The organism is Herbidospora sakaeratensis (assembly GCF_001570525.1).
In the GTDB taxonomy this organism is placed as follows: domain Bacteria; phylum Actinomycetota; class Actinomycetes; order Streptosporangiales; family Streptosporangiaceae; genus Herbidospora; species Herbidospora sakaeratensis.
Genome location: NZ_BBXC01000026.1, coordinates 51,260 through 107,910 on the forward strand (window position 1 = coordinate 51,260; position 56,651 = coordinate 107,910).

The window sequence follows — 56,651 nt, forward strand, 5'->3', positions numbered from 1 at the left end:
CTCCCGCTCCCGCTCCCGCTCCCGCTCCCGCTCCCGCTCCCGCTTCGGGCCCGGCTCCTGCTCTCGCTTCGGGCCCGGCTCCCGCTCCCGCTTCGGGCCCGGCTCCTGCTCTCGCTTCGGGCCCGGCTCCTGCTCTCGCTTCGGGCCCGGCTCCTGCTCTCGCTTCGGGCCTGGCTCCCGCTTCCGGCTCGTGGCGGGACACCGGAGCCGATCGCGACTCGGCATGGGTTCCGCTCACAAGGGGATCGGAACCCACGCGCCTGCCCCGCTCGAATGGCTGGCTCCACGCCTCGATGCCCCCTGATGCGGGGCGACGTTGCGCATTCGGCTCTTATGGCCTGAGTCGGGTGAGCTGTGCCCGGAAGGTCGGCCTGCCTGGGGGAGATGGGCAGGTCTGCCTTGACGGTGGGGGCCGTCGGATCAGGCGGTCGGGGTCCGTCTCGTGCGACCACGACTCGGGTTTTCCGTCTTGGCCGGGTTGTCATGGCCCGCGCCGCTCTCCGCGCAGGGGTGATGCAATTCGTCTCATAAGGCCCCAGTTGGGTGAGCTGTGCCCGGAAGGCCGGCCTGCCCGGGGGAGATGGGCAGGCCGGCCTTGACGGTGGGGACCGTCGGATCAGGCGGCGGCGGGGACCGTCTCCTCGGGCCACGACTCGGCCTCTTCCGCCTCGGCGTCGTCCTGGCCCGCGCCGCCCTCCAGGACCCGCAGGCCGGGAGTGTTGAGCTCCCAGTCGCGGGTGTCGTCCTCCATCGCACGCAGGTCGTCGTCGGTCATCGCGCCGCGCGAGGCGCCCCGGGCCGGACGCTCGAAGCTGGAGATGCCCCACTTCAGGTCGTGGCCGACGGAGGTGGCCTCCACCTCCACCCAGAAGCGCTGCTCGCCCTCGCGTTCGAACTGCTTCACCCGGAGTTTGCCGACCACCACGACCGGGTGCCCCCGCCGGACCGACTGGGCGACGTGGTCGGCCAGCCCCCGGTAGGACCTGACGGTGTAGAAGGTCGTCTCGCCGTCGCGCCAGGTCTGCGTCTGGCGGTCGAGGATCCGGCGGTCGACGGCCACCCGCATGGAGGTGGCCCGGGACCCGTCGCCGAACGTGAATTGCTTGGGGTCGTCGGTGACGTTGCCGGTCAGCGTCACGTAGATCTCGCTCATAACTCTCTGTCCTCCGTTTGCCCGGACCCTCGCCGGGCTCGGGCACAACAGTGGCCCGATCTCCCCCTCGCTGACCGGCGTGAATTCGCGCCTGTGGATAACCCGACCGCCGATGACGGCCCTGTGGACAGCCGGGCGGGCATGGAAAACGCCGGTCACAACCACGGATGTGGCGAGTACGGTGTGGCTGTGGCCGATGATCGCGTGCGGCGGCGGCTCACAGAGGTGGAAGCGCGGACACGAAGGAGTGAACGGTGCCAGGCGCTGTGCTGCGAGGGGTGACCCTCGACTGTGCCGACCCGCGGACGCTGGCGGCCTTCTATGGTGCGCTGACCGGGATGCGCGAACTGTTCGGAACGGACGAGTTCGTCGCTCTGACGAGCGACTCCGGCTGTGATCTGGGGTTCCAGAGGGTTGCCGGATACCGAGCACCGCAGTGGCCAGGTCAGGACGTGCCGCAACAGCTCCACCTGGATTTCCGCGCTGACGACCTCGATGCGATGGAAGAGCTGGCCCTGGAGCTCGGCGCGGCCAAACCGGACCATCAGCCCGGCGACGGCCGCTGGCGGGTACTCCTGGATCCGGCCGGCCATCCCTTCTGCCTGACCTCCTGAGGCGGACGACGAAGGCTCTGGCTGAGTCGTCGCTCACACGGCGGGAGCGACAGGTCTGCGCGCGAGGCCGGCTGGCACGACAGGTCCGCGCACGACGCCGGCTGGCACGACAGGTCTGCGCACGATGCCAGGGGCACGACAGGTTCGCCTACGCTCCCGATCCCGGCGACCGAGGCCCCCTCCGAAGTCATCAAACCCTGCAAACCCCCCGAGCACACCAAAAACCAGACCTGGCACGTCAAGGCCAGATCTGGTTGGTGATCGTCAGGCCCCCGAAAAAGTTGGGGGCCCTGGTCTGCCGTCCCGGCTGGGGAGAGCCGGAGGCGGCGATCGGGTGTGGGAGACGGTCGCTGGTGCGCGATGGAGGGGGCATCGGCCGTGCGCGGCCGGTATCCCACGCGCTGTTTCACCAGCGCAGGGAGGACGGCCGATGGCGACTAAACGTGTCGCTGCGAGAGCACCAGACTGGTCAGGTCCAGACAACGCCCCGAGCCATGGCTGCTCCTTTCCGCGCGCGGCCCGCTCCGGGTGAGCGGTCAACCTCCTTGCCGGGCCACCGGATTGTGATGGCCACCTTGCCCAAGGTAGCGGTTCCCGTCGCGCGTCGCACACTCCGCAACTATTGTGTTACACATCGTGAGACGCTGCGTTCAGCGGATGAGAAGGCGTTTGGGGGAGCGGATGACAGCGCCAAGTCAGACCTCGGCCAAACCAATCGGGGGGCCTCCGTCGCGGGCGGGCCGCTGGCCTTTGATGGCACAGCGACGCCCGTTGGTCGGCTATCTCTTTCTGATCGTCACCATCGATCTCGTCGCGATCGCCGGGTTGTCGCTGGTGACCGTCCCGTCGGTCGGCGATCTGCTGGTGTTCTGCTCGCTGATGGCCTGTGGCGCCGTGTGCATCGAGGCGACCCGGCGGCTCGGCATGCCCGCCGGTGTGTCGCGCGACCTGCTGTCGGCCTGGTGGTTGCCGGTGGCGCTGCTGCTGCCGCCGGTCTACGCGCTGCTGGCGCCGATTCCGTTGCAGATCCTTCTGCAGCTCCGGGTGCGCGCGACCGTCGTCTATCGGCGGGTGGTCACGTCGGCGGCCATCGGGCTGGCGGCGGGGGCGGCCTCGCTGGTGTTCCACTCGCAGGTCGACGACCCCTCCCGGCTGACCGAGGGGGTGGGCTGGCCGATCGTGCTGGCCGTGGGCTGCGCGGCGCTGTTCACGATCCTCAACACCGCGCTGATCGCGGTCGCCGCGCACACCGCCGATCCCGACGTGCGCTGGCGCGACGTGTTGTGGGATCGCGAGAGCCTGCTGCTCGACGTCGTCGAGTTGTGTCTCGGGCTGATCGTCGCGATCATGTGCGGGCTCAACCTGCTGCTCCTGGTGCTGGCGCTGCCGCCGGTGATGCTGCTCCAGCGCAGCCTGATGCACGCCCAGTTGCAGGCCGCCGCCCGCACCGACCCGAAGACCGGCCTGCTCAACGCCGCCGCCTGGCAGCGCGAGGCCGACACCGAGATCGTCCGGGCCCATCGCACGGGCGAGATGCTCGCGCTGCTGATCGTCGACATCGATCACTTCAAGCGGGTGAACGACACCTACGGCCACCTCGTCGGCGACCAGGTGCTCATCGGGGTGGCCGCCACGCTGCGCAGCCAGCTGCGCGACTACGACGTGGTCGGGCGGTTCGGCGGCGAGGAGTTCGTGGTGCTGCTGCCGCGGGCCGACCTGGCCGAGGCGCGGCGGGTGGCCGAGCGGCTGCGCAGCCGGGTCGGGCGCATGGCGGTACCCGCCGACGACGCCATGATCACGGTCACGATCTCGCTCGGGGTCGCGATAATGAACGTCCACGGGCATGATCTCATCGAGCTGCTGGCCGCCGCTGACCTGGCGCTTTACCGGGCCAAGGAGCTCGGGCGCGATCGGGTCTGCCTGCCGGCGCAGCAGATGCCGCCGCCCGGCGGCAAGCCAGCAACCGCGTGCTGAGTTGCCACTAAGCTTGACTGCATGGCCGAGTACATCTACACGTTGCAGCGCGTGCGCAAAGCACACGGCGACAAGGTGATCCTTGACGACGTCACGCTGTCCTTCCTGCCCGGAGCGAAGATCGGGGTGCTTGGCCCGAACGGAACGGGCAAGTCCACCCTGCTGCGCATGATGGCCGGGCTCGAACCGACCTCCAACGGCGAGGCCCGCCTGATGCCCGGTTACACCGTGGGCATGCTGCAGCAGGAGCCCCCGCTGAACGAGTCCAAGACCGTTCTCGGGAACGTCGAGGAGGGCGTCGCCGAGACCAAGGCGATGCTCGACCGTTTCAACGCCATCGCCGAGGAGATGGCGACCGACTACAGCGACGCGCTTCTCGAAGAGATGGGCAAGCTGCAGGACGAGCTCGACCACCGCAACGCGTGGGATCTCGACGCCCAGCTCGAGCAGGCGATGGACGCCCTCCGGTGCCCGCCGCCCGACGCCGACGTGACCACTCTTTCCGGTGGTGAGCGCCGCCGGGTCGCGCTGTGCAAGCTCCTGCTGGAGCAGCCCGACCTGCTGCTGCTCGACGAGCCCACCAACCACCTCGACGCCGAGAGTGTCAACTGGCTGGAGTCCCACCTCGAGAAGTACCCCGGGACCGTCCTGGCCGTCACCCACGACCGCTACTTCCTCGACAACGTGGCGACCTGGATCCTCGAGCTCGACCGCGGGCGTTGTTTCCCCTACGAGGGCAACTACTCGACCTACCTCGAGGCCAAGGCCGCCCGTCTGAAGGTCGAGGGCCAGAAGGACGCCAAGCGCAAGAAGCGCCTGGAAGGCGAGCTGGAGTGGGTGCGCTCGAACGCCCGCGCCCGGCAGACCAAGAGCAAGGCCCGTCTCCAGCGCTACGAGGAGATGGCCGCCGAGGCCGACAAGTTCCGCAAGCTCGACTTCGAGGAGATCCAGATCCCGCCGGGCCCGCGTCTGGGCACGACCGTGATCCGGGCCGAGCACCTGACCAAGGGCTTCGACGACCGGGTCCTGATGGACAACCTGACCTTCGACCTGCCCCGTAACGGCATCGTCGGCATCATCGGCCCCAACGGCGTCGGCAAGACCACCATGTTCCGCATGATCACCGGCAACGAGACCCCCGACAAGGGCGGGATCGTCATCGGCGACACCGTGAAGATCTCCTACGCCGACCAGTCGCGCGGCGGCATCGACCCGGCCAAGAACGTGTGGGAGGTCGTGTCCGACGGGCTCGACTTCATCAAGGTCGGCAACGTGGAAATGCCGTCGCGGGCCTACATCGCCGCGTTCGGCTTCAAGGGCCCCGACCAGCAGAAGAAGGCCGGGGTGCTGTCGGGTGGCGAGCGCAACCGGCTCAACCTGGCGCTGACCCTCAAGCAGGGCGGCAACGTGCTGCTCCTCGACGAGCCGACCAACGACCTCGACACCGAGACGTTGTCGTCGCTGGAGAACGCGCTGCTCGACTTCCCCGGCTGCGCCGTGATCACCTCTCACGACCGGTGGTTCCTCGACCGCATCGCGACCCACATCCTGGCCTGGGAAGAGGGTTCGAACTGGTTCTGGTTCGAGGGCAACTTCGCCGACTACGAGAAGAACAAGATCGAGCGCCTGGGCGCCGAGGCGGCCCGTCCGCACCGCGTGACCTACCGGAAGCTGACCCGCGACTAGGGTCCTCCCCGAACAGAAGAGAAGCCACCTGCGCCCGCCGCAGGTGGCTTCTCTCGTCAAAGGCTCGAAACCGTCGACTGCTCGGAAACATCAAAGGGACGCGGGCCGGCAAAAGGCCGGGAATCCGTCAGGGCCAGGAAACGCACCGTGCCGGCGCCCCCCCTGAGATGCGGGGCGCCGGCACGGCGTTCAGCGGGGGAGCGTTACTTCTTCCAGCCCGGCGTGACGCCGCACTTGGCCTTCTGGTTGATGCAGACCTTCACGAGGGCGCTCAGGGTGTCCTGCGTCCAGGCGTTCATGAAGTCGCCGTGGATCGAGGACGCCATGCCCGACGACAGCGCGAGGCCGTCGCCGCCGAGCGAGTCGTAGCCGAGCATCATCGAGATGTTCGGGACGGCGACCGGGTAGTCGCCGGTGCAGGTGCCGTTCTTGGCGGGGCCCATGTGGGACTTGTGGTCGGGCGAGTCGATGTGCTTGCCGTCCCAGCAGTCCTGGAAGGTGAGCTGGTAGATCAGGTTGCCGCCGGGGGCGCAGACGGGCCAGTTGCCGTCGGCGCTACGGCCGGTCTCGGCGCTGCCGGCGCACCAGAACTGGCCGGACGCGCCCTTGGGCGTGGCGACCTGACGCTTGGCGTCGCCCTGGACGACCCGCAGGCCCGGCGGGAACGGCTTGACCTCGGACGGGTCCTTGAGGCGCGAGCCGTAGTAGGCGCGGAAGTTCTTCATCGGGACCGGCTTGCCGTTCTTCAGCAGGGTCGGTGCCCAGTAGGCGCTGTTGTCGCCGGGAGCGTCACAGGTCGTGGTGCTCTTGAGCAGGTCCTCGGTGGTGGTCTTCGCGGAGACCTTCGGGCCGAAGAAGGTGTGCAGGTGGGAGGCGCCGACCAGGCCGGGCAGGACGATCGGGTCGTCCGCGGCCTCGTTGGCCACCGTGCAGTTGGTGTGGAACTCGGGCACGCGCACGATGTTCGCGGGCACCGTCTCGAACGGGATCTTGTTGTACGCGTCCAGCGTCTTCTTCCACGCCGCCTGGTCCACGGGCACCCAGCCGGTGGCGGGCGGGGTGGGGGTCGTCGTCGGGTTGCTGGTGGGCGTGGAGGTCGGCTTGGTCGGGGTGGGGGTCGGGGTCGGGTTCGTCGGGTTGCCGGTGCCCCCGCCGGTGCCGAAGACCTGGAACTCCCACAGGGAGACGCCGTACTGGCTGGAGCGCTTGGTGGCGTACAGGCGGACGAAACGGCCGGTGGTCGACAGGTCGATCGTCTGCACACCGCCCTTGTTGGCAGTGGTGTTGTACACCGTCTTCCAGGGGCCGGCGCTGGTGGCGGCGGTCTGGATCTGGAAGGCCGTGGCGTAGGCGCGCTCCCAGTTGATGACGATCTTGTCGATGGCGGTGGACTTGCCGAGGTCGACGGCGAGCCACTGCGGGTCGCTGAACTTGCTGGACCAGCGGGTGCCGGTCTTCCCGTCGAAAGCGGCCGCGGGCGACAGGTCACCGCGCTCCGACGACGAGGCGATGGCGGTACGGCCCTGAGACAGGGGCGCTTCGGCTGCGATGGCCGGGGAGGTGACGCTCACCACGGAGGTGCCCAGGAGGCCGGCGGCAACGGCGGCCAGCGCCAGGCGGCGGACCTGACGTGCGCCGGACAGACGTCCGGCCCGGATGCCGCGCGAGGCGGGTGTGCTCATGGTGGTTGGAGTCCTTGTCCTGTTGAGGAGACGTGGAGGGGGGCGCTCACTACGCGCCGCCACACAGGAGACCCGCAGGTCGCGGGTGGATAACGAAAACTTCGGACAAGTCGGAGATGTTTTTTTAGGGAATGACTCGGCGGGTGAGAGTGGTCACCTTCGACGGCGACGAGACGCTGTGGGATTTCCAGGGAGCGATGCGGCGGGCCCTCGCCCTGGCGGCCGGGATGTTCGGCCCGCCGGTGACGGCGGAGTGGTTGCGGCGGGTCCGCGACGACGTGGCGGCGCGGCCAGAGTTCGCGGGCGCGCCGATGGAGGACATCCGCCGGGCGGCTTTCGCCGAGTCGGCCCGGCTGACCGGCGCGGCCGACGGGTTCGCCGATCGGGTGCACGCCGAGTACATGCGCGCCCGGCATGCCGGTGTCACGCTTTATCCGGACACGCTGCCCTGCCTGCGGGAGCTACGGGCCGGGGGCCACCGGCTGGCGTTGATCACCAATGGCAACTCCCGCCCTGACCTGGTCGGGGTGGCCGATTTCATGTCCTGTACGGTCGTCGCCGCCGAATGCGGCCATCGCAAGCCCGACCCGGAGATCTACCGCTACGCCGCTGCCAAATTGGCGGTGGCTCCGGAAGAGTGCCTCCACGTGGGCGACCATCCGGTGGAAGACGTGGCCGCGTCGGCGGAGGCGGGCATGCGCGCCGTCTGGCTCAACCGCTCAGAGAGCCGGGAGAGGCCCCAGCGGGCCTGGCGGACGATCACCAGCCTCGCCGACCTCCCCGCGCTCTGCCGTCAACCTGGGGGCAGGGCGAACGGGTCTTCGGGCAGGAAGCAGCCGTAGTCCTGCAGGGCCATCGGATCGTCCACCACGATTTGCTGGAGCTCCCCCGCCGGAGACAGGCCGTCGGGCCGATCGAGCACCCGGTGGCCCGGGAGCGGGCCGCCGTAGCCGACCAGCTGGTCGGGCGCGTCGGACGCCAGCGGCCCGAACCGATCAAGGAGCACGCCGACCGCGTCGTACACGTCGGTGATCTCTGCCTCGTCGGCGTCGGGGTGGAGATCGCGGTAGGCGGCCCGTGCGGCCGCCAGGAAACGTGCCGGGTCGACGACCACGACGTCCCGGCGGGTCCGCACGCTGATGATCATGCCCTCTCGCAACGGCGTCACCGCCCCAGTGTCCCAGGTGAGGTTTTTTCCTCCCGGGTGGAAGACGGCGGGAGAAGAGAACGGGTGGAATTCTTTCCCTCTCGGAACACCCTCTGGTGTCAGGCCAGCAGCCAGGCCCCGCCGTCGGGCGGCAGGAGGTCGTCGACCAGCGGTGCCGTCGCCAACACCAGCTCCTTGTGCTCAGGCAACGGAACGGCCACGTCGCCGCAGTTCACCACGCAGATCACCGACCCCCGGCGGAAGAAGAGCGTGTCGGCCGGCCCGGCCAGCCATTCGATCTCGTCGCCCGCCATGATCTGCCTGCGCCAGGCGAGGGCGGCCTTGTAGAAGGACAACGTCGAGGCGGGGTCGGCGGCCTGGCGTTCGGCCGTCAGCAACGCCCAGCTCGACGGCTGGGGCAACCACGGCTCGCCCGTGCCGAACCCGTAAGGGCTGGCGGACCCGGACCACGGGAGCGGCACCCGGCAGCCGTCGCGGCCGGGCAGTTCGCCGTCGGTCTGGAAGAAGGTGGGGTCCTGCCGCTTGTCCGGGGGAATTTCCTGTACCTCGGGGAGGCCGAGTTCCTCCCCCTGGTAGAGGTAAGCCGAACCCGGCAGGGCCAGCATGGCGAGAAGTGCGGCTTTCGCCCGGTCTATCCCGCCGGAGGGGGTCAGGGACCCCTCGCCATAGCGGGTGACGTGGCGGACCACGTCGTGGTTCGAGAGCACCCACGTCGGGGCCGCGATCTCGGTCAGCGTCTTGTCGATCACCGCGCGGAACGCGTCGGCCGACCAGGGGGCCTTCAGCCAGGCGAAGTTGAAGCTCTGGTGGAGTTCGTCCGGACGTACATAAAGAGCGAGGTCCTCCGGAGTGTCGGTCCAGACCTCGCCCACGAAGGCACGTTCGCCGGGATAGCCGTCCACGAGCGCCCGCCACTCGCGGTAGACCCCGTGGACCTCCGGCCGGCTCGACATCGGGCTGCCGGAGACGAAGCCGGCGGTGGTGTCGGGCAGGTCTTCGGCCTTGTAGAGGCCGTTGGCGACGTCGATGCGGAAACCGTCGACGCCCCGGTCGAGCCAGAAGCGCAGCACGTCGAGGAACTCGGCGTGGACCTCGGGGTTGCGCCAGTTGAAATCGGGCTGCTCGGGGGCGAACAGGTGGAGGTAGTAGGAGCCGTCGGCGACGCGGGTCCAGGCCGGGCCGCCGAACACCGACTGCCAGTTGTTGGTCTCGGTGCGGAACAGGTAGCGGTCGCGCTTGACGCCGCGCAGCGCCTCCTGGAACCACGGGTGCTCGATCGAGCTGTGGTTCGGCACGATGTCGATCATCACCCGCAGGCCCAGCTCATGGGCCTTGGTCACCAGGGCGTCGAAGTCGGCCAGGGTGCCGAACGACGGGTCGACGTCGCGGTAGTCGGCCACGTCGTAGCCGCCGTCGGCCATCGGCGACCGGTAGAAGGGGGTCAGCCAGACGGCGTCGACGCCCAGCTCGGCGAGGTAGGGGAGCCGGCCGGTCACCCCCGGGAGGTCGCCGACGCCGTCACCCGAGGCGTCGGCGAAGCTGCGGACGTAGATCTCGTAGACGACGGCGTCACGCCACCAGGGGGAGGTCATCTCATGCGTTTACCAGGCTATGGGCGGCGTAAACCAGGTATTGCCACAGCTTGCTCTCCTGCTCGGCGGGCAGGTGCAGCTCGTTGACGGCGTCGCCCATGTGCTTCAGCCACGCGTCGCGCTCGGCCTCGCCGATCACGAACGGGGCGTGGCGCATGCGCAGCCGGGGGTGGCCACGCTCCTGGCTGTAGGTGCTGGGGCCACCCCAATACTGCTTGAGGAACATCCGCAGCCGGTCTTCGGCGCCCTCGAAGTCGTCTTCGGGATAGAGGGGTTTGAGCACCGGGTCGTCGCGGACGCCTTCGTAGAACCGCCTGACGAGGCGGTCGAAGGTCTCCTCGCCGCCGACGAGGTCGTAAAACGTCTGCTCGCTGCTCACCTTCTCAGGTTAAAACAGCTCCCGAGTGCCGGTGTCACGCGATCGTGGCGATGGCCAGGCCGCGCTCGTCGAAAGCCCTCTTGATCCGGGTACGCAGCTCCCGCGCCACCTCGTGCTGCTTGCCCGGGGCGGTCTTGGCGACGACGCGGAAGACGATGGCCGTGCCGGAGATCTGCTCCATGCCGAAGACCTGGGGCTCCTCGACGATGATGTTGTCGCGGTAACCCTGGTCCTCCCACATCTCGGTGGTCACGGTCACCAGGAGCTCGCGGGTCTGGGCCACGTCGGAGTCGTAGGCGACAGGAATGTCCACGAGGGCCCGCGACCAGCCCTGCGACTCGTTGGCGACGCGGGTGATGGTGCCGTTGCGGACGTACCAGACCTTGCCGTCGGCGTCGCGGAGGCGGGTTATCCGCAGGCTGACCGCCTCGACGGTGCCGGTGCTGACGCCGACGTCGATCACGTCGCCGACGCCGTACTGGTCCTCCATCAGCATGAACATGCCGGCGATGAAGTCCTTGACCAGCTCCTGGGCGCCGAACCCTATGGCGACGCCCAGGATGCCGACGCTGGTCAGCAGGGGCGCCAGGTCGAGGCCGAGGCGGGAGATGATCATCAGCAGGGCGGTGCCGAGAATCACTATCGACGTGATGTGCCTGAGCACGGAGCCGAGCGTCTCAGAGCGCTGACGGCGGCGTTCGGCGAGGATCGCCTCCAGCCCCTCCTGGGGGCCGCCGAACCGGGAGCGGAACCGCTCGGGCATCGAGGCGCTGGCCGCGCGGTGGGAGATCCGGCTGATCAGGCGGTGCACGACGGCGCGCAGTATGAGGGCGACGATCAGGATCAACACGATCACGACGCCGACGTTGATCAGGCCGGCCACGATCTGAGCCCAAGCGTTGGGTATCCAGGCGCTCACCAGGCCACAGATACCGAGATCGTCGGTGCCGCACAAGGTCTTGGCGGCGGTTCCGGCGTCGGGAAGGAATCCCGTTTCGGCCGGAGACGGGGTCGGGGTCGGGGAAGGGCTCGGGGAGAGCAGGAACACGGAGTGGATCCCCCTCGGATCGGCTCGGTCGGTTTCGGGCAGGCCTGCACCCATATTGCCGATCGAACCGGCTGTCGTCACATTCACGCCGGGGGACGTGAGCACCATCCCGCCGGGCCGCGGAGGGCGGCGGGACCGGTGCTCCTGTGACGGTCAGCGGGGCCGGAGACGCGCACCCGGAAGCGTGTCTCGTGCCTTTCTCCGAGAGGGGGATCCCCCCCCAGCGCCACCCGCGCCGGCGGGCGGCGGACCAGGGAAAACCGTGGAATCCATCGTGGAACTCAGCGTGGAATTCGGAGCCGGCGGGCCGGCCACAACGTTCCCGTGGGAACGTTCCGCACCGGGCCGCCCGCCGGCTCCGTGGAGCCGCGGCGGTGACGCCGGGCCAAGGGTGACTGCGCTTCACCCGGCCCGTCGCCGTTTCGATCTACTCGCCCACCGCGGCGAGAACGCGGGCGACCTTCGTGGCGGCTCCGGCCGGATCATCGGCTCGATGCATCCGCTCCCCCCAGGACCACCAGTAGTCGGCCGACTTGCAGACGACGTTCTCGGTGAGACTCGTCGCCTTCGGGTTGATCACTCGCACGAAGGCCCGACCCGTTTGGGTGGTTACGACCCGTGCGAGGAGTCCCCGCGAGTCGAGCTCCGAAGCGAGTCGCTCCAGATGCCCGAAATCGTCCTCCCCCAACGTTCGTCCTCCTCCTCCCGCAATCCGAACCCTGCGTTCGTTGCTGGTCGGCCCAAGATGACTCACTGAGCCGGATGGGTCAACGAGGCGATAAGTGGGCGTTGGATGCGGTTACCACCAAGTGGGTTGAAGAATGTCGCCCGCCGGTGGACGATCCTCTATCAGCACGTTCTATTGCAGGTCCGGGCCGCACCAAATCTGGTCCATTATTTCTTCTGGGCGTAGTGCAACCCCGAGGTTACGCTGTGTCAACGAATTGTGGACCGGTCGGGACATGTGGACGGCGCGTACGGCCGGCCACGGAGAGGGGCCGGTATGTCCGGCAGGCAGCACAAGGAAACGGAGACCGCCCGGCGGGTGCGGGCCAGGGGCCTGGCCGCGGGGCGGAGTCTGGCGAGCATCGCTGAGGAGATCTTCGAAGCGTGCTCGGTTCAGTTCGGAACGTCCCGGATCAAATGCCACCGCCTCTCGCACGGCATAGCGCTCGCCGACGTCATCGAACAAGTACGCGCTCTCTTCGAGCGAGACGGCAAGAACCCTCCGGGGATCGGGGAGACCCTCCTGTCGGCGTACGAGTCGGGGCTGAAGCGGCCCGGGCCCGAATACCTCCATTACCTGTGCACCGTCTACCGGGTTGAACCGGTCGCCCTCGGATACGAGGGCCCGTGCATCTGTGGCCACGGCCACCGCATGCCGGGCGTCGTACGCGGCGGCGACCCCCAAGAGGCAAGACCCGACGTTTCCCCGGTCCCGCGCGAGCTGCTGCTCCAACCGGACAGCGGTGTCACCGCGCAGGGCGGGGGCGAGGAGGACGAGAACGTGCTACGGAGGACGCTGCTGCAGCTCCTCGCCGGAGGTGCCGCCGTACCGGTGTCCGGGCTTGACGCCCAGGTGCTCGCGGCCACCGAGAACATTCGCCGCAAGATGGACGACGTCATGGTGTCGGCGACGGTTTCCCCGGCGATGCTCGATCAGTGGGAAGAGGCCACGATCGGCTTCGGCAGGCAGTACATGAACACCCCGCCCTTACGCCTGCTCTGTGACGTGCTGCTGGAGTTCTCCGCGGTCCGCACGGCGCTGGAGCGGCGGCAGCCGGTCGACCTGCAGGAGCGGTTATGCCGCATGGCCGCCCAGTTATCCGGCCTGACCGGCATGATCCTTATCGACCTGGGCGACCACCGGCTCGCCCGGACCTTCTTCCGCACCGGCCGCACCGCCGCCGACGAGACCGGCGACCGCGCGCTGCGGGCGTGGGTGACCGCCCGCGAATCCCTGGTGCCGCTCTACTACGGCGACCCGCGTGAGGCCCTGACCCTCGCGAAGAAGAGCCGCGACCTCGCGGGCCAGACCCCGTGCGCGGCCAAGACGATGGCCCCGGTCGTGGAGGCCCGCGCGCTGGCGATGCTCGCCGGGGCGACCGGCCAGAAGAAGGACGTCGTGGAGCAGGCCAAGCGGGCCCTGTCGCGGGCGCGGGCGGCTTTCGCCCAGATGGTGCCCTCGGAACAGGAGGACGCCGCGTTCGGCTACACCGAGCGGCAGCTCTACTTCTACCAGGGCGACGTCCTGGTGAAGCTGGGCGAGACGCTGGAGGCCGACGTCGTCCTCGAACAGGCCCTGGGCCAATACGCCGGCGAGCCCCTCGACCAGACGCTCATCCGCATCGACCTGGCCATGTGCCGGTTGCTGGAGGGCGATCCCGAAGAGGCGGTCAAGCAGGGGCTCGACGCCCTGCACCGGATCGAGCACATTCACCGCACGGAATTGGTCATGGGCCGTGTCAACGAGCTCATCCGGTCGATCGTCACCAAGAACGGAGAAGGTGTTCCCGGTCTCGAAGATCTGAAGGCCGAAGCGCTGGTCCGCGCGCCGATCGACTACTCGTCGATGGGCAACGCGTGACGGCCCCTCTGCGGGTGCGTCGCTACCGCTGGTCGGATCTCGACGAGGTGTGGGAGATGCACCAGGCCGGTCTGGCACAGGTCGGGCTGGTCCCCGGCGACGGGGTCTACTACGACGACGACTTCCCCCGGATCCAGGAGGTCTACCTCGACGATCGGGGGGAGTTCCTGGTCGGCGAGGTGGCCGGCGGGCGGCTGGCCGCCATGGGCGCGCTGCGACGGGTCGACGACGAGACGGCCGAGATGTGCCGCCTGCGCGTCCACCCCGACTTCCAGCGGCGCGGCTACGGTGCGCTGATGCTGGAGACCCTGGAGGAGCGGGGCCGCGAGCTCGGCTACTCGGTGCTGTGCGCCGACACCACGCTGCAGCAGAGCGCGGCGGTCGCGCTGTATCGGAAGTATGGCTGGCGCGAACTGCGCAGGGAGGAAAGAGGAGTTTCGGTTGTTCTTTATGTCGAGAAAGTCCTGACATCTGCCCGTTCTTCGCTATTTCCCCCGAAATAGTCGGTCTCTACTATTGGCGAGACGCACATTCGTACTAATAATTGTGCGTTGTTGCCCAAAGTGGGGAACCCTTTAGCGGGGAAAGAGGCACGATGAAGAAGATCATTGTCCGCAAGCCCGGCACGGTGAAACTCACCGGCACCGCGAGCGTCATCCACAAGGGGTGAGGCCGGGGCCTCGGCAGATCTGGGTTCGGGGAGATCTCTCTCGTGACCGTATGGCGGCGCTCCGCACGCTCGGGGCGCCACCGCTCTTCATGGCCGCCGTCAACACGCATCGGCGGCTGCGCGGGCCCTACACGTTCGGTGGAGCTCTGCTCCGCGTACTCGTGACCGAGGCCTTGGAGCGTTCCCCCGGCCTAGCCGACCGATTCGACATCGAGATCGACGCCGTTCTCCCGGGATCGCGGGAGCGTGCTCCCGGGAGACGGCGGCCGATCGACGCGACCCTGCCCGACGACGAGCGCATCCTGGTCCCGGCGCCGCGCCGCACTCTGCGCCTGGCCAACGGGATCGCCGAACTGGCCCTGGAGGTCATGCCCGAGGGCGTCTCGCTGGTGGCCGACAACGTCCACGAAGCCGATCCGACCGACCTGGAGCTGCTCCAGGTGTTGTCCCGCCGGCTGCCCGGCGTCACCGTGATCCTGTTCGACACCTCGTCAGCGCCTTCTGACGTGATCGACAGCGACGGGACCACCGACGACCCCGCCGCCTGGGCCGCCTACGAGGCCCTTGACCCCCACGACCGCAGGAGCCGCCACGACCGCCGCGCCGCCGAGCTGGGACCGGCGGAGATGCTCGGCGCGCTGCCCTGGCACCTGGAGCGCGGGAGCGACCCGGCGGCCGCCGTGGAGGCGTTGTGGGCCGCCGTCGACCGCTGCGTGGTCGAGGGCTTCCTGCACGCCGTCGTGGAGCTCGGGCGCCGGGGCCTCGCGCTCTCCGAACCGGGTTCGCCCGGCTGGTGGCGCTTCGCCCAGCGCACCGCGACCGCCCTCGGCGGCCTCGGCCGCCGCTCAGAGGCTCTTGAGATGTACGACCAGGCGCGCCGCACCAGCCTCGATCCGGCCGTGCACGCCGCCTCGGCCTACGGCACCGCGATGCTGGACGCCCGCCACCCCGACCCCGCCCAGCGCGACCTCGGCCGGGCGACCGCCTGGATCAACCAGGCCATCGCGATCTCCACGATCCTGCCCGACCCGCACGAACGCGCCTTCAAGCTGGGCTTCGACCAGAACGGCAAGGCCCTCATCGAACTGCGCCGGGGCCGCCTCGACACCGCCCTCGACCTGGTCGAGTCGGCCCTCACCCTGGCCGAGGAGCTCCCCGTGGGCGCCCACCCGCTGCACCGCATGGTCCTGCTGGCCAACCGCGCCCAGCTGCTGGCCACGATGGGCAACCCGAAGGAGGCCCTGCACGACCTCGACCGGGCCATCGCCTACGACCCCGCCGTGCCCGACCACTACCTCGACCGCGGCAACCTGCGGTTGCGCCTGGGCCAGACCGACGCCGCCCTGGCCGACTACGAGACGGCCATAGCGGTCGGCCCGCCCCTCCCCGAGGCGTTCTACAACCGGGGCGAACTACGCCTCGGCCAGGGCGACCTGACGGGCGCACGGACCGACTTCGACCACGTCCTGGAACTCGACCCCGGCTTCCTGAACGCCTACGTCAACCGCGCCGGCATCCTCGAGATGCTCGACGACCACGAGGCCGCCCGCGCAGACGTGACCGCCGGCCTGGCCCTCGACCCGCGCAACCCCCACCTGCACGCCGTGCTCGGCCAGCTGGAGACCGCCCAGGGCGACCACACGGCCGCGAGGGCCGCCTTCGACGTGGCCCTCGACGGCGCCCCCGACCTGGCCTCCATCTGGGCCAACCGCGGCATCCTCCGCTACGAGACCGGCGACGTCGAAGGCGCGGTCGCCGACCTCACCAGAGCCCTGGAGCTCGACGAGGACGCCGCCGTCTACTTCAACCGCGCCGTCGCCCACCGGGCCCTCGACCAGGAGGAAGCCGCCCTCGACGACCTCAGACGGGCCCACGACCTCGACCCGGACGACCCCGACATCCGGCACGCCCTCGACGCATGATCCGGGAATACGTCCTGTTCTGGACGGGTTCGACGATCTCCTTCCTCGGCACCAGGGCCACCGCGATCGCCTATCCGCTGCTGGCCCTGGCGGTCCTCGACTCACCGGTCGCGGCCGGCCTGATCGCATCGATCGGCATGATCCCCTACCTGGTGCTCTACCTGCCGGGAGGGGTGTACGTCGACCGCCGCGACGCCCGGACGCTGATGATCGGCGCCGAGACCGCCCGGCTGGTCACCGCGCTGGCCATGGTCGCGGCGGTGGTCACCGGGCAGCCCGGCTTCGTGCTGTTCGCCCTGGTCGCCTTCGCCGACGGGACGGCGGCGGTGATCTACTCGCTGGCCGAGGTGAACCTGCTGCGCGGCATCGTCGACCAGCCGAGGATCGCCGGCGCCCTGGCCGGCAACGAGGCCAGGACCAGCGTCGCGGGCATCCTCGGCCGCCCGGTCGGCGGTCTCCTGTTCGGCCTCGGGCCCGCCGTGCCGTTCGCCGGGGCCTATACCAGGCGTTCGATGACCTCGCGGAGGTTCGGCGGCTCCACCCGCTCGGGCAGCGTGTCGAGCGAGTCGGGGGTGTGCCAGGCGTGCCCCCGGTAGGTGCCGGTCTCCTCGGAGGTGAGCTCGGTGCTCCCGACCTTGGGCGTGCCCGGGAACCGGGCCAGGAAGAAGGGCTCGGTCTTCATGTAGTGCACGCCCAGCCAGTGGAAGTCGCGCTCCACCTGCACCCAGACGTCTTCGACCGCCTCGCCGGGCAACCCGGTCTCCTCGGTCAGCTCCCGCCGGGCCGCGGCCAGCGCCGACTCGCCCGCGTCGATGCCGCCGCCGGGCGGTTCCCAGAAGACCTCGTCGCTGACGTGGTCGTGCCACCGGAGCAGCAGCACCCGCCCGTCGCCGTCGAGGCAGATGACGCGCGCGGCCGGTCTCGTCTCAGCCACTGTGACGTCCCCCATTCGCCAGTGCCGGTCCGGGTATCATTCTCCGTCCGAGTCACCCCGTCGACTGAAGGTTTGCGGAATATGACCGCCGAATACGTGCTGACGCTCTCGTGCCCTGACCGTCCCGGAGTGGTGGCCGCCGTCTCGGGGCTGCTGGCCCGCCACGGCTGCAACATCACCGAGAGCCAGCAGTTCGGAGACCCCGTCTCCGAACGGTTCTTCATGCGCGTGCAGTTCACCGCCGAGACCGCCGCCGACGTGCTGCGCGGGGACTTCGCCGCCCTCGCCCCCGACTTCGGCATGGAACTCCAGCTCTTCGACCGGGCCGTGCTGCCGAGGGTGCTGGTGCTCGTCTCCAAGTTCGACCACTGCCTGAACGACCTGCTCTACCGGGTCAGGTCGAAGTCGCTCGGCATCGAGATCGTCGCGGTCGCCTCGAACCACCCCGACCTGCGGCCTCTCACCCAGTCACACGGCATCGACTACCACCACCTGCCGGTCACCCCGGCGACCAAGGAACGCCAGGAGCAGGAGATCCTGACCCTGGTCGACCACTACCGGGCCGACCTGGTCGTGCTGGCCCGCTACATGCAGGTGCTCTCGGCCGACCTGTGCGGCAAGTTGTCGGGCCGGGTGATCAACATCCACCACTCGTTCCTGCCGTCGTTCAAGGGCTCGCGCCCCTACCACCAGGCCCACGCCCGGGGCGTGAAACTGATCGGCGCCACCGCCCACTACGTGACCGCCGACCTCGACGAGGGGCCGATCATCGAACAGGAGGTCGCCCGCGTGAACCACACCCACTCGCCCGAAGACCTCGTGGCGATCGGCAAGGACCTCGAGTGCCAGGCCCTCGCCCGGGCCGTCAAGTGGCACGCCGACCACCGCATCCTGCTCGACGGCCACAAGACGGTGATCTTCCCCCGCTAGGGGGCCGCGACCGCCCCGCGGCTCCGGTCGGGGCGTCGGAGCTCTGCCGTTGCGGCGCGGGGCGGAAAAGGGCGTCGGCGCCGGGTGCGGCCCCTGCCGGAGGCGGCGGGCGGGGTGAGCCGTAACGGACGGGAGAGGAAGGGCCCGGACATGGTCCGGGGCCTTCCTCTGCGGGATCCGGCGATCAGGCCTTGAGCCCGAGGTGGGTCGCGAAGAAGGCCAGCTGGTCGGCGGCGAGTTCGACGCTCTTGCTGACCGCGCGCGCCCCGTGGCCCGCCTCGGCCTCGTTGCGGAGCAGGATCGGCCGGTCGCCCCCGGTGGCGTGCTGGAGGGCCGCGGCGGTCTTCCAGGCGTGCAGCGGGTGGACGCGGGTGTCGCTGGCGAAGACCGTGAACAGGGTCGCCGGGTAGGCGACGCCCTCCTTCACGTGGTGGTAGGGCGAGTAGGCCCAGAGCCAGCCGAACTCCTCGGGGTCGTCGGCCGAGCCGTATTCGACGTTCCAGGTCGCGCCCAGGCCGAACTTCTCGTAGCGGATCATGTCGAGCAGCGGCGCCGAGCACACGACGGCGGCGAAGAGCTCGGGACGGCGGGTCAGCGCCGCGCCCACCAGCAGGCCGCCGTTGGACCCGCCGGAGATGCCGAGCATCTCGGGCGTGGTGATCCCCTGGGCGATCAGGAACTCGGCGGCGGCCTCGAAGTCGCGGAAGGTGTTCTGCTTGTTGGCCAGCATGCCGTCGCGGTGCCACTCCTCGCCCTGCTCGCCACCGCCCCTGAGCTGGGCGATGGCGTAGACGCCGCCCGCCTCGACCCAGCTCAGCACCGATGCCGAGTAGCCGGGCGTCATCGAGATGCCGAAGCCGCCGTAGCCGTTGAGGATGGTCGGGCGCGGGCCGTCGCGGTCGACGGGGGAGATCACCAGCAGGTGGACCTCGGCGCCGTCGGCCGACGGGTAGACCAGGTGCTCGGTCTGCACCGGCGGCACGTCGACCGTGCCGGGGGAGGCCGCCCACAGGGTGGTCTCGCCGGTGCGGGCGTCGAAGCGCTGGATCGTCGGCGGGGTGGTGTTGTCGGTGTAGCCGAACCACGCCTCGTGGCCGCCCTCGGGGCGCTCGGAGATGCCGCCGATCGTGCCGATGCCGGGCGTCGGCACCGAGCCGATGCGCTCGCCGGTCTCGAGGCGGTGGACGGTGATCTCGGAGATCGCGTGGCGGGTCCAGCCCGCCAGCATGATCGGCTCGTCGAGGTCGTCGAGGATGGCGTAGTCGCTCAGCACCGCCTCGGGGTCTTCGGGGAGCAGGTCGCGCCACGACTCGTAGCCCGGCTGGTCGGGGGTGGTCACGCAGACCCGGGCCCGGGGCGCGTCGCGGTCGGTGAAGACGTAGAGCCGCCCGTCGCGCCCGAAGTGGAGCCCGGTCTGGGCGTCGACCCCTTCCTGGACGGTCACCAGCTCGGGCGCCCCGATGTCGCCGGTGCGCAGGTCGGCCAGCCACAGGTCGTTGCGCGGCGCGGTGCCCCGCGACGCCGAGATCGTCAGCCACGACCCGTCGCGCGAGACGGAGACCCCGTAGTAGTTGGTCTTCTCGAGCCCCTCGCCGAAGATCAGGACGTCGTCGTCGGGCGCGGCGCCGACCGTGTGGAGGTAGACCCGCCGGTGGTACTGCTCCTCGTCTTGGGGCACCAGCTCGGGGTCGAGCCGGCGGACGTAGTAGAACCGCTCCCCGCCCGGCAGCCAGGCCACGGGGGAGTAGCGGCAGCGGTCGATCGGCCCCTCGACGATCTCGCCGGTCTCGACCTCCATGACGTAGAGCTTCGACTCCTCGTCGCCGCCCACCGAGATCTGGTAGGCGAGCAGCCGGCCCTCCTTGTCGGGCTGCCAGGTGTCGAGGGTGGTGAGGCCGCTCGGGTCGAGCGCCATCGGGTCGAGCAGGGCCCGCTCGGCCCCGTCGGCGTCGACGACGTACAGGACCGAGTGCTCCTGCTCCGGAGTGCGGCGCATGAAGAAGCGCCGTGCGCCCCGCCACGCCGGGACCCCGATCGAGCCCGACTTCAGCAGCTCGGCCACCCGGCCGCGGAACCGCTCGCGGCCGGCCAGCTCGGCCTCGCCGAACAGCTTCGCCTGCGCCGCGAGCCAGTCGGCGACCTCGGCGGACGCCGGCTCCTCCAGCCACCGGTAGGGGTCGGGCACGGTGGTGCCGTGGAGCACGTCGGCCACGTCGGCACGCCTTGCGGCGGGGTAGGAAGGTCGCGTCATGCCTGGCACTCTAAGGCAGCTCACCGACAGCCCGACACCGTAGGCCGACACGCCTGTCGGGGGGAGTAAAAAGATGATCGCCGGGGCATAAAGAGCATCAGGCGTACCAGTTGCCCAGGTTATGGGGTGGCGGACTTGTCTTCGCAAAGGACACACTTTGGTTGAGGACGGTGCCGTGGTGACCATCCGCTGGGCCGTCCGGCGGAGGTCCGTGTGAAAGAACGACCTGAGTCCCAACAGACGGGGCCACAACTCCGGCGCACAGCCATGGCCGGGGAGGTCGGCTGATGCGCCAGGTTCTACTCCTCAACGCAACCTATGAGCCACTGACCACTCTCTCGATGCACCGGGCGATCGTGCTCGTGCTCCGCGAGAAGGCCGACATCATCCATCGCGACGGCCGCGGCGGTGTGCTCAGATCGGCGACCCGGACCCTCGACATCCCGTCGGTGATCCGGCTCCGTCGCTACGTCCGCATTCCCTACCGGTCGAGGATCCCGCTCACGCGGGCGGCGCTGATGCGCCGCGACGACTTCCGCTGCGCCTACTGCGGCCAGCGGGCCGAGACGATCGACCACGTCATCCCCCGCTCCAAGGGCGGCCCGCACACGTGGGAGAACTGCGTGGCGTCCTGCATGCCCTGCAACCATCGCAAGGCCGACAAACTCCTGGAGGAGATCGGCTGGCAGCTCCGGGTGCTCCCGGTGGTCCCCCGCGGGCCCCACTGGAGGCTGATCGGCGCCCAGCTCGACGGGGACCCGCAATGGGCGCCCTACCTCGAGGAGTCGGCGGCCTAGGATCCGGTGCATGACCTGGGTTCTGAGCGACGATGTCACCGGTTTCCCCGGTGACGCCGAAGACTGGCTGCTCCGCGACCCCGTGCGGAACACGGTCCCGCTGACCGTGCTCCGGGGGTTGCGGAGCGGCGTCTTCCGCGACGACAACCTGTGTGGCTGGTTCGTCGAAGACGACGAGATCGCCGGGGCGATCCTGCACACCCCGCCCTACCCGCTCCTGCTGGGCGCGGTGCCCGTGCGCGCCCTCGGGCCGCTGGCCCGCGACCTGATCGCGCTCGACCGGGCCGTCCCGGGCGTCTCGGCCCCGCTGGAGGTGGCCGAGGCCTTCGCCCGCGTCTGGTGGCGTCCCGAGACCTTCCGCCGCAGCGAGCGCCTCTACCGTCTGACCACCCTGGCCCCACACAGAACCCCAGGCTCTCCGCGTACGGCCACCGCCGCCGACCGCGACCATCTCGTCAGCTGGTTCCGCGACTTCCAGCACGAGGCCCACGTCGACCGCGACGCCGATCCCACCCCGCTGGTCTCCGCCCGCACCAACCGGGAGGAGCTCGTCTACTGGGACCACGGGGGAGCGCCCGTCTCGATGGCCGCCTTCTCCCAGCCGATCGCCGGCATGTCCCGCGTCGGCCCGGTCTACACCCCGCCGGAACTGCGCGGCCGGGGCTACGGCTCGGCCGTCACCCACGCGGCCACCGCCGCCGCCCTGGCGGCCGGCGCCTCCGAGGTGCTGCTCTTCACCGACCTGTCGAACCCGACGTCGAACTCGATCTACCAGAAGCTCGGCTACGTCCCGGTGGGCGACTACGCCTCGGTCTCCTTCACCTGACGGCGACGCGGGCCCGTAGTCTGGTCGCATGCCGCGTTATGACTACCGCTGCCGCGCCTGCGGTTCGACCTTCGAACTCAACCGCCCCATGGCCGAGGCCAACGCCCCCGCCCCCTGCCCCGGCGGCCACGACGACACGGTGAAACTCCTCTCCACGGTCGCCGTGACGGGCACCGCCTCAGCCTCGGCCCCCCGCCCCTCGTCCGGTGGCGGCGGTGGCTGCTGCGGCGGAGGTTGCTGCGGCTGACCAGGCGCCGTTCACCCCGGCGGACCCGTCTCATGGCACGGCCCGGCGCGGCACCGTGAGGGGCGGCAGCGCCCGGTGGCAGCGCTGCCAGGCCGATCATCGCTCAGCGGCGGATGGCTGAGATCACCAGGTCGGCCAGTTCCTCCGTCGTTCTGATGCCGGTCTCCTTGTCGGGGTTGCCCTCGGTCAGGACCGCGATGAGCAGGTCGGAGGTCGCCGACGTCAGGCGGCCGACGCTGTTGACCACCCAGCGGCCGTCGTCGGCCGTCACCGGCATCCAGCCGTTCTTGATCGCGACCTGTTCCCCGGCTCGGGCCGCCGCGCTCACCCCCCACGCCTGGGACGGCTCGACCGAGGTCATCAGGGCGTGGGCGTAGGACCGGTTGGCGACCGTCAGCGGCCCCGTCGGGGAGGTCAGCAGATCGAGGAGTTTGAGCTGGTCAGCCGGGCAGCTGCGGGTGGTGCCCCACGCCGGGGCCGGCCAGGTCTGGTCGACGCCCAGGTCCCGGAGCAGGCGGGTGAGGCCCGTGCTGCCGCCCAGCTCCACCGCCAGTTCCTGGGCCGCCGTGTTGTCGCTGCGGCGCATCATCGCCTCGGCGCGTACCCGTTCGGCCGGGGTCGGGTCGCGCCGGCCCGACTGGGCGTTCAGCAAAGTGCCCAGCAGGATGCCCACCTTGGCGACGCTGGCCAGCGGGAACGTGCCCGGGGACGGTTCGACGGTGAACCTGGTTCCGGTCAGGCGGTCGTGGACGGCCACCGCCCCGCGCCCCGGGCGGGTGCGCAGGTAGGCAGCCGCCTCACGGGTCAGCGTCAGCCGGTCGGCCGGACAGAACTCTCCGTCAGACGTCATGGCGCAGGCCGCCGGCAGGGACCTCAGGTTCATGATCACAGAGTCGGCCGAGGGCCCTGACCGGCGGTTTCACGACACGCGGGTTATGCCGCAGTCTTACTCCGGCGCTGGAACGGCAGGAATCGTTCCGGTAAGTGGGGGCGCGCCGGGATGTCGGTGGACTCGACCGAGATGATCCGGTCGAAGCGGAACGCGCGGATGCCGCGGCGCATCCGGCACCAGCCCGCCAGATACCAGTGTTCGCGGTGGACGAGGCAGGTCACCGGCTCGACGTCGCGGACGCTGAGGTGGCCGGCGGCGTCGAGGTAGTGGATGCGGACGACGAGCCGGGAGGTGATGGCCTGGGCGACCGCGCGGGCGCGGCGGGCGACGTCGGGGGACAGGGGGGTCGTCAGGGTGGACAGGGTCGTCGCGATCACATCGTCGTCGAGCTCGCGGAGCTCGATGTGGTCGAGCGCGTGGCGCAGACCCCGGCGCGCGGTCACGGACTGCGGACCGGCGCCGAGGTGGGCGAGTGAGAGCGCGAGCGCGGCGAGCTCGGCGGTCGTCAGGGACCCGTTGTGCCGAATGACAGTGGCCATACCTTGATTTTAGATAAGCCCACTGACATTTTCTCGAACTAGTTCGCGAGCTGGGAGAGGTCTCGTGAGGCTCCCGTGCTGGCCGAGGTGGTCAGCGCGGCGTACGCCTGCAGGGCGGCGGTGACCGGGCGCTCGCGGTCGCGCGGGCGGTAGCGGCCCAGCTCGGCCAGCAGCTTCTCGCGGCGGGCGGCCAGGTCGGCGTCGGCCACCTTGAGCTCGATCGAGCGGCCGGGGATGTCGATCTCGATCAGGTCGCCGTCTTCGACCAGGGCGATCGCGCCGCCCTCGGCCGCCTCGGGGGAGGCGTGGCCGATCGACAGGCCCGAGGTGCCGCCGGAGAAGCGGCCGTCGGTGACCAGGGCGCAGGCCTTGCCCAGGCCGCGTCCCTTGAGGAAGGACGTGGGGTAGAGCATCTCCTGCATGCCGGGGCCGCCCTTGGGGCCCTCGTAGCGGATGACGACGACGTCGCCCTCCTTGACCCTGCCGCCGAGGATGCCGTCGACGGCGTCCTCCTGCGACTCGAACACCACGGCCGGGCCGGAGAACCTCCAGATCGACTCGTCGACGCCCGCCGTCTTCACGACGCAGCCGTCGACGGCGATGTTGCCGTAGAGGACGGCCAGGCCGCCGTCTTTGGTGTAGGCGTGCTCGACGTCGCGGATGCAGCCCTCGGCGCGGTCGACGTCGAGGGTCTCCCAGCGGTTGTCCTGCGAGTAGGGCTTCACCGTGCGGACGTTGCCGGGCGCGGCGTACCAGAGGTCCTGAGGGTTGGACAGCACGTCCCACCGGTCGAGCAGCTCGCCGAGAGTGCCGCCGTTCACCGTGGTGGTGTCGCGGTGGAGCAGGCCGCCGCGGTCGAGCTCGGCCAGGATGGCGGGGATGCCGCCGGCCCGGTGGACGTCCTCGATGTGGTACTTGTTCGTCGCCGGGGCGACCTTGCACAGGCACGGCACCCGCAGCGAGATCTCGTTGATCTCCTTCAGGCCGAAGTCGACCCCGGCCTCGCGGGCGGCCGCCAGGATGTGGAGGATCGTGTTGGTCGAGCCGCCCATGGCGACGTCGAGGGCCATGGCGTTCTCGAACGCGTCCTTGGTGGCGATCGAGAGCGGCAGCACCGAGTGGTCGTCGTCCTCGTAGTAACGGCGGGCGATCTCGACGACCGTCTTCCCGGCGTCCTTGTAGAGCTGCTCGCGGGCCTTGTGGGTGGCCAGGATCGTGCCGTTGCCGGGCAGGCCCAGGCCGATCGCCTCGACGAGGCAGTTCATCGAGTTGGCGGTGAACATGCCGCTGCAGGAGCCGCAGGTCGGGCAGGCGTCCTCCTCCATCGCCAGCAGCTCCTCGTCGGAGACGCTGTCGTCGGCCGCCGCGATCATCGGGTCGATCAGGTCGAGCTTGCGGCCCTTGCCGGCGATCTGGGTCTTGCCGGCCTCCATCGGGCCGCCCGAGACGAAGACGGTCGGGATGTTCAGCCGCATGGCCGCCAGCAGCATGCCCGGGGTGATCTTGTCGCAGTTGGAGACGCAGATCAGCGCGTCGGCGCAGTGGGCGTTCACCATGTATTCGACCGCGTCGGCGATCAGCTCGCGCGAGGGCAGCGAGTAGAGCATGCCGCCGTGGCCCATCGCGATGCCGTCGTCGACGGCGATGGTGTTGAACTCGCGCGGGATCGCGCCCGCCTCGCGGATCGCGCCCGCCACGACGTCGCCGACCTCGCGGAGGTGGACGTGGCCCGGCACGAACTGGGTGAAGCTGTTGGCCACCGCGACGATCGGCTTGCCGAAGTCGCTGCCGGCTACCCCGGTCGCCCGGAGAAGGGCTCGGGCACCGGCCATGTTCCTGCCGTGGGTGACCGTTCGAGACCTGAGGGCGGGCATGGCCAGACTCCGATCAGAAGACGTTCGACGTCCATACATGGTAAGTCCGCCGCCCGAGCGCTGAGACACGGGTCCCAGAACGTGAAACGGCCCGTGCCACCGGGGGCACGGGCCTGATCGGACGATGGATGAGAACGTTCCTCTGTCAGACCTCGCTGTAGCGGGACGGCAGGACGTTCTCGGCGGCCTTGAAGATCGAATCGACCTCCGAGGTCGTGAGCGACTTCTCCCGCTTGGTGATCCACTTGCGGACCATGCTGCCGGAGAACACGTCGACGTCGCGGACGTTGAGGATCCGCCAGGGGATCGCCGGACCGTAGATGGCCAGCGACGGGACGACGGTGATCTCGCGGCCGAGCGCCTTGCTGATCAGGTCGCCGGCCTGAGTGGCCTCCCAGCGCGCCTCGTCGAGGCGCGGCTTCTGGTTGAACGGTCCGTGGAAGAGCTTGCGGTGTGACTGCACGCGCACGGGAAGACGCCGGTCCCACTTCTCGGAGTCGACCGCGTAGACCCCTGTCGGGCCCACCACCAGATGGTCGATCTGGGCGTCGCTGCCGGGGATCGACCGGGCGTGGAGCGTGCGGTAACCACCGCGTTCGAGCTTCTTCAACTGGGCCTCGGTCCGTCGCTCCGCGACCGACGGCCGCCGCCAGGCCGGCACGGACGACGACGTCCGTGCCCGGTAGACGGTCAGCCCGATCGCGGTCAGCACCAGGAACACGAGACCGGTACGGACGCTCCCGAACAGCAGACCCGTCACGATCCCCACCGCGACGGAGATTGCCGCTCGGCGTACCAGATCCTGATATCTGGGTTGCTGCAAGGTGCTCCGCAGAGACGCGCGCTCTACTGGCGCGTAGGTCGACGCGGGCGTGTCGGGTCGCGTCGGGGGGCGCTCCTCACGATCGCTCACCCAAATAGGTGACGCATCGTGACCCTCTTCGGGCGCTAGACGGCTATCCACATAACAGACGGTAGTTGAGGCGCCAAGCTGTTGCCTAGTGGAGCCTGGTTCATACTTTTGTGGCCAACATTTGCTGATTCGCGCATGCTGGTATAGGGCATCATCTCTAGATATCTTCCGGCCGTGGCCGGCATTCATGATCTCACCGCTCTCGAGCTCGCGTCCGCGGTTCGCTCCCGCGACCTGTCGCCCGTCGAGATCGCGGAACACTACCTCGCCCGGGCCGACGAGGTCGGCGCCTATGTGACCCCGACCCCCGAACTGGCCCTTGAGCAGGCGCGACGCCTTGAGAACGAAGATCCGGGCGACCGGCCGCTGTTCGGCGTGCCGGTGCCGGTGAAGGACCTGAACTTCGTGAAGGGCGTGCCCGTCAGGTTCGGTTCGGCCACGTACGAGGGCTTCACGGCGCCGGTGGACGACTCCATCGTGACCCGCCTGCGCGAGGCCGGGACCGTTATGACCGGTAAGACCAATTCGCCAGAGTTTGGTTTGCCCTGTTACACGGAACCTACCGTCGCGCCACCGGCCCGCACCCCCTGGGACGTGACGCGGTCGGCCGGCGGGTCGAGCGGGGGCGCCGCGGCCGCTGTGGCCGCCGGGCTCGCGCCGATCGCCCACGGCAGTGACGGAGCGGGGTCGATCCGCATCCCGGCCGCGGCGTGCGGGTTGTTCGGCATCAAGCCCAGCCGTGGACGCGTCTCCTTCGCCCCGATGATCCCCGACCTGGCCGGGCTGTCGGCCAACGGGCCGCTGGCCCGCACCGTCGCCGACGCGGCCGCGCTGCTCGACGTGCTGGCCCACCACCAGCCCGGCGACCTCTACTGGACGCCGGACACGGAGCCCTTCGCGCGGTACGTCGGCCGAGACCCGGGACCTCTCAGGATCGCCCGCCACCGCGACCCGGTGGTCGACGGCGCCGAACTCCATCCGGAGGTGCTGGCGGCCTACGAGAAGACGTCCACACTGCTGGAACGGCTCGGTCACGAGGTCGTCGACATCGACAACCCCTACGGCGCCGACGTGGTGCCGCTGTTCGAGCGCATGTGGTTCTCCTTCGCCTGCATGCACCCCGTCGCGCCCGGGAAGGAGCACCTGCTGCGGCCCGTCACGGCGTGGTTGCGGGAACGCGGGTTCGCCACTCCCGCGCCCGACTTCCTCAAGGCGTGGTCGGCGCTGCAGCTGACGACCCGGTTCGCGCTGCTGGTCACGAACGAGTTCGACGCCGTCCTCACCCCCACCGTCACCGGCCTCACCCCGGAGATCGGCTGGTTCGAGGACGTCGACGACCCCGCCGAGACCTTCGAGCGCATGAAGCGCTTCGCGCCGTTCGCCGCCGCCTACAACCTCAGCGGCCAGCCCGCGGTCAACCTGCCGATCCACTGGACGCCCGAAGGGCTGCCCGTCGGGGTCATGCTGGCCGGCCGGTGGGCCGAGGAGGGCACCCTCATCATGCTGTCGGCGCAGGTCGAACAGGCGGTGGGCGGCTTCTGGGGAGAGCGCCGCCCACCGGGGTGGTAGCGGCCGGGGTCAGGTCAGCAACGACACGACGTGCTCGGACACGTCGGCCAGCAGCCCGGCCGGCCGCACGTCGGCGCCCGCGATGGCCGACACCAGGCTCGGCAGCCCTTCGAGGGGGAAACCGTCGTTCCTGGTGACCTGGTGGCCGACGCCGTTCTTGTCGAGCACGGCCCGGCTGCGCCGCCAGGCCTCCAGCACCTCTTCGGGCGAGGGCACCCCGAAGCCGTGGCCGACCGGGGCGGCGTGGCGGAGCCGGACCAGCGGGGTGTCGGCGAAGGCCAGGGCCGTGCGGCAGCGGGTGGACAGGGTCTCCTTGTCGGGCACCCAGTCCATGGCCGTACAGGGAGTGCGGCACTTGGCGACGCAGACCGCCATCGCTCCGGCGACCTGGCTGTGCTGGCGGTCGAAGTAGGCCCGCCAGCCCTCGGCCGGCTCGGAGGCCACGCGCAAGGAGCGCTGGGTGGCCGATTGTTCGGAGCGGGTGTGGTCGCACTCCTTCTCGCCGATGACGCCGAAGCGGCTGCCCGGCGCCTGGAGGCCCTCGGGCCAGCGGGCGGGGTCGCCCGAGTGGCCCAGCGCCTCCTCGAAGGCCAGCAGGGGCAGGTATTCGGAGGTGATGTGCACCGCCGCCATCATCGCGCTGAGCTCGCGCTGGTCCCAGCGGACCTTGATCACCTCAAGGAGCAGGGAGTAGGCCGGGCGCAGCGAGTCGAGGGCGCCGCGCGGGCGTTCCTTGGGGGTCTGCGGCATGTGGCAGGCACGGGCCCGGCGGCGCAGGTCGGCCGGGATCACCGGCGCGTCGAGCTCGCTGGCGAAGTCTTCGGCGTCGAGGGTCAGCAGGCGCTGGCCGAACTCGCAGACGGCGGCGACCAGCGCCGCCCGCGACTCGTCGGACAGCACGGCGCCGGACAGGGCGCCGACGTCGCCGAAGGAATAGCGGCGGGCCAGCGCGATGAGCAGGTCGTGGGCCGACTCCATCCATTCACTTTCTCACGGGGTACGGGGAAGGCCGGGCGCGGGCCCGGCCTCCCCTGAACCTACGTGACCTTTCAGGCCGATGCGGCGTCCTTCGCCCGAGCTCGCAGGGCGCGGTCGACGCCGTCGGCGCCTTCGAGCAGCAGCCGCTTCAGGCCGTGGGGCGGCTGGGCGGAGGTGATGAGCTCGTGGGTGGCCTCGGCCGTCTCGGGGCGGATCAGGTGGGTCGGGTAACAACCGACCGCGAAGTTCTGCGCCGAGTCGCTGGTCCAGTTCTTCCAGATGCCGGCGACCTCGGCGAAGTAGGCCGGGCCGTAGGGCTCCAGCAGGTCGACGCGGCGCGGCTCGCCGAACCCGAGGATGGTCGAGCGCAGCACCGCCCCGCTCAGCTCCCCGCTGACGATGCGGGCCCAGGCGCTCGCCTTGGCCTCCTCGGTCGGGATCGAGGCGCGGGCCATCGCGGCCGAGCGCTCGCCCGTCGCGGTGGCGTCGCGCACCAGCTCGGCGTCGATGTCGGCGGCGCCGAGCACGCCCCCGACGACCAGGGCCCGGGTGAGGGTCCAGCGCAGGTCGGCGTCGACGGTCAGCCCGGCCGGGACGTTGAGGCCCAGCAGGATGGCGTGGAGCAGGTCGAGGTCGGCCTTGGAGGTGGCGACCTCGGCGAACGCGTTGAGGTAGGCCAGCTGGTGGTCGGAGCCGGCCTCGGCGCCCTCGAACAGGCGGCGCAGCGTGGCGGCCAGCGTGGCCAGGCCGGTGTCGCGCCATTCGGGGGCGGCGTACTGCTGGACGGCCATGCGGGCCTGGCGCAGCACCGTCTGCAGGACGGTCAGGTCGCGGACCGAGTGGATGCCCGACTCGACCAGGGTGACGTAGTCGCGGGTGGCCATCTCGCCGTCGCGGGTCATGTCCCAGGCGGCCGACCAGCACAGGGCGCGCGGCAGCGAGTCGGCGAACTTGACGATGCCGCCGTTGACGACGGTCGCCAGCGAGCGCTCGTCGAGGCGGACCTTGGCGTAGGTCAGGTCGTCGTCGTTGACCAGGACCAGGTCGGGCTGGAGCTCGCCGACCAGCTCGGCCACGGCGGTGCGGGCGCCGACGACGTCGAGCTCGACCCGCTTGACCCGGGTCAGCACGCCCAGGACGTCGGAGTAGAGGCCGATCGCGACCCGGTGGGAGCGCAGCGTCGGGTAGTCGGCCGGGGCCTCCTGGAGCACCTCGAACCGGGTGAACCGGCCCTCGGCGTCGACGTCGAAGGAGGGACGCAGGGTGTTGACCCAGGAGGTCTCCAGCCACTCCTTGCTCCACGACGACAGGTCGCGGCCGGACTGGCGCTCGAGGGCGCCGAGGAGGTCCTTCAGCTCGGTGTTGCCCCAGGCGTGCTCGTTGAAGTATTCGCGGACGCCCGCGAGGAAGTTGTCGAGCCCGACGTAGGCCACCAGCTGCTTCAGGACGCTGGCGCCCTTGGCGTAGGTGATGCCGTCGAAGTTGACCTCGACGGCGTGCATGTCGGGGATGTCGGCGGCGATCGGGTGGGTCGAGGGCAGCTGGTCCTGGCGGTAGGCCCAGGCCTTCTCGACGTTGGCGAAGGTGGTCCAGGCGCCCTGGCCCCAGCGGGTGGCCTCGGCCTGGCAGAGCACCGACATGTAGGTGGCGAACGACTCGTTCAGCCACAGGTCGTCCCACCAGCGCATGGTCACGAGGTCGCCGAACCACATGTGGGCCATCTCGTGGAGGATCGTCTCGGCGCGGCGCTCGATCAGGGCGTCGGTGACCCGGGAGCGGAAGACGTAGTCCTCCAGGAAGGTCACGCAACCCGCGTTCTCCATCGCGCCCGCGTTGAACTCGGGGACGAACAGCTGGTCGTACTTGCCGAACGGGTAGCGGAGCCCGAAGACGCGGTGGAAGAAGTCGAAGCCCTGCTTGGTGACCTCGAAGATGTTGTCGCCGTCGAGGTGCTCGGCGAGGGACTGGCGGACGTAGATGCCCAGCGGGATGCCGTCGTGCTCGTCGTGGACGGAGGCGTAGGGGCCGGCCACGAGGGCGGTGATGTACGTCGACATCACCGGCGTCGCCGGGAAGTGCCAGCGCTTGGCCGCCTGGAGCGTGCCATGGCGGCCTTCGTGCTGCTCCAGCTCCAGCGACTCGTCGGGGGCGGAGTTGGAGATGACCGCCCAGTCGGCCGGGGCCAGGACCGTCAGCTCGAAGGTGGCCTTGAGGTCGGGCTGGTCGAAGCAGGCGTACATGCGGTGGGCGTCGGCGGTCTCGAACTGGCTGTGCAGGTAGACGCGCTTGTCGACCGGGTCGACGAACCGGTGGAGGCCCTCGCCGGTGCGCATGTAGGTGCAGTCGGCGTCGATGCGGAGCTCGTTGCGCTCGGCCAGGCCGCTGAGCGGGAAGCGGCCGGCCTCCTCGTCGTAGGCGTCGGCGTCGAGCCGGACGCCGTTCAGCACGACCGACCGCACGTGGGCGTTGTGGAGGTCGATGAAGGTGTCGGCGCCGGGCTGCGCACACGTGAAGTGGACCGTCGTGACGCTCTCGAACCGCTCGTCGCCCTCGGTCAGGTCGAGCTCGACCGAATAGGACTGAACGGTCAGCAGCCGGGCGCGCTCCCGGGCCTCGTCACGGGTCAGATTGCCTGCCACATCCGCTCCTCACACACGGCCCGCCGCGCCGTCGCGACCGGGATGACCGCATCCTTCCACGACGACCGGACAAAGCCGCAATCAAATGTTTCCCTACCTGGAATAGGTAGATCCCTGACTCCGGTTGTCGATCGATGGAACCACATTCCTGTCGGGAGAGTGAACAAATGTCCGAACGCAAGATCGCCGATTTCTGGTTCGACCCATTCTGTCCGTGGGCCTGGCTGACCTCGCGCTGGATGCTCGAAGTGGAGAAAGTGCGGCCTATCGAGGTCCGCTGGCATCTGATGAGCCTCACCTTCCTGAACGAAGGCAGGGACATCTCCTCGGATTATCGGGCACGTATAAGCAAGGCCCTCGGCCCGGTCCGGGTCGTGGCCGCCGCGCGGCGGAAGCACGGCGAGGAGGTGCTCGGCGAGCTCTACACCCAGCTCGGCACCCGCTTCCACGACGGCGGGCGCATCAAGACCCTCGACGGCCTGGCCGACGTCGTCGCCGAGGCGCTGGAGGCCGCCGGCCTCGACCCCGCACTGGTCGGCGAGATGGACTCCACCGAGTACGACGAGGAGATCCGCCGCTCCCACGACGCCGGGATGGACCAGGTCGGCACGGACGTGGGCACACCCGTGATCGCCATCGACGGCAACGCCATCTTCGGGCCCGTCGTCACCCCCGCCCCGAAGGGCGAGGCGGCGGGGCTGCTCTGGGACGGCGTGGTGCTGGTCCTGTCGACCGACGGCTTCTTCGAACTGAAGCGGACCCGGACCAGGGACCCCATCTTCGATTGAGTGGAACTATGACACCGATCACGCCAGGATGGGGCGCATGCGTCAGCTCTTCGTGAACGGTGCCTGGGTTCCCTCCGCGTCCGGCGAAGGCGTCGACGTGGTCAACCCGGCGACCGAAGAGGTCGTCGACCGGGTGCCGGCGGGGGCGGCCGACGACGTGGCCGAGGCGGTCACCGCCGCCCGGCGCGCCTTCCCCCGCTGGTCGGCCACCCCGCCCGAGGAACGCGGCGCGTTACTGACCCGCGCCGCCGAGCTGATCGAGGCGCGCGCCCGCCCGATCGCCGAGACCATCGCGACCGACATGGGCGCGCCGCTCGGGTTCGCGCTGCGGACGCAGACCCTGATGCCCGCCGGGGTGCTCAAGACCTTCGCCGCCATGGCCGGGCGGCAGGCCGAGACCACCCGGGTGGGCAACTCGCTGATCCTCCGCGAGCCGGTGGGCGTGGTCGCCGCGATCACGCCCTGGAACTACCCCCTCCACCAGGCCGTCTGCAAGGTGGGCGCGGCGCTGGCGGCCGGGTGCACGGTGGTGCTGAAGCCCAGCGAGGTGGCCCCCCTGGCGGCCTACGCGCTGGCCGAGGTCCTGGCGGAGGCCGGGCTGCCGCCGGGCGTCTTCAACCTGGTGAGCGGCCACGGCCGCACCGTCGGCGAGACGCTGGCCGCCCACGTCGACGTCGACATGGTCTCCTTCACCGGCTCCACGGCGGCCGGCCGCCGGGTGGCCACGCTGGCGGGCGACACCGTGAAGCGGGTGGCGCTGGAGCTCGGCGGCAAGTCGGCCAACGTGATCCTGCCGGGCGCCGACCTGGAGACCGCGGTCAAGGCGGGCGTCGGGCACGCGTACAGCAACGCCGGGCAGACCTGTTCGGCCTGGTCGCGCATGCTCGTCCAGTGGGACCAGTACGACGAGGCCGTCCAGATGGCCGTCGCGTTCTCCCGCAAGTACGTCGTGGGCGACCCCTTCGCCGACGACACCCGCATCGGCCCGCTCGTCTCCCGGGTCCAGCGCGACCGGGTGATCCGCTACCTCAACGTCGGCCAGGAGGAAGGCGCCCGGCTGGTGGCCGGCGGCACCGAGCCGGTGCACGAGCGCGGCTACTACGTCGAGCCGGCCGTCTTCGCCGGGGTCGCGCCCGGCATGACGATCGAGCAGGAGGAGATCTTCGGCCCGGTGTTGTCGATCGTGCCCTTCGGCAGCGTCGACGAGGCCGTCTCGATCGCCAACGGCACCCCCTACGGCCTCGCCGGGGCCGTCTGGGCCGCCGACGAGGAGCAGGCCGTCGCGGTGGCCCGCCGCCTGCGCACCGGCCAGGTCGCGATCAACGGCGGCCGGTTCAACCCGCTCGCGCCGTTCGGCGGCTACGGGCAGTCGGGTGTCGGTCGCGAGCTGGGCGAGGCCGGGTTCGACGAGTTCCTCGAGATCAAGTCTTTGCAGATGTGAGCTTTCCGGCTTGACCCGGGCGCGGATACACAAAGTCATGCACGTGTTGATCGTGGGCCTGGGCTACGTCGGGCTGCCCACCGCGCTCGCCTTCCTGGAGGCGGGCTGCCGGGTGACCGGCTACGACGTCAGCGCCGCCCGGCTGGCCGCCATCGCCAGGGGCCAGGTCGACCTGTCGCCGCTCGACCACGCGCGGTTGCGGTTCCACCGCCTGGAGACCACCGCCGACCCGACGGCGGTCGCCGCCGCCGACGCCGTGGTGATCTGCGTCCCGACGCCGGTCGACGAGCATCACGTGCCCGACCTGAGCGCGTTGCGGGCCGCCTGCGGCACGGTCGTCGCGCACGCCGTCCCGGGCCAGCTGGTGATCCTCACCTCGACGACCTACGTGGGCTCGACCCGCGACCTGCTGATCGACCACCTCAGCGGGGTCGACGTCGTGTTCAGCCCCGAGCGGGTCGACCCGGGGCCGGGCGGGCGGCCGCTGGAGCACTCGCCGAGGGTGCTCGGGCCGGCCTCCGCCAAGGCCGGCGACCGGGCCGAGGAACTGCTGAAACGGGTGGCGCCCTCGGTGCACCGGGTCAGCTCGCCGGAGGCGGCCGAGTTGTGCAAGCTGCTGGAGAACTCGTTCCGGGCGGTCAACATCGCGCTGGCCAACGAGTTCGCCGACATCGCCCGGGAGGTCGGCGTCGACCCCGTCGAGGTGATCGAGGCGGCGGCCACCAAGCCGTTCGGGTTCATGCGGTTCGACCCCGGGCCGGGCGTGGGCGGGCAGTGCGTGCCGTCCGACCCCTACTACCTGCTCTGGCGGCTGCGGCGGGCCGCGCCGACCGTGCTGACCGCCGCGATGGGGGCCATCGCGGCCCGGCCGCAGGCGGTGGTCGGGCGGGCGCTGGAGATGCTCGCCGCCGCCGGGCGGGACATCCGCGACGCGAAGGTGCTGGTCGCGGGGGTGTCGTACAAGCCGGGGGTGGCCGACGCCCGGGAGACGCCGGCCATGCCGATCATCGCCGCGCTGCGGCGGCTCGGCGCGCGGGCCGAGTTCACCGATCCGCTGGTCGAGGAGCTCGTCGTGGGGGAGGAGCGCCTCAAACGCGCGCCCGACCCGAGGGGCGAGCCGTGGGACCTCGTCATCGTGCACACCCTCGGCGGCGACCTCGGCTGGCTGCGGCCGCAACAGCCGGTCCTGGACGCGACCTACCGGCTCGAACGGCCCGGCGACAGCCGGTGGGAGGTGCCCTAGGGCGCCTGGAGCATGATGCGGCGGGCGGCGTCCTTCGCCAGGCGGTCGAGGTAGAGGCCGCCGTTGAGGTGGTCGAACTCGTGCTGGAAGCAGCGGGCCAGCATGCCGCGCGCCTTGATCTCCAGCGGGCGGCCGAGGCGGTCGAAGCCCGTGACGGTCACCCCGGCCGCGCGCGGGGTGGGGGAGTAGAGGGGCTTGCCCGTCTCCTTGTTGGGGACCGACAGACAACCCTCCTCCTCGACGAGTTCGGCGTCGTCGTCGATGGTGAGCTCGGGGTTGACCACAGCGCCCTTGCGGTTGCTGATGTCGTACACGAAAAGGCGTTTCGGCACGCCGACCTGGGGGCCCGCGAGGCCGACGCCGTCGGCCAGGTACATCGTCGCGAACATCTCGTCGATCAGGCGGCGCAGGTCTTTGTCGAACGCCGTGACCGGCTCGGCAGGGGTGCGCAGCACCGGATCTCCGACATACCGGATCTCGCGCATTCTGATCTCCGCGGTAAGGGTTGACGGGGGTAGCTGGCCGTTACTTTAGTCGACCTGAGAAGCTCTCCGTATGCGCGTCTACATCGGTTCCGACCACGCCGGCTACGACCTGAAGAACCACCTGGTCGGCTGGCTCAAAGACAACGGCCACGACGTGGTCGACTGCGGTCCCTTCGTCTTCGACGCCGAAGACGACTATCCGCCCTTCGTGCTCCGCGCCGCCGCCGGCGTGGTGGCCGAACCGGGCTCGTTCGGCGTGGTGATCGGCGGTTCCGGCAACGGCGAGGCCATCGCCGCCAACAAGGTGAAGGGCGTGCGGGCCGCACTGGCGTGGAGCGACGACACCGCCACGCTCGGGCGGCAGCACAACGACGCCAACGTGATCAGCATCGGCGCCCGGATGCACACCGAGGCCGAGGCCACCCGTTTCGTCGAGTTGTTCCTCGCCACGCCGTATTCGGGGGCCGAGCGCCACACCCGGCGCATCGACATGCTGAGCGACTACGAGCAGACCGGCGAGCTGCCCGCGTTGCCCTAAGGCTTCTTGCGGGTCTCCTTGCGGGGGACCTCGTCGCGCAGGGGCCGCCGGTCGGCGGCCTCCTGCTGTTCCTTCGACGGACGCGACACGTCGCGGGCGCGCATGGCGGTGATCGCCGTGATGGTCAGACTCGTCAGGGCCATGCCCGCCAGCCTAGAAGACCAGCCCGCCCCAGGGCAGGGGGCTCCACGACAGGGCCGCCGACAGCTCCCGCACCGCGCCTTCGCGGTGCTCGGAGATCTGCCCGGCCATCCTGTACGACTCCAGCGACCGCCCCCCGAGATAGCCGGCGCCCAGGATCCGGACCGGCAGGCTCAGGTCGGGCGCGTCCTCGGTGCGCTCGCACGTCTGCTTGGCCGTCGAGAGCCGCCAGCGGCCGGCGTTCCACGGGCAGACGTCGTCGTCGACCTCGATCACCAGTTCCACGGCCGCGCTGTAGGCGCGCTGGGTGAGCGCGCCCGGCACGTCGACCAGGCGGATCCACAGTTCGTCGAGGGTGCCGGCGTTCAGCTGCCGGGGTTCGGCCAGCAGGTGCATGACCGGGTCGTCCACGGGCCGGTTGGCCGCGAACACCCGCGAGCACAGGTCGCGGTCGAGCAGGCTGCGCCACAGGGCCGCGTAGGCGGCCGGGTCGACGGCGAACAGCTCCTGGAGCAGCACCTCGCCGTCGGGCACGTCGTGGTCGGTGACGGCGCGCTTCACCCGGAACAGGGCGTAGCCGCGCACGCCGTCGTCGTCCTCGGCCAGCACGCAGCGCAGCCGCCCCGCCGAGCCGCGGGCGTTGTCGTCGTCGGCCAGGGTCGCGTCCCAGCGGGCGGCGGTGCGCGAGTAGAGGCCGGGCCGGGTGGGCCGGACCCGGTCGAAGACCCGCACGAAGTCCTCCCGCGCCCGCTCCGGCGGTTCGACCCGCAGGCGCAGCGCCGGATCGACGGGCGCGTCGGCGCGGAAGGCGCTGGAGTGCTTGGGGATCGTGTAGAAGACGTTGTCGACCGCGCGGCCGTATCCGTAGCGGCCGTAGATGGCGGCCTCGGAGGCGTAGAGCGCGGCGAACACCTCGCCCTTGGCGTGGACGTCGGCCAGCTGCCGCCGCATCAGCGAGCTCAGGATGCCCCGCCGCCGGTGGGAGGCCAGCACCCCGACCGAGCTCACCCCCGCCACCGGGAGCACGCCGCCCGGCACGGTCATGTCGAAGCTCATCACCTGGGTGAAGCCGACCATGCGGTCGCCGTCGAAGGCGCCGAGGGAGCGGTCGAACTCGGTGACGCCTTTGAACCGCTCGATCTGACCGGGGGCCCAGGAGGAGACGAACGCCTCGTCGAGCAGGTCACAGACGGCGGGGAACTCGGATTCGGCGACGGGGCGAACGGGGTGATTCACGGCACCACCGTAGGGCCGGGCAAAGAGGGACGGCCACCCAATATACGTGCTAAGTGATCAAGGTGTTGGTCAAGACAGCGCCTCACCACGAAGCCGACCGATACAGTCGGGACATCATGAGTTCCCGTCCGGTGCCGCTCATTCCCCCTCGGCTCCGCGCGATTTTGGTGCGGGTCCCGTTTCTGGTGCCGATCGTCCGGTTCGTAAGGAAGAGTTCGTCGAAAGATAGCCATCTGCTGATCGCCCTGGTCGTCGTGAGCCTGCTCATCGGAGTGCTCGGCGTCCAGATCTCGACGCGTTGGTTCTCGCCCTCGCTGCTCATCCTGGTGACCCTCGTGGCCGGGCTCCAGCTCCGGCTGCGCAGCCTGATGATCCTGCTGGTCGCGGTGGCCGCGTCGGTCACCTACCTCGGCGTCACCTACGGCGCCCGGCAGGTCGGCCCCGGCTACCTGCTGACCATGGCGTTCACGGTCGTGCTGGCCGGGCTGATGTCGCGCACCCGGGGCACCCTCGGCGTGCAGGGGCTGCGCGGCGACGCGATGCTGCTGGAACTGCGCGACCGGCTCAAGAGACAGAGCGAGCTGCCGTCCTTCCCCAAGGCGTGGGGCGGCAAGGTCGTGCTCAAGCAGGCCGGCGGGTCGTCGTTCGGCGGCGACTTCGTCGTCTCCATGCGCGAGGGCACCAGGGTCGAACTGGCCGTGGTCGACGTCTCGGGCAAGGGCGTCGACGCCGGCACCCGGGCGCTGCTGCTGTCGGGCACGTTCGGCGGGCTGCTCGGTTCGGTGGACGACTTCCTCGGCGCCTGCAACGCCTATCTGCGCCGCCAGCGCGAGGGCGAGGGCTTCGTCACGGCCGTGCACCTGAGCCTCGACCTGGCCACCGGCGCCTACGAGATCACCTCGGCCGGCCACCCGCCGGTCGTGCGGTTCGACTCGAGCACCGGCACCTGGCGGGTCTCCGCGGCCAAGGGGGTCGTGCTCGGGGTGGTGCCCGACCTGGCCTGCGAGCCTGACCGGGGCATTCTCCGCAAGGGCGACGCGCTCATGCTCTACACCGACGGCCTGATCGAGCAGCCGGGCCGCGACATCGACGCCGGCCTCGACCGGCTCCTGGGCGAGGCCGAACGGCTGCTGCCCGGCGGGTTCTCCAAGAGCGCCCGTCAGCTCGTGAACTCGATGTCCTCAGGCCACAACGACGACTGCGCGCTGGTCTTGATCTGGAGACCGTGACGTTAGTCACTGGTCGTGCACTGATGCGAGTTGAGACCCTTTATCCGGTCACCGGCGGTACGGGGGTGTCGCCGGAGAGCGGCCCCATTCAGGGTCCCCGGGCCTTCTCAGGTAGGCGGCGCGGCTCACCTGCGGAGGCCCGGCTGTGTTTCTACAACTCGGTGCTCCGAGCCAACCGGAGTCGCTTCGCGATCCGGCTGTCTCGAAGCTATAACCAGCCAGAGTCGGCCGCGATCCGCACCGCGTCGACCCGGTTGCGGGCGCCGGTCTTGCACATGATGCGCGACAGGTGGTTGCGGACGGTGCCCACCGACAGATAGAGCTCCTCGGCGATCTCCTTCGACCGCGCCCCCTGCGCGGCGATGCGCAGCACGTCGAGTTCGCGCCGGGTCAGCGGGTTCTCGGCCGTCTGCAACGCGGCCACCGCCAGGTCGGAGTCGACCGCCCGCCGCCCGGCCGCGATCAGCCGGATGCCCTCGGCCAGCTTCTCGGGCCCGGCGTCGGTGCCCATGAACCCCAGCGCGTCGGCCGCGAACGCGCGGCGCACCTGACCGGGGTTGGCCTGGGACGACAGGATCATCACCCGGCAGGCGGGCACCTTCTCTCTGAGCCGGGCCGCGGCGGCCAGGCCGCCCATGGCGGGCAGGTCGATGTCGATCACGGCGGTGTCGGGACGGTGTTCCACGGCGGCCGGGATGGCGTCCTCCCCCGACGCCACCCCGGCCACGACCACGAGGTCGCTCTCCCCGTTGAGGGAGGCGACCAGGCCGTGCCGGACGAAAGGCAGGTGCTCGGCCACCAGGATCTTGATCATGAGGCCCCCCATTTCATACCTCAGGGTGATCGGCCAGACGCACAGTGTCATCGAAGTCTCTCCGTTCGGCAAACCCATCGCAACCTCCCCAGCGGAAATGCCCGCGAATGCGGACACGGCCGGACGCCCGACCACGTGGGCTACTCTCGATGCGACGACCGATTTTCCGCCTGCCGGGGGTATGCGCCGATGAGCTGGCAGTTCATTGCCGGATTCGTGATTCTCTTCGTCGGCCTGCTGGTGTCGATCGCCCTCCACGAGATCGGCCACCTCGTCCCGGCCAAGATCTTCGGCGTGCGCGTCACCCAGTACATGGTGGGTTTCGGGTCCACCATGTGGTCGCGGCGGCGGGGCGAGACCGAATACGGCGTCAAGTGGATCCCCATGGGCGGCTACATCCGCATGATCGGCATGCTGCCGCCGCGCCCGAGCGACGACCCCAACAAGCTGCGCTCGATCTCGACCGGGCCCTGGCAGGGCCTCATCGAGAACGCCCGCCAGGTCGCCTCCGAGGAGATCAGGCCCGGCGATGAGAGCCGGGTCTTCTACCGCAAGCCGTGGTGGCAGAAGGTCATCATCATGTCCGGCGGGCCGTTCATGAACTTCGTGCTGGCCTTCGGCCTGTTCGCCGTCGTCATGATGGGCTTCGGCGTGACCGTGCTCAAGCCGACCGTCAACGACGTCAGCAAGTGCGTGATCCCGGCCTCCCAGGCCAACCGCGCGTGCGCGGCCACCGACCCGAAGACGCCCGCCCTCGAGGCCGGGCTGCAGAAGGGCGACCGGTTCGTCTCCATCGACGGCACGCCGGTGACCTCGTGGGAGGCGGCGACCGCGACCATTCGCGCCCACGGCGCCGGGCCGGTGCCCATCGTCATCGAGCGGGCCGGTCAGCAGCAGACCCTCACGGTCAACCTGATCGCCACCGAGCGGCCCGACCTCGACGACCCCACCAAGATCGTCAAGAACGTCGGCTTCCTCGGCGTCGAGCCCACCCAGGTGACCGAGCGCCAGGGCCCCGGCTACGTCGTCACCGAGATGTGGGACATGACCACCCGGACCGCCGCCTCGATGCTCGACATCCCCGGCAAGATGGTCGGCGTCTGGCACGCCGCCTTCTCCGGCGAGGAGCGCGACCGCAACGGCCCGATCGGCATCGTCGGGGCCGGCCGCCTCGGCGGGGAGATCGCCGCCTCGGCCGCCCCGCTCGAGAACAAGATCGTCATCTTCATCAACCTGCTGGCCGGGCTGAACCTGGCGATCGGCATCTTCAACCTGATCCCGCTGCTGCCGCTCGACGGCGGCCACATCGCGGGCGGCCTGTGGGAGGGCCTCAAGCGCGGCTTCGCCCGCATCGCCCGGCGGCCCGCGCCCGGCTACGTCGACGTCGCCAAGGCGCTGCCGCTCACCTACGCGATGGCGGCCGTGCTGCTCTTCATGGGCGGCCTGCTGATCTTCGCCGACATCGTCAACCCCGTCAGGCTGAGCGGCTAGTTACTCCCCGGTCACGCCGTCGACACGCTCGCGCAGGAAGTCGGCGTGGCCGTTGTGGCGGGCGTACTCCTCCAGCATGTGAGCCAGGATCCACCGGTGCGACATGTGCTCGCCGGCGCGGTTCGGCTTCTTCATCAGCGTGTCGAGCGGGGTCTCGGCGCTGATCCGGCGGGCGGCCTCGATCTCGGCCCGCCAGGTGGCGAAGACCTCCGCGACCGGCGCCGAGCCGAGGTCGTCGAAGTCGTCGTCGGGCGCGGCGTCGGTGAAGAAGATCGGCGGCAGGTCCTCGCCGTTCAGGCGGATGCGGAACCAGGCCCGCTCCACGTCGGCCAGGTGCCTGACCAGGCCCAGCAGCGACAACGACGACGGCTCGACGGCCCGCGCGCGGAGCTGCTCGTCGGTGAGGCCCTCGCACTTCATCGCCAGGGTGTCGCGGTGGTAGTCGAGGAAGGCGGTCAGGGTGTCGCGCTCGTCGCCGGCGAGGGGCGGGTCGATTCTCATGGGGTTATGGTGCCAAACCATTGCCAGATGCCCGACATCCTGCGGGAACAAGTCATTCATGACACTTGACGGGAAAGTCGCGATTGTCGCCGGAGCGAGCCGGGGCATCGGTGCGGTCACTGGGCGGGCGCTCGCCCGCGCCGGAGCCGCCGTCGTGCTGGCCGCGCGTGATTCCACCGCCATCGAGACCGTCGCCGCCGACATCCGGGCCTTCGGGGGGCGGGCCATGGCCGTGCCGACCGACGTGGGCGACTCCGACTCGGCCGAGCGGCTCGTCGCGATCACGCTGGAGAAGTTCGGGCGGCTCGACGCGGCGTTCAACAACGCCACCGACGGGCCCGTGCCGGCGCCGCTGGCCGAGATCGACCCGCTCGACTTCGACCTCGGCATCCGGACCAACGTCCGGGGGACCTTCCTCGGGATGAAGTTCCAGATCCCCGCCATGCTGGCCTCCGGCGGCGGGTCGATCGTCAACATGGCCTCGGTCGCCGGGGTGCAGGGCACCGCCGGCATGGCCGGTTACGTCGCCGCCAAGGCCGGGATCATCGGGCTCACCAAGGTCGCCGCGCTCGACTACGCCGACCAGGGGATCAGGGCCAACGTGCTGGCCCCCGGGCCGATCCTGACCTACCACCTGGAGGCGGCGGGGGAGGACATCCAGCGGCGGGCCGGGAACGCCGCGCCCATGCGGCGGGTCGGGCTGCCCGAGGAGGTCGCGGCGACGGTGATCTGGTTGTTCTCCGACCAGTCGTCGTACATCACCGGGGTGACGCTGCCGGTCGACGGCGGGATCGCGGCCGGGAACAAGCCGCCGCAGATGATGAAGGCCGCCTCGTCATGACGCGCCGATCGCCGAGAACGACCAGCCGGTGGCCGGGTCGGCCGACGTCCGGGCGTCTCTGAGGGCCTGGGCGCAGGTCAGCCCGGCGCGCAGGCCGTCGTGCAGGGCGACCATGAACGGCACCGCCGCCTCGTCGTTGACGGGCACCACGCTGGCCACCAGCCCGGCGGTGCCGAGCGGCAGCAGGGCGGCGGCCAGGCCCAGCAGTTCGTCGGCTCCGGCGGGCGCGAGCCGCCCGCCCTCGCAGCTCGACAGGATCATCCGGTACGGCGCCGCCCGCAGGCCCTCGACGTCGTGGACGGTCAGCGGCCCGTCGTCCATCCGCAGCGCCGAGAACATGGGGCTGTCGTCGCGGAACACGCCGTGGGCGGCGATGTGGGCCAGCCGCGACCCGTCGAGGGCCGCCAGCACGGCCCCGGCGGTGGCGGAGCCGTCGGCCAGCACGGTCGCGGTGCCGTAGTCGCGGGCCAGGGCGGGCACCTCGGCCCCGCCCGAGACCAGGCCGGGGCCCCTGACCAGCACCACCCCGCCGTCGGGCGGGGCGATCCGGCGGGCCCGCAACCACGCCCGCGCCGAGGGCGAGGTGCCGACCGCGCGGTCGCGCAGCGAGGGCAGCGCCGCCCAGGGCACCCCGTGGAGGCGGCCCGGCGGCACCACCGTGACGGGCCCGTCGCCCAGGTGGCTCAGCGCCGCCCCGAACAGGCACGCCTCCAGCCGCCGGGCCCCGGCGGCGACGATGGGCAACCAGTCGGCCGACCCCCGGTGCGCCAGCCGCCGCAACGCGGAGCGCAGCCGCTCGGCCTCCACGGCGGCGTCGGCCGCGGGCCCGGCCGGGCACCGGCGGACCCGCCCGCCGCCGCAGACGACCGCGTGCAGCAGCCCGTCGACCGGCACGATCGCGACCAGCCACTCGTCGCCCAGCGCGGTCAGCAGGGCGGAGACGTCGAGCCGGTCGTCGTCGAAGTGGCCGCGCAGCCGCAGCGCGTGGGCGCGGATGCGGCGTTCGAGTCGCCGCTGCTCGCGGTCGAGCGCGGGCTGCGGCGACCCGGCCGCGCGGGCCGCCTCGGCCCGGCTGCCGACCTCGCGGAACGCGGTCAGGTCGCGGGCCAGCTCCGGATCGGCCGGCGGCCGGGCGGGCGGCACCGCCAGCGCGGTCGCCCGCCACCGGTCGCTCCACCGCAGCAGCTCACGGGCCGACCGGGCGGCCCGCTGGGCCAGCGTGGCCAGCTCGGCCCCCTGCACGGTGGCGCGCACCCGCAACTCGGCGGCCCCCATGGTCATGCGGTGTTCGTCGAGGACGTCCAGCCCCCGCCGGCAGGCGTTCAGGACCAGCCGCCGGTCACCGGTCGCGGCGGCGAGCAGGGCGAGCGCGGTCCAGCCGTCGGCCCTGACGTGGGCGGGCCCCCGGCGGCGGGCCTCGGCGGCGGACGTCAGATGCACCCGGGCGGCCGCGAGATCGTCTCTGGCCAGAGCGAGCCGCCCGGCCAGCAGCCGCGCCTGCACAGCCTCGGGCGAACGCAGCCCGGCCAGCCGGGTGGCCAGGGCGGGCGCGTCGCGCGCGGAGTGGTCGCCGGTGGCGTAACGGGCATGGAGCAAGACCAGCCGGGCGTGGGCGTGCCACCAGGCCCGGTGTTGCCGCGCGAACACCCGGGCCGCCACCGTGGCGTGCTCGGCCGCCAGGGCGGGATCACCGGCGGCGATCGCCGCCCGGGCCGCGACCAGCCGGAGCTCGGCCGCCCGCGTGGCCTGCCCGTTCACGGTCAGCGCCGCACTCGCCTCGTCGAGCGCCTCCCGGGCCAGCCCCGCCGAGAGCAGCACCCCGCACCGCTGGATGGTCAGCATGACGGCCGGGGTGCCGAGCGACTCGTAGAGGCGGGCCGCCTCGTCGAGGTGCCGCAACGCGGCGGGCGCGTCCCCCGCGCGCGAGGCGACCAGCCCCCGGTTCTCCACCGCCTTCGCCTTGTCGTGGTCCTGATCGGTGCCCGCCCAGAGCTCCTCGGCCGCCGCGAAGTCGGCCGCCGCCCGGTCGGCCGCCCCCACCGCCAGGTGGACGGTCGCGCGCAGCGTCAGGGTGCGGGCCGTCCAGATGACGTCCCCCTCCTTCCGCAACACGGGCAGCGCCCGCCGGCAGTCGGACAACGAGCCCTCGTGGTCGCCGACCACCCACCGCACGTAAGCACGCCGGAACAGCACCCGCGCCGCCGTGACCCCCTCGCCACGCGCGACCGCCCGCTCCATCGTGCGCAGCCCCTGCCGGGTGCGTCCGGAGTGCACCAGCGCCGCCCCGAGCGTCGCCAGCACGTCGGCCTCACGGTCGGCGGACCCCGACCGGACGGCGAGGTCCCGGGCCCGGCGGAGGTGGTCGAGGGCGGTCGCGATGCGACCGAAGTCGCGCTCCCAGATGCCCATGACCTGGTACGCGATGGACGCGTCATGCGGCGTGGGACGACTGTCGAGCAAGGCGCGGGCGGCGGTCACGGCGTCAGTGGGACGGGCGAAGACCAGGGGGAGTAAATCCCCTGGCACGCCCCCAAAACGTGACCTTCCCCCCGGCACAGATCGATGTTAGACGTGAGGGGACGAGGCGTCCACGCTCCGTGATCATGACAGTTCGATCATGGTGTATCACCGGACCCGGGTCCGGCTCCACACAGAGAAATGGTGACGACTCAGACAAGAGGAACCGCGAGATGGAGCCGAACCGATTCCAGGAGCAGTTCGACCTGATCCAGCAGAGCTACGACGAACACCGAGTGCGGCTGGTCGCCGGACCCAGCGGCACACCCGAATACCTGCACCGCAAGGGCGTCGTCCTCATCCGCACCAGCGACTCACGGGCCGCGTCGCGCCTGCTGGCCAGGGCGGGGCTAAACCCCGTCGAGAGGAGCGACGACGAGAGCACCCGGCTCACCACCTTCAGTTTCGCCGACCCGTCCCGACCGGCCGACCCCGCGGAACGTTGGCACGACCCGGTGGTCAGTGACGCGATCGACCTGCTGCTGGCCCAGAACATCCCCGCCGAACGCGACTACCTGCTCACGATCGCCGACGTCAACTGCTGCCCCGCCGACGAGCCGGTGCCCGTCTACGACGGAACCCACAACCCGGGCATCCCGGTCACCCGCCCGAACTACGGCACCGCCCCCGTGCGTGTTCTGGTCATCGACACCGGCCTGGTGCCGGGCTACGACACTCACCCGACTCTCGCCTCGGCCGTCAAGAAGCCGACGGGAAAGCTCGGCAGTGACGAGCGCAGTCCCATGGACACGCAGAACGTGCTCCGGCAATACGTCGGTCACGGCACCTTCATCGCGGGTCTGATCGCGGCCGTCGCCCACAATGTGGAGATCACCGTCCGCAACTGCTTCTCCAATGCGGGCGCGTCCGGGCAACACGCCCTCGGCGCGGATCTGAACGGCATCCTCGACGAGTTCCGGCAGTTGCCGAAAGAGGAGTGGCCGGACATCATCTCCCTCTCTTCCGGCACACCGGTCGCCTGCGACGAGCTGACCCGGCTCCGTTCCGGCAGGCGGTCGAACACCCTTCCGGCGCAACCACTGCTTGCCCTCGAGGAGTTCATGAACCGGCTCGCCGCCCTGAAGGACCTGGAGGACGTGAAGGAGAGGAAGGAGATCCTGCTGGTGGCCGCGGCCGGGAACAACGGCTCCGACCAGCGGTTCTACCCCGCCGCCTGGGCCGACTCCCCGAAGTACGGCGACTTCGTGGTGTCGGTCGGGGCGTTGCGCGCGGACGGGAGGGATGCCGCCTGCTTCAGCAACCACGGCGGCTGGGTCTCGGTCTTCGCGCCTGGCGAGCACCTGATCAGCACCTTCACCCAGAAGGGCGTGCAGACCGCCTACGACTACCAGCACTCCACTTTCGGTGAGTGCCGCTATCACCAGAGCTACGTGTGCACCTGTCTGTCGCCCCCGCACATCGGCGAACTCAGCCAGAACCGCCCTTTCGAGACCTGGGACCTGGCCACCGACCGCAGACTCAAGCGGGTCCACTTCGACGGGCTGGCCGAATGGAGCGGCACCTCGTTCTCGACCCCGCTGGTCGCCGCCATGATCGCCAACGTGATGTGCGAGCACAAGCTGACCTCCCATGCCGCGGCCGCCCACCTGCTGAACACCACGGCCAAGCCGGCCACCCTGCGTGGCCGGCCCGCGAAGATCGTGGAGCCCGCCGGGTGGCGGCCATCGATGGTCTACCCGTCCACCTGACCGGAGGAGAGATGGAGCGTGCGGACACCGGAGAACTGTTCCGGGCGGCGGCCGCCGGCGACAACGCCGCCTGGAAGGAGCTCGTCACGGCGCTCGCGCCGCTGGTCTGGTCGATCGCACGCTCCTACCGGCTCTCCGACGCCGACTGCCGGGAGGTGTACGCCACCGCCTGGTTCAAGCTGGTCCAGAACCTCGGGCGGATCCGGGAGCCCGACAAGGTCGGGGCCTGGCTGGCCAGCACGACCCGCCACGAGTGCCTGAAGATCGCCAGGACCACGCGGCCGGTGCAGATCGACGACCATCCGGCCGTGCTCGATCTGCGGTCTCCCGAGCCGACGCCCGAGGAGGTCGTCGTGGAGGCCGAGCGGGAGGCCGACCGGCGGGACCGGGTCCGGGCCCTGTGGCTGGGGGTGCAGGAGCTCGGGGAGACCTGCCAGCGGTTGTTGCGGGTGCTCCTGACCAATCCGCCGCCCTCGTACGCCGAGGTGTCCGCCGCCACCGGGCTGGCGGTGGGCAGCATCGGGCCGATCCGGCAGCGGTGCCTGGCCCGGTTGCGGGCGATCCTGGAGGAAAGGGGCATCCGATGAGCGATGACCTCGAAGAGGAGCTGCGGCATGCCGCCGCCGTGCTCGACCCGCTGCCCGACGACGCGGTGCAGATCGCCGTGGACGCCTTCGTGACGCACGCCCTGGACGCGGAGCTGGCGGCGTTGTCGTTCGACTCGCTCGACGAGCCCGCGCTGGTCAGGTCGGGGGAGACGCCCCGGCTGCTGACCTTCTCGGTGCCGGGGTTGTCGATCGAGGTGGAGATCATCGCGGGCCGTCTCCTGGGGCAGCTGCTGCCGCCGCAGGAGGCGGCCGTCGTCGTGAACGGGCGGCTGCCCCTGGCCGTCGACGCGTTCGGGCGGTTCGAGGCCGATGGGATCCCCGCCGGGTCGCTCAGCCTGCGGTGCGAGGCGCCTGGGCGGACCGTCGTCACCGAATGGCTGACCGTCTGACCCTGTATCAGGACGCGGGCTCGTCCATCCGCACTATGTGGACACCACCAAGTTCGTCGGCCGCCGGGCCGAGCTGGCCGCCCTCGCCGACGTGTTGCGAGGGGCGGGGGAGGGCCGTCCGGCGGTCGTGGCCGTCGAGGGGACGGCGGGCATCGGCAAGTCGTCGCTGGTCCGGCGGTTCCTGGCCGGGCATCCCGGGCTGACCGTCCTGTCGGCCAGCGGCGCGACCGAGGAGAGCTCGTTGCGCTACGGGGTGCTCGGGCAGCTGCTGCCGGCGGAGCGGCCCGACGCCGACCCGCTGGAGGCCGGGTCGCTGCTGCTCGACCACATCGGGGTCCGCCAGGCCGCCGGTGTGGTGGTCGTCGTCGTGGACGACGCCCACTGGGCCGACGCGCCCTCGCTGACCGCGCTCACGTTCGCGTTGCGGCGGTTGCGGGCCGACGGGGTGCTCGCGGTGGTCGTCGCCCCGGACACCGGGGAGCTGCCCGGGGGGCTGCACCGGCTGCTGGCCGAGGACACCACCCTGCGGTTGCGGCTGGCCGGGCTGACCTCGGGCGACGTCCGGGAGCTGACGGGCCTGCCGGCCCCGGCGGCCGAGCGGCTGCGCGCCCACACGGTCGGCAGTCCCCTGCACATCGGGGCGCTGCTCGACCAGGTGCCGAAGGCCCGGCTCGCCGACATGGGACGGGCGTTGCCGGCGCCGTTGTCGTACACGCGGCTGGTGACCCGGACCCTGGCGGCCGGCCCGCTCGCGGCGCGGGCGCTGACGCGGGCGGCGGCCGTGCTCGGCGACGGGTGCGCGCTGAGCGCGGTCGCCGCGGTCGCGGGGGTGAGCGATCCCCTGGAGGCGCTGGAAGCGGCCGGGCTGCTGGTCGAGACGGGGGCGGGGCCCGCCGTGGGGTTCCGGCACCCGCTCGTGCGGGCAGCGGTCTACCAGCACCTCGGCCCGGCCGAACGGGCCCGGCTGCACACCCGCGCCGCCGCCAGGGAGCCCGATCCCGCCCGCGCGCTGGCCCACCGGGCCGCCGCCGTCGTCGGCGCCGACGCCTACGTCGCCGCCGAACTCGACGACCTGGCCGGCGACGAGGCCGACCGTGGACGCTGGAGCGCCGCCGCCGACCACCTGCTCACCTCCGCGCGGCTCACCCCCGACCCGGCGATCAGGGACGACCGGGTGCTGACCGCCGCCGACCACCGGCTCCGCGACGGCGACGCGGTGCGCGCCGCCGAGCTCACCGGCCAGGTCGAGGCGATGCCGCCGACGCCGCGCCGCGACTACGTGCTCGGGCGGCTGGCCCTGGCCTGCGGCCGCCAGGACGACGCCGAGGCACTGCTCACCGCGGCCTGGGACGGCGGCGGCCACGAAGGCGCGGCCGAACAACTGGCCTGGCTGGCGCTGACGCAGACCAGGGGCGAGGCGGCCATCGAATGGGCCCGCCGCTCGGCCGGGTCGCCGGGCATGCGCGACGTGCTCGCGCTCGCGCTCGGCATCACCGGCCGGTACGCCGAGGGCCTGGCCTCCCTGCCCGCCGACGGCGGCCCGCCCGACGGGCTGGTGGCCCGGGGCGTGTTGCGGTTGTGGACCGACGACCTCGACGGGGCTCTGGCCGACCTGGCCAGGGCGTCGTCCGCGCGGGCCGGGCTGCCGCACCTGGGGCCGATGGCGACCGCCTACCTGGCCGAGACCGAGTTCCGGGCCGGACGGTGGGACGACGCGGTCGCGCACGCCGAGCAGGCCGTCTCGCTGGCCGCCGACAGCGGGCAGAGCTGGTTGTCGTGCCTGGCCCACACGGTCGCGACCCGGCCCCTGGCCGCCCGGGGAGATCTGGCGGCCGCCACCGCCCACGCCGAGGCGGCCACCCGCTGGGCCACGGCGCTCGGCGACCCCAGCAACGCCGCGTACGCCGCGCTCGCGCGGGCGTCGGTGGCCGACGCGGCCGGGGCGGTGCGGGCGCTCGCGGCGCTCGATCGAACCGGCCACCGCGACGGCGTGGACGAACCCGGCCTGGTCGGCTGGCGGGAGGCGTACGCCGAAGCGCTGGTCAGAACGCGCGACCTGGAGACCGCCCAGGACGTGCTGGCCCGCCTGGAGCGGCTGGCCGAGACGCGCGACCGGGCGTCGGCGCTGGTGGCGGCCGGCCGGGTGCGCGGCCTGCTGATGGCGGAACTGGGACGGCGGGGGGACGCGGAGGCGGCGTTCGAAGGAGCGCTCAGCCACGCCAAGAGGGCGGCCCAGCCCTACGAGACCGCCCTGACGCACCTGGAGTTCGGGGCGTTCCTGCGCCGTTGCGCGGCCCGCCGCCAGGCCGCCGACCATCTGAAGGCCGCCCGCGACCTGCTCGCCCCGCTGGGCGCGGCCCCCGCGCTGGCCCGGTGCCGCCGGGAACTGGCCGCCTGCGGCGCCGCCGACCAGGCACGCCAGACGGGCCCCCGCGCCCTCACCCCTCAGGAACACGCGGTGGCCCGCCTCGTCGCGGCCGGCCTGACGAACCGGCAGGTGGCCCGGGAGCTGGTGCTCAGCGTGAAGACGGTCGAATACCACCTCGGCCACGTCTTCACCAAGCTCGGCATCGGCTCCCGGGCCCAGCTCGCCCGCCGGTTCAGAGAGTGACGCGCGGGTCAGGGGGCGAGCGCGATCTGGTCCAGGGTCACGAAGCCCTTGATGGGCCCGGCGACCCCGAGGCCGTCGACGTAGGTCAGCACCGCGCTGACGTTGTAGGCGTCCCCGGCGAAGGCGGCCGCGGGCACCAGCACGTCGACCGAGTAGGCGCCGCCCGCGGGGAGCGGCTGCGCGGGCTGGTCGGGGGCGGTCGTCGAGAAGTCGGGGATCGCGCCGACTCCGTCGAACCTGGCCTCCGCGCGGAAGGATCCACCGATCATGGTGGCCAGCAGCCCGGTGAGCGTCCAGTTCACCCGCACCCGCAGGTCGGTGCCCGCCTTGACGATCTCCTCGGGGGCGTTGCCGTCGTTGTCCAGAACCTCGGCCTCGATCGTGGCGGCGAGGAGCGCCGCCGCCAGCCCGGTGGGGACGCTGATCTTCCCCGTCTTCACTGCCATGAGTTACTCCGTTTCGTTTCGCATCGACTACGAAGAACGGTACGGAGCAGGTCATGAGGGTCGCTTCGGGCGGCCAACCGGGCATTTCCCCTGGGTGGTCCCTGGGTTCACCGCCCCCGGCCCCGCCTACCGTCGCCCTCATGACGGACTTCCTCCGCTGGCTGATCGCCTTCCTGACCCGCCCGACCTCGGGTCTGTTCGGCGAGCTCGACCTCCGCGACGGCGACCGTGACCCCGCCCCGGGCACGACCGCCCGCTACGCCGGTCAGGACCGCCCCGGCCTGCTCGGCGCCACCCACGTCCACGACCTCAACCAGGCCCTGCGCACCCTCGGCTTCCTGATCGCCCCGACGGGGGGCGAGTTCACCCGCGAGACCCGCTGGGCCGTGCAGGAGTTCCAGCGGTACGCGAGCCTCCCGGCCTCGGCCGTCGAGCGCTTCCCCCACCTGCCCCGCTGGTCCGACCGGCTGGCCGCCCTCCCGATCGCCGTCCACGAGCGCTACCGGGGCGCCGCCACCGGCGTGCTCAACGCCTGGACCCGCTTCACCCTGCGCCACTGGCTGGCCAACGGCCGCCGGTGCCCGGTCGTCGTCGAGGCCAGGACCGGCGGGACCGTGGTCGCCGACAACGTCTGGCACCCCGACGAGGTGCCCGACAACACCCCGCGGTTCCACGCCCTGGACCTCAGCGGAGCCTGGAAGACCGCCGAGCCCGACGTCGTGGGCGACTACACGCCGGCGGTCCGGGGCGGCGCGCGGTCGGTGCCGCCCATCCACACCTGGCAGCCGGTCGGCGAGGTGCTGCCGGAGCACCTGCTGCCCGGTTCGCCCGCGATCGGCGACCTGACCGTCGCGGAGCTGAGCACGTTCAAGGTGGTGCGCGCGGTCGCCGACGTGGAGTGCTACGGCTACTTCGACAGCCTCAACGCCTACGACAACGGCTACCTGTCGCTCGGCCTGTGCCACTGGACGGCCGGCCTGCGCGGCAACCCGGAGACCGTCGTCGAGAAGGCCGAGTTGTGGCCCTACCTGAGCCTGCTCAGGAGCCGTGACCGGGCCGCCTTCGACGAGGCGGTCGGGCGGTTCGGGCTCGACGTGGCGCCCTGGGAGTCGGTCGAGTTCAACGCCAACCAGCGCAAGTACGCGGGCCGCGCCCTGGTCGTCCAGGAGCGGGGAGACCCGCAGCCGCTCCCGGCCACCAGGAGCGAGTACGACGTCTTCCGCGGCTGGCACTGGTTCCACCGTTTCCAGATGGCCTGCCGCACGGTCGACGGCTTCCGCCGGGGCATGTGGACGATGAGCCGCATCCGCCTGCGCGACATCCTGTCGATCCCGTGGGAGGGGGGCCGCGTCGGCGACGTCGTCACCTCCGAGCGCGGGGTGGCGCTGCTGCTGCGCTGGCACGTCAACCGGCCCGCCGACGTCTGCACCGGGGGCCAGGCCGGTCCGGGGCTCGTCATCGCCCGGACGGCCGCCGGGCTGACCGGCGACCCGGCGGACTGGGGCGACACCGAGGAGCTGGCCCTGATCACCGAGCTGGTCAAGGCGGCCCCGGCCGCGCTCACCCCGTCGATGGAGTACGTCGAGGCGTGGCCCGAGCGGATGTCCACCACGCGCGGCTACACCCTGCCGACGGCGGGGTTGCGGCTCAGCGCGGCCCGGGGCTCCTTCGCCCTCGACACCTCCGGTCTATGAGGGGCCGGCCAGCGCCTCGATCGCCGGCAGGGCCGCCGCCAGCGCCGCGCGCTGGTCGGGCGGCAGGGCCGAGATCCGGGACACGAAGAAGGCGATGTGGTCGCCCCGCAGCCGGGCCAGCTCGGCCGCGCCGTCCGGGGTGAGGCTGATCAGGCAGGCGCGGCCGTCGGCCGGGTCGGGGGTGCGGTCGACCAGGCCGAGGCTCTCCAGCCCGGCTGCCACCCGGCTCAGCGTCGGGGCGCTGACGCCCTCGTGGGCGGCCAGGTCGCCGAGCCGCACCGGGCCGAGTTGCGCGGCGGCGGCCAGGGTCGAGGTCTGGCCGGCGGTCAGGTCGCCGCGCGCCTGCCGGCGGCTGCGCCGGGCCAGCCGGGCCAGCGCCGCCTTGAGCCGTTCGGCCAGCAGCTCCACGTCGGTCATGACCGGCTCACCGGGACCGTCGCGACGGGCAGTTCGTCGTGGACGTACCGGCGGCCTCTCAGCAGCGAGGCGATGGCGGCGACCAGCGACATCGCGATGGCCAGCAGGAACACCACCACCAGGCCCTGGTGGAAGGGGCCGGAGACCAGGTTCGGGAAGTACTCGCGGCCGGTCAGGACGGCGGTGTCCGCCGGGGTCAGGTGGGCCAGGGCGCCGGTCGGGCCGAGCAGGTTGCCGATCGGGTTGTAGCCCAGGAAGGCGGCGAAGAGCGTGCCGACCGGGGGCAGCGCGCCGATGGTCGCGGCGAGCGCGGGCGGGACGCCGTGCTGGGCGAGGCCGCCGGTCAGGGTCTGCGGCAGGGTGGCGGCCAGCCCGGCGATCATCAACGAGAAGAACACGCCGATCGACAACACCATCCCGGCGTTGGTGAACGTCGCCCGCATGCCCGAAGCCACGCCGCGCTGCCCGGCCGGCACCGAGTTCATGATCGCGGTGGTGTTGGGCGCGGTGAACAGGCCCGACCCGACGCCGTTCAGGAAGATCAGCGCCGCGAAGACCCAGTAGGGGAAGTCGATCGGCGCCAGCAGCAGGCCGAGGAAGGCCAGCGCCGACAGGATCAGCCCTCCGGAGGCGAAGGCGCGGGCGCCGTACCGGTCGGAGAGGTGGCCCGACAGCGGGCCCGCCAGCAGGAAGCCGGCCGTCAGCGGCAGCAGGTAGACACCGGCCCACAACGGGGTGTCCTCGAACCGGTAGCCGTGCAGCGGCAACCAGATGCCCTGGAGCCAGATGATCAGCATGAACTGCAGGCCGCCCCGGGCGACCGAGGCCAGCAGCCCGGCCACGTTCCCGGCCGCGAAGGCCCTGATCCGGAACAGCGACAGGTGGAACATCGGCTGCGCGACCTTCGTCTCGATCAGGCAGAAGACCGCCAGGATCAGCACCCCGGCGGTGATCCCGCCGATCACGAGCGGGTTGGTCCAGCCCATGGTGTGGCCGCCGTAGGGCTGGATGCCGTAGGTCACCGCCGCCAGCACCATCGTGAGGCCGGTCGCGAAGGCGAGGTTTCCCCACCAGTCGATCTTCGCGCCCTCGACCCGGGTGACGGTCTCGCGCAGGCTCCGGTACGCCCACACCGTCCCGATGATCCCGATGGGCACCGAGGCCCAGAACACCAGCCGCCAGTTCAGCTGCGACAACAGCCCGCCCGCGACCAGCCCCAGGAAGGTCCCGGCGATGCCGGCCACCTGGTTGACGCCCATCGCGGTGCCGCGCCGCCCGGCGGGGAACGCGTCGGTCAGGATCGCCGCGGAGTTGGCCATCAGCAGCGCGCCCCCGACGCCCTGGAACAACCGCCAGCCGATCAGCCAGAGCGCGCCGCCCGACTGCTGGAAGGGGTCGAGGGCCAGCACCACCGTGCCGACGGTGAAGACGGCGAAGCCCGCGTTGTACATGCGGACCCGGCCGAACATGTCGCCCAGGCGGCCGAGCGTGACCACCAGGACGGCCGAGACGAGCATGTAGCCCATCAGGATCCACAGCAGGTAGGAGACGTTGCCGGGTTCCAGCGGATTCAGGTGGATGCCGCGGAAGACGGCCGGCAGCGAGATGATCACGATCGAGGAGTTGACGGTGGCGAGCAGCATGCCCAGGGTCGTGTTGCTCAGCGCGATCCACGGATAACGGTCCGACATGAGACCCCCATCAACTTGCTTACCCTAACTAACGAGTTGGAGGTGCCGGAAATGCCCCATACAACACCAAAAGGGACGCGCTTCCGCGCGTCCCTTCCGGTTGTGACGGGTTACGGCATGCCGAGCGCCCGGTACTCCCAGCCCTCGGCGCGCCAGAACTCGGCGTCCAGGGCGTGGCGGCCGTCGACGATGCGGCGGTGCTTCACCACGGAGGCCAGGGCCGACGGCTCGATCTCGCGGAACTCGGTCCACTCGGTGAGCAGCACCACGACGTCGGCGTCGGCCGCCACGTCCATGGCGCTGGTGCCGTAGCGCAGCTCGGGGTAGGCGCGGCGGGCGTTGTCGAGGGCGGCCGGGTCGTAGACGCGGACGTTGGCGCCCAGGCCGTGCATGGTGCGGGCCACGTCGAGCGCGGGGGCGTCGCGGATGTCGTCGGAGTTCGGCTTGAAGGCGGCGCCGAGGCAGGCCACCTTCTTGCCGTTCAGCTGACCGCCGACCATCTCGCGGACCAGGTCGATCGTGCGCGAGCGGCGGCGGCGGTTGATCGCGTCCACCTCGCGCAGGAACGACACGGCCTGGCCGACGCCGATCTCCTCGGCCCGGGAGGCGAAGGCGCGGATGTCCTTGGGCAGGCAGCCGCCGCCGAAGCCGAGGCCCGGCTGGAGGAACCGGCCGCCGATGCGGTCGTCGAAGGCCAGCGCCTTGGCCAGGTGCCGCACGTCGGCCCCGGTGGCCTCGCAGATCTCCGCCATCGCGTTGATGTACGAGATCTTCGTGGCCAGGAACGAGTTCGCGGCCACCTTCACGAGCTCGGCGGTGGCCAGGTCGGTCACCACGACCGGGGTCTCGTTGTCGATGATCGGCCGGAACGACGCCTCGAGCTGCTCGCGGGCCCAGTCGGAGGCCACGCCGAACACCAGCCGGTCGGGACGCAGGGTGTCCTCGACGGCGAAGCCCTCACGCAGGAACTCGGGGTTCCAGGCGAGCTCGACCTCGTCGCCGGCCGGGGCCAGCTCCTTGATCAGGTCGGTCAGGCGGGCGGCGGTGCCGACGGGGACGGTCGACTTGCCGACCACCAGGACCTTGCGGTCCAGCAGGGGGGCCAGCGCGGCCACGGAGGCGTCGACGTAGGTCAGGTCGGCGGCGTCCTGGCCGGGTTTCTGCGGGGTGCCCACACAGATGAAGTGCACGTCGCCGTGGGCGGCGGCCTCCTCGACCGAGGTGGTGAACCGGAGCCGGCCGGTCGCCATCGTCTTGTCGAGGAGTTCGGGCAGACCTGGCTCGAAGAACGGCACCTCGCCGGATTGCAGCCGCTCGATCTTGCGGGGGTCGGTGTCGAGTCCGACCACCTCATAGCCGAGGGAGGCCATGCAGATCGCGTGAGTGGCTCCGAGATACCCGGTCCCGATGACGGTGATCCGGGGGAGTGCGGTGTCAGTCATTGTCAGTTCTCTCGCAGAAACTCAGGAGCATTCGCTCTTCTTGGTGAGCGGGCCGCCGGTCACCTCGTTGTCGCAGGAGATCGTGTTGCCGCCTGCGGTGTCGTTGATGCCGTAGCCCCCTGAACCGCCCAGATCGATGACGTTGGCCCGGAAGGTGTTCCCGGTCCCCCAGCCATTGATGATCTTGTGGGTCTGGAAGCCGTCCGCGGGGGAGCCGCGGCCGGTGTTGCGTTCGATCAGGTAGCCGTTCCCCTTGACGTCCACCCAGCTGTCGTTGTGACCATCGCCGGTGATCATCGAGCCATCGAAGATGTTTCCGATGATCTTGCCGTCGGAGGTGCCCTCCTTGATGTCGATGGCCTCAGCGGTGGCGCGGATGACGTTCCCGCGCGCGATGTTGCGGTCGCTCTTGTCCATCTGGCCGCCGGAGAAGGTGGCCCAGTTGCTCTCGGCGGTGCCGAAGTAGACCCCTTCGCCGTACTTGTCCTTACGGAGCCCGGTGCCCCAGATGAGGT

The 56,651-nt window shown here is 71.0% G+C and carries 51 protein-coding genes (1 of these 51 cut by a window edge); 25 read left to right on the forward strand and 26 right to left on the reverse strand.

Going from position 1 to position 56,651, the window contains the following annotated elements; all coding sequences use genetic code 11:
• Positions 1-616: 616 nt before the first annotated feature.
• Positions 617-1,153: a single-stranded DNA-binding protein gene (ssb, locus tag AW271_RS35535; RefSeq protein WP_062342287.1), complete on the reverse strand. Its 537-nt coding sequence runs from the start codon at positions 1,151-1,153 to the stop codon at positions 617-619.
• Positions 1,154-1,431: 278 nt separating this feature from the next.
• Here ssb and AW271_RS35540 point away from each other — a divergent pair, with 278 nt between their 5' ends.
• From AW271_RS35540 to ettA, 3 genes are all read left to right on the forward strand, one after another.
• Positions 1,432-1,767, forward strand: a complete 336-nt coding sequence (locus tag AW271_RS35540) for a VOC family protein (RefSeq protein WP_245653358.1) — start codon at positions 1,432-1,434, stop codon at positions 1,765-1,767.
• Between the two features lie 771 nt (positions 1,768-2,538).
• Positions 2,539-3,741, forward strand: a complete 1,203-nt coding sequence (locus tag AW271_RS35545; protein ID WP_245653359.1) for a GGDEF domain-containing protein — start codon at positions 2,539-2,541, stop codon at positions 3,739-3,741.
• Positions 3,742-3,762: 21 nt separating this feature from the next.
• A complete protein-coding gene (gene ettA / locus AW271_RS35550; RefSeq protein WP_062342291.1) occupies positions 3,763-5,427 on the forward strand; it encodes an energy-dependent translational throttle protein EttA in 1,665 nt (554 codons plus the stop codon).
• A 203-nt stretch (positions 5,428-5,630) separates the two neighbouring features.
• On the opposite strand, the gene AW271_RS35555 is transcribed toward ettA, so the two are convergent.
• A complete protein-coding gene (locus AW271_RS35555; RefSeq protein WP_062342294.1) occupies positions 5,631-7,109 on the reverse strand; it encodes a DUF1996 domain-containing protein in 1,479 nt (492 codons plus the stop codon).
• A gap of 143 nt (positions 7,110-7,252) precedes the next feature.
• Between AW271_RS35555 and AW271_RS35560 the strand changes: the two genes are divergently transcribed.
• Positions 7,253-7,951 carry an HAD family hydrolase gene (locus tag AW271_RS35560; RefSeq protein WP_169806454.1) on the forward strand — a complete coding sequence of 233 codons (699 nt, stop codon included), beginning with the start codon at positions 7,253-7,255 and terminating at the stop codon, positions 7,949-7,951.
• On the opposite strand, the gene AW271_RS35565 is transcribed toward AW271_RS35560, so the two are convergent.
• The 5 genes from AW271_RS35565 to AW271_RS42670 form a co-directional block, all read right to left on the reverse strand.
• The gene (locus AW271_RS35565; RefSeq protein ID WP_157554970.1) at positions 7,903-8,277 is read right to left on the reverse strand and encodes a hypothetical protein; all 375 of its coding nucleotides are present in this window, start codon (positions 8,275-8,277) and stop codon (positions 7,903-7,905) included. The genes AW271_RS35560 and AW271_RS35565 overlap by 49 nt on opposite strands.
• Before the next feature lie 98 nt (positions 8,278-8,375).
• On the reverse strand, positions 8,376-9,869 hold the full coding sequence (locus AW271_RS35570) for a glycoside hydrolase family 13 protein (protein WP_062342300.1): 1,494 nt from the start codon (positions 9,867-9,869) through the stop codon (positions 8,376-8,378).
• Position 9,870: 1 nt separating this feature from the next.
• Positions 9,871-10,248: a globin gene (locus tag AW271_RS35575; protein ID WP_062342302.1), complete on the reverse strand. Its 378-nt coding sequence runs from the start codon at positions 10,246-10,248 to the stop codon at positions 9,871-9,873.
• Positions 10,249-10,282: 34 nt separating this feature from the next.
• The gene (locus AW271_RS35580; protein ID WP_245653360.1) at positions 10,283-11,131 is read right to left on the reverse strand and encodes a mechanosensitive ion channel family protein; all 849 of its coding nucleotides are present in this window, start codon (positions 11,129-11,131) and stop codon (positions 10,283-10,285) included.
• A 592-nt stretch (positions 11,132-11,723) separates the two neighbouring features.
• Complete coding sequence (locus AW271_RS42670; protein ID WP_232327638.1) at positions 11,724-11,882, reverse strand: hypothetical protein; 159 nt, start codon at positions 11,880-11,882, stop codon at positions 11,724-11,726.
• A gap of 417 nt (positions 11,883-12,299) precedes the next feature.
• Here AW271_RS42670 and AW271_RS35590 point away from each other — a divergent pair, with 417 nt between their 5' ends.
• The 4 genes from AW271_RS35590 to AW271_RS35605 all read left to right on the forward strand — a co-directional run bounded on the left by AW271_RS35590 (position 12,300) and on the right by AW271_RS35605 (position 17,071).
• Positions 12,300-13,883, forward strand: coding sequence for a tetratricopeptide repeat protein (locus tag AW271_RS35590; RefSeq protein WP_062342309.1), 1,584 nt, complete (start codon positions 12,300-12,302; stop codon positions 13,881-13,883).
• Positions 13,880-14,386: a GNAT family N-acetyltransferase gene (locus AW271_RS35595; protein ID WP_245653361.1), complete on the forward strand. Its 507-nt coding sequence runs from the start codon at positions 13,880-13,882 to the stop codon at positions 14,384-14,386. The genes AW271_RS35590 and AW271_RS35595 overlap by 4 nt, the downstream gene beginning before the upstream one ends.
• 217 nt (positions 14,387-14,603) lie before the next feature.
• On the forward strand, positions 14,604-16,475 hold the full coding sequence (locus AW271_RS35600; RefSeq protein ID WP_062342310.1) for a tetratricopeptide repeat protein: 1,872 nt from the start codon (positions 14,604-14,606) through the stop codon (positions 16,473-16,475).
• On the forward strand, positions 16,472-17,071 hold the full coding sequence (locus tag AW271_RS35605) for an MFS transporter (protein WP_062342312.1): 600 nt from the start codon (positions 16,472-16,474) through the stop codon (positions 17,069-17,071). Before AW271_RS35600 ends, AW271_RS35605 begins: the two co-directional genes overlap by 4 nt.
• Here the strand turns inward: AW271_RS35605 and AW271_RS35610 are convergent.
• Positions 16,972-17,409 carry an NUDIX hydrolase gene (locus tag AW271_RS35610; RefSeq protein ID WP_157554972.1) on the reverse strand — a complete coding sequence of 146 codons (438 nt, stop codon included), beginning with the start codon at positions 17,407-17,409 and terminating at the stop codon, positions 16,972-16,974. The genes AW271_RS35605 and AW271_RS35610 overlap by 100 nt on opposite strands.
• Before the next feature lie 81 nt (positions 17,410-17,490).
• On the opposite strand from AW271_RS35610, the gene purU reads away from it, so the two are divergent.
• The gene (gene purU, locus AW271_RS35615) at positions 17,491-18,339 is read left to right on the forward strand and encodes a formyltetrahydrofolate deformylase (protein ID WP_062342316.1); all 849 of its coding nucleotides are present in this window, start codon (positions 17,491-17,493) and stop codon (positions 18,337-18,339) included.
• 184 nt (positions 18,340-18,523) lie between these two features.
• Here purU and AW271_RS35620 read toward each other — a convergent pair whose 3' ends face one another.
• A complete protein-coding gene (locus AW271_RS35620; protein WP_062342317.1) occupies positions 18,524-20,590 on the reverse strand; it encodes a prolyl oligopeptidase family serine peptidase in 2,067 nt (688 codons plus the stop codon).
• Between the two features lie 287 nt (positions 20,591-20,877).
• Between AW271_RS35620 and AW271_RS35625 the strand changes: the two genes are divergently transcribed.
• From AW271_RS35625 to AW271_RS39205, 3 genes are read left to right on the forward strand one after another with little or no spacing between them, the layout of a single operon-like run.
• Entirely contained in the window at positions 20,878-21,387 is a 510-nt protein-coding gene (locus AW271_RS35625) for an HNH endonuclease (RefSeq protein ID WP_062342319.1), read from the forward strand.
• Between the two features lie 10 nt (positions 21,388-21,397).
• Positions 21,398-22,213 (forward strand): GNAT family N-acetyltransferase, encoded by an 816-nt coding sequence (locus AW271_RS35630; protein ID WP_062342322.1) that lies wholly within the window; start codon positions 21,398-21,400, stop codon positions 22,211-22,213.
• Positions 22,214-22,241: 28 nt separating this feature from the next.
• Positions 22,242-22,460 carry an FmdB family zinc ribbon protein gene (locus tag AW271_RS39205; protein WP_083977720.1) on the forward strand — a complete coding sequence of 73 codons (219 nt, stop codon included), beginning with the start codon at positions 22,242-22,244 and terminating at the stop codon, positions 22,458-22,460.
• 103 nt (positions 22,461-22,563) lie between these two features.
• Here AW271_RS39205 and AW271_RS35635 read toward each other — a convergent pair whose 3' ends face one another.
• From AW271_RS35635 to AW271_RS42675, 4 genes are all read right to left on the reverse strand, one after another.
• A complete protein-coding gene (locus tag AW271_RS35635; RefSeq protein WP_157554974.1) occupies positions 22,564-23,343 on the reverse strand; it encodes a serine hydrolase in 780 nt (259 codons plus the stop codon).
• A 50-nt stretch (positions 23,344-23,393) separates the two neighbouring features.
• On the reverse strand, positions 23,394-23,891 hold the full coding sequence (locus AW271_RS35640; protein WP_062342326.1) for a helix-turn-helix transcriptional regulator: 498 nt from the start codon (positions 23,889-23,891) through the stop codon (positions 23,394-23,396).
• Positions 23,892-23,929: 38 nt separating this feature from the next.
• Positions 23,930-25,765 carry a dihydroxy-acid dehydratase gene (gene ilvD / locus AW271_RS35645; protein ID WP_062342328.1) on the reverse strand — a complete coding sequence of 612 codons (1,836 nt, stop codon included), beginning with the start codon at positions 25,763-25,765 and terminating at the stop codon, positions 23,930-23,932.
• Positions 25,766-25,910: 145 nt separating this feature from the next.
• The gene (locus tag AW271_RS42675; protein WP_245653362.1) at positions 25,911-26,525 is read right to left on the reverse strand and encodes a nuclease-related domain-containing protein; all 615 of its coding nucleotides are present in this window, start codon (positions 26,523-26,525) and stop codon (positions 25,911-25,913) included.
• 327 nt (positions 26,526-26,852) lie between these two features.
• On the opposite strand from AW271_RS42675, the gene AW271_RS35655 reads away from it, so the two are divergent.
• On the forward strand, positions 26,853-28,247 hold the full coding sequence (locus AW271_RS35655) for an amidase (RefSeq protein ID WP_062342331.1): 1,395 nt from the start codon (positions 26,853-26,855) through the stop codon (positions 28,245-28,247).
• 9 nt (positions 28,248-28,256) lie between these two features.
• Here AW271_RS35655 and AW271_RS35660 read toward each other — a convergent pair whose 3' ends face one another.
• Positions 28,257-29,225 carry a hypothetical protein gene (locus tag AW271_RS35660; RefSeq protein WP_062342333.1) on the reverse strand — a complete coding sequence of 323 codons (969 nt, stop codon included), beginning with the start codon at positions 29,223-29,225 and terminating at the stop codon, positions 28,257-28,259.
• Between the two features lie 71 nt (positions 29,226-29,296).
• Positions 29,297-31,864, reverse strand: coding sequence for an aminopeptidase N (pepN, locus tag AW271_RS35665; protein ID WP_062342335.1), 2,568 nt, complete (start codon positions 31,862-31,864; stop codon positions 29,297-29,299).
• A 167-nt stretch (positions 31,865-32,031) separates the two neighbouring features.
• Between pepN and AW271_RS35670 the strand changes: the two genes are divergently transcribed.
• The 3 genes from AW271_RS35670 to AW271_RS35680 are packed head-to-tail and all read left to right on the forward strand — an operon-like array spanning position 32,032 to position 35,336.
• Positions 32,032-32,652: a mycothiol-dependent nitroreductase Rv2466c family protein gene (locus tag AW271_RS35670; RefSeq protein ID WP_062342337.1), complete on the forward strand. Its 621-nt coding sequence runs from the start codon at positions 32,032-32,034 to the stop codon at positions 32,650-32,652.
• A 37-nt stretch (positions 32,653-32,689) separates the two neighbouring features.
• Positions 32,690-34,093, forward strand: coding sequence for an aldehyde dehydrogenase family protein (locus tag AW271_RS35675; RefSeq protein ID WP_157554976.1), 1,404 nt, complete (start codon positions 32,690-32,692; stop codon positions 34,091-34,093).
• A gap of 43 nt (positions 34,094-34,136) precedes the next feature.
• Complete coding sequence (locus AW271_RS35680) at positions 34,137-35,336, forward strand: nucleotide sugar dehydrogenase (protein WP_218008259.1); 1,200 nt, start codon at positions 34,137-34,139, stop codon at positions 35,334-35,336.
• Here the strand turns inward: AW271_RS35680 and def are convergent.
• Positions 35,333-35,821 carry a peptide deformylase gene (def, locus tag AW271_RS35685; RefSeq protein ID WP_062342343.1) on the reverse strand — a complete coding sequence of 163 codons (489 nt, stop codon included), beginning with the start codon at positions 35,819-35,821 and terminating at the stop codon, positions 35,333-35,335. The genes AW271_RS35680 and def overlap by 4 nt on opposite strands.
• 70 nt (positions 35,822-35,891) lie before the next feature.
• Between def and AW271_RS35690 the strand changes: the two genes are divergently transcribed.
• Positions 35,892-36,359, forward strand: coding sequence for a ribose-5-phosphate isomerase (locus AW271_RS35690; RefSeq protein WP_062342345.1), 468 nt, complete (start codon positions 35,892-35,894; stop codon positions 36,357-36,359).
• On the opposite strand, the gene AW271_RS40395 is transcribed toward AW271_RS35690, so the two are convergent.
• Together AW271_RS40395 and AW271_RS35695 are read right to left on the reverse strand one after the other, a co-directional pair.
• A complete protein-coding gene (locus tag AW271_RS40395) occupies positions 36,356-36,502 on the reverse strand; it encodes a hypothetical protein (protein ID WP_157554978.1) in 147 nt (48 codons plus the stop codon). The genes AW271_RS35690 and AW271_RS40395 overlap by 4 nt on opposite strands.
• Before the next feature lie 10 nt (positions 36,503-36,512).
• On the reverse strand, positions 36,513-37,736 hold the full coding sequence (locus AW271_RS35695) for a GNAT family N-acetyltransferase (protein WP_062342347.1): 1,224 nt from the start codon (positions 37,734-37,736) through the stop codon (positions 36,513-36,515).
• A gap of 116 nt (positions 37,737-37,852) precedes the next feature.
• Between AW271_RS35695 and AW271_RS35700 the strand changes: the two genes are divergently transcribed.
• On the forward strand, positions 37,853-38,965 hold the full coding sequence (locus tag AW271_RS35700; RefSeq protein WP_062342348.1) for a PP2C family protein-serine/threonine phosphatase: 1,113 nt from the start codon (positions 37,853-37,855) through the stop codon (positions 38,963-38,965).
• Between the two features lie 208 nt (positions 38,966-39,173).
• On the opposite strand, the gene AW271_RS35705 is transcribed toward AW271_RS35700, so the two are convergent.
• Complete coding sequence (locus AW271_RS35705) at positions 39,174-39,779, reverse strand: response regulator transcription factor (protein WP_062342410.1); 606 nt, start codon at positions 39,777-39,779, stop codon at positions 39,174-39,176.
• Between the two features lie 216 nt (positions 39,780-39,995).
• Here AW271_RS35705 and AW271_RS35710 point away from each other — a divergent pair, with 216 nt between their 5' ends.
• Positions 39,996-41,270 carry a M50 family metallopeptidase gene (locus AW271_RS35710; protein WP_369408513.1) on the forward strand — a complete coding sequence of 425 codons (1,275 nt, stop codon included), beginning with the start codon at positions 39,996-39,998 and terminating at the stop codon, positions 41,268-41,270.
• On the opposite strand, the gene AW271_RS35715 is transcribed toward AW271_RS35710, so the two are convergent.
• Positions 41,271-41,771 carry a DinB family protein gene (locus AW271_RS35715; RefSeq protein ID WP_062342352.1) on the reverse strand — a complete coding sequence of 167 codons (501 nt, stop codon included), beginning with the start codon at positions 41,769-41,771 and terminating at the stop codon, positions 41,271-41,273. It abuts the gene before it with no gap.
• Positions 41,772-41,829: 58 nt separating this feature from the next.
• On the opposite strand from AW271_RS35715, the gene AW271_RS35720 reads away from it, so the two are divergent.
• The gene (locus AW271_RS35720; RefSeq protein WP_062342354.1) at positions 41,830-42,612 is read left to right on the forward strand and encodes an SDR family NAD(P)-dependent oxidoreductase; all 783 of its coding nucleotides are present in this window, start codon (positions 41,830-41,832) and stop codon (positions 42,610-42,612) included.
• On the opposite strand, the gene AW271_RS35725 is transcribed toward AW271_RS35720, so the two are convergent.
• The gene (locus tag AW271_RS35725; protein ID WP_218008260.1) at positions 42,607-45,090 is read right to left on the reverse strand and encodes a CHAT domain-containing protein; all 2,484 of its coding nucleotides are present in this window, start codon (positions 45,088-45,090) and stop codon (positions 42,607-42,609) included. The two genes, AW271_RS35720 and AW271_RS35725, sit on opposite strands and share 6 nt — an antisense overlap.
• Before the next feature lie 212 nt (positions 45,091-45,302).
• Between AW271_RS35725 and AW271_RS35730 the strand changes: the two genes are divergently transcribed.
• Genes AW271_RS35730 through AW271_RS35745 form a run of 4 tightly spaced genes read left to right on the forward strand, consistent with a single transcriptional unit; the run spans position 45,303 to position 50,446 of the window.
• Entirely contained in the window at positions 45,303-46,838 is a 1,536-nt protein-coding gene (locus AW271_RS35730) for a S8/S53 family peptidase (protein ID WP_062342358.1), read from the forward strand.
• 11 nt (positions 46,839-46,849) lie between these two features.
• The gene (locus tag AW271_RS35735) at positions 46,850-47,425 is read left to right on the forward strand and encodes an RNA polymerase sigma factor (RefSeq protein ID WP_062342360.1); all 576 of its coding nucleotides are present in this window, start codon (positions 46,850-46,852) and stop codon (positions 47,423-47,425) included.
• A complete protein-coding gene (locus AW271_RS35740; RefSeq protein ID WP_062342362.1) occupies positions 47,422-47,835 on the forward strand; it encodes a hypothetical protein in 414 nt (137 codons plus the stop codon). Before AW271_RS35735 ends, AW271_RS35740 begins: the two co-directional genes overlap by 4 nt.
• 37 nt (positions 47,836-47,872) lie before the next feature.
• Positions 47,873-50,446, forward strand: a complete 2,574-nt coding sequence (locus AW271_RS35745; protein ID WP_062342364.1) for an AAA family ATPase — start codon at positions 47,873-47,875, stop codon at positions 50,444-50,446.
• An 8-nt stretch (positions 50,447-50,454) separates the two neighbouring features.
• On the opposite strand, the gene AW271_RS35750 is transcribed toward AW271_RS35745, so the two are convergent.
• The gene (locus AW271_RS35750) at positions 50,455-50,892 is read right to left on the reverse strand and encodes a hypothetical protein (RefSeq protein ID WP_157554982.1); all 438 of its coding nucleotides are present in this window, start codon (positions 50,890-50,892) and stop codon (positions 50,455-50,457) included.
• A 140-nt stretch (positions 50,893-51,032) separates the two neighbouring features.
• Here AW271_RS35750 and AW271_RS35755 point away from each other — a divergent pair, with 140 nt between their 5' ends.
• On the forward strand, positions 51,033-52,586 hold the full coding sequence (locus tag AW271_RS35755) for a peptidoglycan-binding domain-containing protein (protein ID WP_062342368.1): 1,554 nt from the start codon (positions 51,033-51,035) through the stop codon (positions 52,584-52,586).
• On the opposite strand, the gene AW271_RS35760 is transcribed toward AW271_RS35755, so the two are convergent.
• From AW271_RS35760 to AW271_RS35775, 4 genes are all read right to left on the reverse strand, one after another.
• Positions 52,581-53,003 (reverse strand): MarR family winged helix-turn-helix transcriptional regulator, encoded by a 423-nt coding sequence (locus tag AW271_RS35760; RefSeq protein ID WP_062342370.1) that lies wholly within the window; start codon positions 53,001-53,003, stop codon positions 52,581-52,583. The genes AW271_RS35755 and AW271_RS35760 overlap by 6 nt on opposite strands.
• Positions 53,000-54,694: an MFS transporter gene (locus AW271_RS35765; RefSeq protein WP_062342372.1), complete on the reverse strand. Its 1,695-nt coding sequence runs from the start codon at positions 54,692-54,694 to the stop codon at positions 53,000-53,002. Before AW271_RS35765 ends, AW271_RS35760 begins: the two co-directional genes overlap by 4 nt.
• Before the next feature lie 110 nt (positions 54,695-54,804).
• Positions 54,805-56,136, reverse strand: coding sequence for a UDP-glucose dehydrogenase family protein (locus AW271_RS35770; RefSeq protein WP_062342374.1), 1,332 nt, complete (start codon positions 56,134-56,136; stop codon positions 54,805-54,807).
• Positions 56,137-56,157: 21 nt separating this feature from the next.
• A protein-coding gene (locus AW271_RS35775) for a right-handed parallel beta-helix repeat-containing protein (RefSeq protein ID WP_063818220.1) crosses the window boundary here: on the reverse strand, positions 56,158-56,651 show its 3' portion. It continues 712 nt past the right edge of the window; 494 of the gene's 1,206 nt are visible here — the last part of the coding sequence; its start codon lies beyond the right edge, outside the window; its stop codon occupies positions 56,158-56,160.

What these genes read in the sequence shown, in the direction of transcription:
- AW271_RS35675 (WP_157554976.1), top strand. Translation starts at nt 32,690, where the DNA reads ATGCGTCAGCTCTTCGTGAACGGTGCCTGGGTTCCCTCCGCGTCCGGC.
- AW271_RS35570 (WP_062342300.1), bottom strand. Translation starts at nt 9,869, where the DNA reads ATGACCTCCCCCTGGTGGCGTGACGCCGTCGTCTACGAGATCTACGTC.
- ssb (WP_062342287.1), bottom strand. Translation starts at nt 1,153, where the DNA reads ATGAGCGAGATCTACGTGACGCTGACCGGCAACGTCACCGACGACCCC.
- AW271_RS35730 (WP_062342358.1), top strand. Translation starts at nt 45,303, where the DNA reads ATGGAGCCGAACCGATTCCAGGAGCAGTTCGACCTGATCCAGCAGAGC.
- AW271_RS35670 (WP_062342337.1), top strand. Translation starts at nt 32,032, where the DNA reads ATGTCCGAACGCAAGATCGCCGATTTCTGGTTCGACCCATTCTGTCCG.
- AW271_RS35630 (WP_062342322.1), top strand. Translation starts at nt 21,398, where the DNA reads ATGACCTGGGTTCTGAGCGACGATGTCACCGGTTTCCCCGGTGACGCC.
- AW271_RS35705 (WP_062342410.1), bottom strand. Translation starts at nt 39,779, where the DNA reads ATGATCAAGATCCTGGTGGCCGAGCACCTGCCTTTCGTCCGGCACGGC.
- AW271_RS40395 (WP_157554978.1), bottom strand. Translation starts at nt 36,502, where the DNA reads ATGGCCCTGACGAGTCTGACCATCACGGCGATCACCGCCATGCGCGCC.
- def (WP_062342343.1), bottom strand. Translation starts at nt 35,821, where the DNA reads ATGCGCGAGATCCGGTATGTCGGAGATCCGGTGCTGCGCACCCCTGCC.
- purU (WP_062342316.1), top strand. Translation starts at nt 17,491, where the DNA reads ATGACCGCCGAATACGTGCTGACGCTCTCGTGCCCTGACCGTCCCGGA.
- AW271_RS35740 (WP_062342362.1), top strand. Translation starts at nt 47,422, where the DNA reads ATGAGCGATGACCTCGAAGAGGAGCTGCGGCATGCCGCCGCCGTGCTC.
- AW271_RS35600 (WP_062342310.1), top strand. Translation starts at nt 14,604, where the DNA reads ATGGCGGCGCTCCGCACGCTCGGGGCGCCACCGCTCTTCATGGCCGCC.
- AW271_RS35750 (WP_157554982.1), bottom strand. Translation starts at nt 50,892, where the DNA reads ATGGCAGTGAAGACGGGGAAGATCAGCGTCCCCACCGGGCTGGCGGCG.
- AW271_RS35625 (WP_062342319.1), top strand. Translation starts at nt 20,878, where the DNA reads ATGCGCCAGGTTCTACTCCTCAACGCAACCTATGAGCCACTGACCACT.
- AW271_RS35735 (WP_062342360.1), top strand. Translation starts at nt 46,850, where the DNA reads ATGGAGCGTGCGGACACCGGAGAACTGTTCCGGGCGGCGGCCGCCGGC.
- AW271_RS35715 (WP_062342352.1), bottom strand. Translation starts at nt 41,771, where the DNA reads ATGAGAATCGACCCGCCCCTCGCCGGCGACGAGCGCGACACCCTGACC.
- AW271_RS35590 (WP_062342309.1), top strand. Translation starts at nt 12,300, where the DNA reads ATGTCCGGCAGGCAGCACAAGGAAACGGAGACCGCCCGGCGGGTGCGG.
- AW271_RS35640 (WP_062342326.1), bottom strand. Translation starts at nt 23,891, where the DNA reads ATGGCCACTGTCATTCGGCACAACGGGTCCCTGACGACCGCCGAGCTC.
- AW271_RS35720 (WP_062342354.1), top strand. Translation starts at nt 41,830, where the DNA reads ATGACACTTGACGGGAAAGTCGCGATTGTCGCCGGAGCGAGCCGGGGC.
- ettA (WP_062342291.1), top strand. Translation starts at nt 3,763, where the DNA reads ATGGCCGAGTACATCTACACGTTGCAGCGCGTGCGCAAAGCACACGGC.
- AW271_RS35700 (WP_062342348.1), top strand. Translation starts at nt 37,853, where the DNA reads ATGAGTTCCCGTCCGGTGCCGCTCATTCCCCCTCGGCTCCGCGCGATT.
- AW271_RS35635 (WP_157554974.1), bottom strand. Translation starts at nt 23,343, where the DNA reads ATGAACCTGAGGTCCCTGCCGGCGGCCTGCGCCATGACGTCTGACGGA.
- AW271_RS35555 (WP_062342294.1), bottom strand. Translation starts at nt 7,109, where the DNA reads ATGAGCACACCCGCCTCGCGCGGCATCCGGGCCGGACGTCTGTCCGGC.
- AW271_RS35660 (WP_062342333.1), bottom strand. Translation starts at nt 29,225, where the DNA reads ATGGAGTCGGCCCACGACCTGCTCATCGCGCTGGCCCGCCGCTATTCC.
- AW271_RS35765 (WP_062342372.1), bottom strand. Translation starts at nt 54,694, where the DNA reads ATGTCGGACCGTTATCCGTGGATCGCGCTGAGCAACACGACCCTGGGC.
- AW271_RS35760 (WP_062342370.1), bottom strand. Translation starts at nt 53,003, where the DNA reads ATGACCGACGTGGAGCTGCTGGCCGAACGGCTCAAGGCGGCGCTGGCC.
- AW271_RS39205 (WP_083977720.1), top strand. Translation starts at nt 22,242, where the DNA reads ATGCCGCGTTATGACTACCGCTGCCGCGCCTGCGGTTCGACCTTCGAA.
- ilvD (WP_062342328.1), bottom strand. Translation starts at nt 25,765, where the DNA reads ATGCCCGCCCTCAGGTCTCGAACGGTCACCCACGGCAGGAACATGGCC.
- AW271_RS35770 (WP_062342374.1), bottom strand. Translation starts at nt 56,136, where the DNA reads ATGACTGACACCGCACTCCCCCGGATCACCGTCATCGGGACCGGGTAT.
- AW271_RS35755 (WP_062342368.1), top strand. Translation starts at nt 51,033, where the DNA reads ATGACGGACTTCCTCCGCTGGCTGATCGCCTTCCTGACCCGCCCGACC.
- AW271_RS35605 (WP_062342312.1), top strand. Translation starts at nt 16,472, where the DNA reads ATGATCCGGGAATACGTCCTGTTCTGGACGGGTTCGACGATCTCCTTC.
- AW271_RS35690 (WP_062342345.1), top strand. Translation starts at nt 35,892, where the DNA reads ATGCGCGTCTACATCGGTTCCGACCACGCCGGCTACGACCTGAAGAAC.
- AW271_RS35620 (WP_062342317.1), bottom strand. Translation starts at nt 20,590, where the DNA reads ATGACGCGACCTTCCTACCCCGCCGCAAGGCGTGCCGACGTGGCCGAC.